This window comes from Enterobacter sp. BNK-16, assembly GCF_048684955.1.
GTDB classification, from domain to species: Bacteria; Pseudomonadota; Gammaproteobacteria; order Enterobacterales; family Enterobacteriaceae; genus Enterobacter; species Enterobacter bugandensis.
Window position 1 is genome coordinate 3,586,067 of record NZ_JBLQTQ010000001.1, and the last position, 57,671, is coordinate 3,643,737.

At 57.8% G+C, this 57,671-nt stretch carries 48 protein-coding genes and 2 pseudogenes (2 of these 50 running past the window's edge); 26 read left to right on the forward strand and 24 right to left on the reverse strand.

Annotation, left to right across the window (positions count from 1 at the left end; genetic code table 11):
• On the reverse strand, positions 1 to 2,729 hold the 5' portion of the coding sequence (gene fdnG / locus ACMGGH_RS17280) for a formate dehydrogenase-N subunit alpha (protein WP_192971119.1). It extends 319 nt beyond the left edge of the window; only the first 2,729 of its 3,048 coding nucleotides appear in the window; it begins with the start codon at positions 2,727 to 2,729; its stop codon lies beyond the left edge, outside the window.
• Positions 2,730 to 2,950: 221 nt separating this feature from the next.
• On the opposite strand from fdnG, the gene yddG reads away from it, so the two are divergent.
• Together yddG and ACMGGH_RS17290 are read left to right on the forward strand one after the other, a co-directional pair.
• Positions 2,951 to 3,829: an aromatic amino acid DMT transporter YddG gene (gene yddG / locus ACMGGH_RS17285; protein WP_232948293.1), complete on the forward strand. Its 879-nt coding sequence runs from the start codon at positions 2,951 to 2,953 to the stop codon at positions 3,827 to 3,829.
• A 476-nt stretch (positions 3,830 to 4,305) separates the two neighbouring features.
• Positions 4,306 to 5,415, forward strand: a complete 1,110-nt coding sequence (locus ACMGGH_RS17290; RefSeq protein ID WP_028013256.1) for a porin OmpC — start codon at positions 4,306 to 4,308, stop codon at positions 5,413 to 5,415.
• Between the two features lie 54 nt (positions 5,416 to 5,469).
• On the opposite strand, the gene ACMGGH_RS17295 is transcribed toward ACMGGH_RS17290, so the two are convergent.
• Positions 5,470 to 6,414: a LysR substrate-binding domain-containing protein gene (locus ACMGGH_RS17295; RefSeq protein ID WP_232948294.1), complete on the reverse strand. Its 945-nt coding sequence runs from the start codon at positions 6,412 to 6,414 to the stop codon at positions 5,470 to 5,472.
• A 170-nt stretch (positions 6,415 to 6,584) separates the two neighbouring features.
• On the opposite strand from ACMGGH_RS17295, the gene ACMGGH_RS17300 reads away from it, so the two are divergent.
• From ACMGGH_RS17300 to ACMGGH_RS17330, 7 genes are read left to right on the forward strand one after another with little or no spacing between them, the layout of a single operon-like run.
• On the forward strand, positions 6,585 to 7,535 hold the full coding sequence (locus ACMGGH_RS17300) for a branched-chain amino acid ABC transporter permease (RefSeq protein ID WP_420299185.1): 951 nt from the start codon (positions 6,585 to 6,587) through the stop codon (positions 7,533 to 7,535).
• An 8-nt stretch (positions 7,536 to 7,543) separates the two neighbouring features.
• Entirely contained in the window at positions 7,544 to 8,650 is a 1,107-nt protein-coding gene (locus ACMGGH_RS17305) for a branched-chain amino acid ABC transporter permease (RefSeq protein WP_232948295.1), read from the forward strand.
• On the forward strand, positions 8,647 to 9,414 hold the full coding sequence (locus ACMGGH_RS17310) for an ABC transporter ATP-binding protein (RefSeq protein WP_028013260.1): 768 nt from the start codon (positions 8,647 to 8,649) through the stop codon (positions 9,412 to 9,414). The genes ACMGGH_RS17305 and ACMGGH_RS17310 overlap by 4 nt, the downstream gene beginning before the upstream one ends.
• Positions 9,407 to 10,126: an ABC transporter ATP-binding protein gene (locus tag ACMGGH_RS17315; RefSeq protein ID WP_232948296.1), complete on the forward strand. Its 720-nt coding sequence runs from the start codon at positions 9,407 to 9,409 to the stop codon at positions 10,124 to 10,126. The genes ACMGGH_RS17310 and ACMGGH_RS17315 overlap by 8 nt, the downstream gene beginning before the upstream one ends.
• Positions 10,127 to 10,154: 28 nt before the next feature.
• Positions 10,155 to 11,312 carry a branched-chain amino acid ABC transporter substrate-binding protein gene (locus tag ACMGGH_RS17320; RefSeq protein WP_041909827.1) on the forward strand — a complete coding sequence of 386 codons (1,158 nt, stop codon included), beginning with the start codon at positions 10,155 to 10,157 and terminating at the stop codon, positions 11,310 to 11,312.
• A gap of 17 nt (positions 11,313 to 11,329) precedes the next feature.
• The gene (locus ACMGGH_RS17325; RefSeq protein WP_048999756.1) at positions 11,330 to 11,812 is read left to right on the forward strand and encodes an L-2-amino-thiazoline-4-carboxylic acid hydrolase; all 483 of its coding nucleotides are present in this window, start codon (positions 11,330 to 11,332) and stop codon (positions 11,810 to 11,812) included.
• Positions 11,809 to 13,035: a Zn-dependent hydrolase gene (locus ACMGGH_RS17330; RefSeq protein ID WP_232948297.1), complete on the forward strand. Its 1,227-nt coding sequence runs from the start codon at positions 11,809 to 11,811 to the stop codon at positions 13,033 to 13,035. Before ACMGGH_RS17325 ends, ACMGGH_RS17330 begins: the two co-directional genes overlap by 4 nt.
• A 65-nt stretch (positions 13,036 to 13,100) precedes the next feature.
• Here ACMGGH_RS17330 and ACMGGH_RS17335 read toward each other — a convergent pair whose 3' ends face one another.
• Positions 13,101 to 14,588: an MFS transporter gene (locus tag ACMGGH_RS17335; RefSeq protein ID WP_232948298.1), complete on the reverse strand. Its 1,488-nt coding sequence runs from the start codon at positions 14,586 to 14,588 to the stop codon at positions 13,101 to 13,103.
• A 117-nt stretch (positions 14,589 to 14,705) separates the two neighbouring features.
• On the opposite strand from ACMGGH_RS17335, the gene ACMGGH_RS17340 reads away from it, so the two are divergent.
• From ACMGGH_RS17340 to narI, 6 genes and pseudogenes are all read left to right on the forward strand, one after another.
• Entirely contained in the window at positions 14,706 to 15,281 is a 576-nt protein-coding gene (locus ACMGGH_RS17340; RefSeq protein WP_028013266.1) for a TetR family transcriptional regulator, read from the forward strand.
• 209 nt (positions 15,282 to 15,490) lie between these two features.
• Positions 15,491 to 16,876, forward strand: coding sequence for a NarK family nitrate/nitrite MFS transporter (locus ACMGGH_RS17345; RefSeq protein WP_232948299.1), 1,386 nt, complete (start codon positions 15,491 to 15,493; stop codon positions 16,874 to 16,876).
• A gap of 67 nt (positions 16,877 to 16,943) precedes the next feature.
• Positions 16,944 to 20,683: pseudogene (locus ACMGGH_RS17350) on the forward strand (nitrate reductase subunit alpha).
• Entirely contained in the window at positions 20,680 to 22,224 is a 1,545-nt protein-coding gene (gene narH / locus ACMGGH_RS17355) for a nitrate reductase subunit beta (RefSeq protein ID WP_008501747.1), read from the forward strand. Before ACMGGH_RS17350 ends, narH begins: the two are co-directional and overlap by 4 nt.
• Positions 22,224 to 22,919 (forward strand): nitrate reductase molybdenum cofactor assembly chaperone, encoded by a 696-nt coding sequence (narW, locus tag ACMGGH_RS17360; RefSeq protein ID WP_047368626.1) that lies wholly within the window; start codon positions 22,224 to 22,226, stop codon positions 22,917 to 22,919. Before narH ends, narW begins: the two co-directional genes overlap by 1 nt.
• Positions 22,916 to 23,596, forward strand: coding sequence for a respiratory nitrate reductase subunit gamma (gene narI / locus ACMGGH_RS17365; protein ID WP_022648214.1), 681 nt, complete (start codon positions 22,916 to 22,918; stop codon positions 23,594 to 23,596). Before narW ends, narI begins: the two co-directional genes overlap by 4 nt.
• A gap of 86 nt (positions 23,597 to 23,682) precedes the next feature.
• Here the strand turns inward: narI and ACMGGH_RS17370 are convergent, their stop codons facing one another.
• Both ACMGGH_RS17370 and nhoA read right to left on the reverse strand, forming a co-directional pair.
• Positions 23,683 to 24,132 carry a hypothetical protein gene (locus tag ACMGGH_RS17370; protein ID WP_048958317.1) on the reverse strand — a complete coding sequence of 150 codons (450 nt, stop codon included), beginning with the start codon at positions 24,130 to 24,132 and terminating at the stop codon, positions 23,683 to 23,685.
• A gap of 94 nt (positions 24,133 to 24,226) precedes the next feature.
• Positions 24,227 to 25,072, reverse strand: a complete 846-nt coding sequence (nhoA, locus tag ACMGGH_RS17375) for an N-hydroxyarylamine O-acetyltransferase (protein WP_232948301.1) — start codon at positions 25,070 to 25,072, stop codon at positions 24,227 to 24,229.
• A 108-nt stretch (positions 25,073 to 25,180) separates the two neighbouring features.
• Between nhoA and ACMGGH_RS17380 the strand changes: the two genes are divergently transcribed.
• Entirely contained in the window at positions 25,181 to 25,753 is a 573-nt protein-coding gene (locus ACMGGH_RS17380; protein WP_232948302.1) for a flavin reductase family protein, read from the forward strand.
• Between the two features lie 442 nt (positions 25,754 to 26,195).
• On the opposite strand, the gene fusA is transcribed toward ACMGGH_RS17380, so the two are convergent.
• On the reverse strand, positions 26,196 to 28,295 hold the full coding sequence (fusA, locus tag ACMGGH_RS17385) for an elongation factor G (protein WP_232948303.1): 2,100 nt from the start codon (positions 28,293 to 28,295) through the stop codon (positions 26,196 to 26,198).
• A gap of 160 nt (positions 28,296 to 28,455) precedes the next feature.
• On the opposite strand from fusA, the gene ACMGGH_RS17390 reads away from it, so the two are divergent.
• Positions 28,456 to 28,770, forward strand: a complete 315-nt coding sequence (locus ACMGGH_RS17390; protein WP_041909805.1) for an ArsR/SmtB family transcription factor — start codon at positions 28,456 to 28,458, stop codon at positions 28,768 to 28,770.
• A gap of 25 nt (positions 28,771 to 28,795) precedes the next feature.
• On the opposite strand, the gene ACMGGH_RS17395 is transcribed toward ACMGGH_RS17390, so the two are convergent.
• The 11 genes and pseudogenes from ACMGGH_RS17395 to ACMGGH_RS17445 all read right to left on the reverse strand — a co-directional run bounded on the left by ACMGGH_RS17395 (position 28,796) and on the right by ACMGGH_RS17445 (position 39,075).
• Positions 28,796 to 29,797 (reverse strand): Kdo(2)-lipid IV(A) acyltransferase, encoded by a 1,002-nt coding sequence (locus tag ACMGGH_RS17395; protein ID WP_232948304.1) that lies wholly within the window; start codon positions 29,795 to 29,797, stop codon positions 28,796 to 28,798.
• Between the two features lie 192 nt (positions 29,798 to 29,989).
• Positions 29,990 to 30,220: a tautomerase PptA gene (gene pptA / locus ACMGGH_RS17400; protein ID WP_028013275.1), complete on the reverse strand. Its 231-nt coding sequence runs from the start codon at positions 30,218 to 30,220 to the stop codon at positions 29,990 to 29,992.
• Between the two features lie 37 nt (positions 30,221 to 30,257).
• Positions 30,258 to 30,875: a glutathione S-transferase family protein gene (locus tag ACMGGH_RS17405; protein ID WP_041909801.1), complete on the reverse strand. Its 618-nt coding sequence runs from the start codon at positions 30,873 to 30,875 to the stop codon at positions 30,258 to 30,260.
• A gap of 41 nt (positions 30,876 to 30,916) precedes the next feature.
• Complete coding sequence (locus ACMGGH_RS17410; RefSeq protein ID WP_232948305.1) at positions 30,917 to 31,804, reverse strand: ABC transporter substrate-binding protein; 888 nt, start codon at positions 31,802 to 31,804, stop codon at positions 30,917 to 30,919.
• A 9-nt stretch (positions 31,805 to 31,813) separates the two neighbouring features.
• Positions 31,814 to 32,587 carry an amino acid ABC transporter ATP-binding protein gene (locus ACMGGH_RS17415; RefSeq protein ID WP_045260613.1) on the reverse strand — a complete coding sequence of 258 codons (774 nt, stop codon included), beginning with the start codon at positions 32,585 to 32,587 and terminating at the stop codon, positions 31,814 to 31,816.
• Positions 32,571 to 33,497: an amino acid ABC transporter permease gene (locus tag ACMGGH_RS17420; RefSeq protein ID WP_028013278.1), complete on the reverse strand. Its 927-nt coding sequence runs from the start codon at positions 33,495 to 33,497 to the stop codon at positions 32,571 to 32,573. Before ACMGGH_RS17420 ends, ACMGGH_RS17415 begins: the two co-directional genes overlap by 17 nt.
• A 9-nt stretch (positions 33,498 to 33,506) precedes the next feature.
• Positions 33,507 to 34,016: a GNAT family N-acetyltransferase gene (locus ACMGGH_RS17425; protein WP_155026441.1), complete on the reverse strand. Its 510-nt coding sequence runs from the start codon at positions 34,014 to 34,016 to the stop codon at positions 33,507 to 33,509.
• A gap of 9 nt (positions 34,017 to 34,025) precedes the next feature.
• Positions 34,026 to 36,289: pseudogene (locus tag ACMGGH_RS17430) on the reverse strand (NtaA/DmoA family FMN-dependent monooxygenase).
• Positions 36,290 to 36,305: 16 nt separating this feature from the next.
• Positions 36,306 to 37,427, reverse strand: a complete 1,122-nt coding sequence (locus ACMGGH_RS17435) for an amidohydrolase (protein ID WP_193066961.1) — start codon at positions 37,425 to 37,427, stop codon at positions 36,306 to 36,308.
• Complete coding sequence (locus ACMGGH_RS17440; protein ID WP_088205501.1) at positions 37,424 to 38,425, reverse strand: LLM class flavin-dependent oxidoreductase; 1,002 nt, start codon at positions 38,423 to 38,425, stop codon at positions 37,424 to 37,426. Before ACMGGH_RS17440 ends, ACMGGH_RS17435 begins: the two co-directional genes overlap by 4 nt.
• 110 nt (positions 38,426 to 38,535) lie before the next feature.
• A complete protein-coding gene (locus tag ACMGGH_RS17445) occupies positions 38,536 to 39,075 on the reverse strand; it encodes an AAA family ATPase (RefSeq protein WP_028013284.1) in 540 nt (179 codons plus the stop codon).
• Between the two features lie 62 nt (positions 39,076 to 39,137).
• Here ACMGGH_RS17445 and ACMGGH_RS17450 point away from each other — a divergent pair, with 62 nt between their 5' ends.
• Positions 39,138 to 39,281 carry a hypothetical protein gene (locus ACMGGH_RS17450; protein WP_232948306.1) on the forward strand — a complete coding sequence of 48 codons (144 nt, stop codon included), beginning with the start codon at positions 39,138 to 39,140 and terminating at the stop codon, positions 39,279 to 39,281.
• On the opposite strand, the gene ACMGGH_RS17455 is transcribed toward ACMGGH_RS17450, so the two are convergent.
• The gene (locus ACMGGH_RS17455) at positions 39,278 to 39,676 is read right to left on the reverse strand and encodes a cupin domain-containing protein (protein ID WP_045260619.1); all 399 of its coding nucleotides are present in this window, start codon (positions 39,674 to 39,676) and stop codon (positions 39,278 to 39,280) included. The genes ACMGGH_RS17450 and ACMGGH_RS17455 overlap by 4 nt on opposite strands.
• Before the next feature lie 108 nt (positions 39,677 to 39,784).
• Here ACMGGH_RS17455 and ACMGGH_RS17460 point away from each other — a divergent pair, with 108 nt between their 5' ends.
• Positions 39,785 to 40,672 (forward strand): LysR family transcriptional regulator, encoded by an 888-nt coding sequence (locus ACMGGH_RS17460; protein WP_420299186.1) that lies wholly within the window; start codon positions 39,785 to 39,787, stop codon positions 40,670 to 40,672.
• 331 nt (positions 40,673 to 41,003) lie between these two features.
• Positions 41,004 to 42,500, forward strand: coding sequence for an L-asparagine permease (gene ansP / locus ACMGGH_RS17465; protein ID WP_028013287.1), 1,497 nt, complete (start codon positions 41,004 to 41,006; stop codon positions 42,498 to 42,500).
• A 51-nt stretch (positions 42,501 to 42,551) separates the two neighbouring features.
• Here ansP and ACMGGH_RS17470 read toward each other — a convergent pair whose 3' ends face one another.
• On the reverse strand, positions 42,552 to 43,613 hold the full coding sequence (locus tag ACMGGH_RS17470; RefSeq protein ID WP_047368641.1) for a YncE family protein: 1,062 nt from the start codon (positions 43,611 to 43,613) through the stop codon (positions 42,552 to 42,554).
• A 243-nt stretch (positions 43,614 to 43,856) separates the two neighbouring features.
• On the opposite strand from ACMGGH_RS17470, the gene pqqU reads away from it, so the two are divergent.
• Complete coding sequence (gene pqqU / locus ACMGGH_RS17475; protein WP_041909791.1) at positions 43,857 to 45,971, forward strand: TonB-dependent receptor PqqU; 2,115 nt, start codon at positions 43,857 to 43,859, stop codon at positions 45,969 to 45,971.
• Between the two features lie 119 nt (positions 45,972 to 46,090).
• Here the strand turns inward: pqqU and ACMGGH_RS17480 are convergent, their stop codons facing one another.
• The 3 genes from ACMGGH_RS17480 to ACMGGH_RS17490 form a co-directional block, all read right to left on the reverse strand.
• Positions 46,091 to 46,759, reverse strand: a complete 669-nt coding sequence (locus ACMGGH_RS17480) for a GntR family transcriptional regulator (protein ID WP_232948307.1) — start codon at positions 46,757 to 46,759, stop codon at positions 46,091 to 46,093.
• A 256-nt stretch (positions 46,760 to 47,015) separates the two neighbouring features.
• Positions 47,016 to 48,056, reverse strand: a complete 1,041-nt coding sequence (locus tag ACMGGH_RS17485) for an NADP-dependent oxidoreductase (RefSeq protein ID WP_232948308.1) — start codon at positions 48,054 to 48,056, stop codon at positions 47,016 to 47,018.
• Between the two features lie 65 nt (positions 48,057 to 48,121).
• Positions 48,122 to 48,685, reverse strand: a complete 564-nt coding sequence (locus ACMGGH_RS17490; RefSeq protein ID WP_232948309.1) for a helix-turn-helix domain-containing protein — start codon at positions 48,683 to 48,685, stop codon at positions 48,122 to 48,124.
• A 135-nt stretch (positions 48,686 to 48,820) separates the two neighbouring features.
• On the opposite strand from ACMGGH_RS17490, the gene ACMGGH_RS17495 reads away from it, so the two are divergent.
• Entirely contained in the window at positions 48,821 to 49,339 is a 519-nt protein-coding gene (locus tag ACMGGH_RS17495; RefSeq protein WP_045260624.1) for a GNAT family N-acetyltransferase, read from the forward strand.
• Positions 49,336 to 49,785, forward strand: a complete 450-nt coding sequence (locus ACMGGH_RS17500; protein WP_028013294.1) for a DMT family transporter — start codon at positions 49,336 to 49,338, stop codon at positions 49,783 to 49,785. Before ACMGGH_RS17495 ends, ACMGGH_RS17500 begins: the two co-directional genes overlap by 4 nt.
• On the opposite strand, the gene ACMGGH_RS17505 is transcribed toward ACMGGH_RS17500, so the two are convergent.
• Positions 49,786 to 50,019: a YdcY family protein gene (locus ACMGGH_RS17505; protein WP_232948310.1), complete on the reverse strand. Its 234-nt coding sequence runs from the start codon at positions 50,017 to 50,019 to the stop codon at positions 49,786 to 49,788. It abuts the gene before it with no gap.
• A gap of 55 nt (positions 50,020 to 50,074) precedes the next feature.
• Positions 50,075 to 51,673 carry an ABC transporter substrate-binding protein gene (locus tag ACMGGH_RS17510; RefSeq protein WP_049136475.1) on the reverse strand — a complete coding sequence of 533 codons (1,599 nt, stop codon included), beginning with the start codon at positions 51,671 to 51,673 and terminating at the stop codon, positions 50,075 to 50,077.
• Positions 51,674 to 51,956: 283 nt separating this feature from the next.
• Between ACMGGH_RS17510 and ACMGGH_RS17515 the strand changes: the two genes are divergently transcribed.
• The 3 genes in view from ACMGGH_RS17515 to ACMGGH_RS17525 are tightly spaced (at most 4 nt apart) and all read left to right on the forward strand, a layout consistent with a single transcriptional unit that may run on beyond the window.
• Positions 51,957 to 53,297, forward strand: coding sequence for an SrfA family protein (locus tag ACMGGH_RS17515; RefSeq protein WP_063942394.1), 1,341 nt, complete (start codon positions 51,957 to 51,959; stop codon positions 53,295 to 53,297).
• Between the two features lie 4 nt (positions 53,298 to 53,301).
• Positions 53,302 to 56,283 (forward strand): virulence factor SrfB, encoded by a 2,982-nt coding sequence (locus ACMGGH_RS17520; protein ID WP_193066957.1) that lies wholly within the window; start codon positions 53,302 to 53,304, stop codon positions 56,281 to 56,283.
• Positions 56,280 to 57,671: the 5' portion of a virulence factor SrfC family protein gene (locus tag ACMGGH_RS17525; protein WP_232948311.1), read on the forward strand. The gene runs 783 nt beyond the window's last position; only the first 1,392 of its 2,175 coding nucleotides appear in the window; the start codon lies at positions 56,280 to 56,282; its stop codon lies beyond the right edge, outside the window. Before ACMGGH_RS17520 ends, ACMGGH_RS17525 begins: the two co-directional genes overlap by 4 nt.

The window sequence follows — 57,671 nt, forward strand, 5'->3', positions numbered from 1 at the left end:
AGCCGCGCGTGCTTGGTCCAGGTGTGGAAATGCTCGGTCAGGCGGTAGGTCGTCCCCACGTACGGGAATTTGTCCTTTTTGCCTAAGCGCAGCACGTCCTCTTCGTAGATGCGCACCACCGGGCTTGAGACCACGTTCGGGTGCAGCGGGTTGGTCCCCAGCGGCGTTTCCATCGGCTCGTAGTGTTCCGGGAACGGCCCTTCTGCCAGCTTGTTGAGGGCGAACAGGCGCCCCAGCCCTTCCGGCTGCATGATAAACGGCCCGGTGTTGCTGCCCGGCGCGGCGGTGTTGTAATCCGGAATGTCGTTCCCCGTCCACTTCGCCCCGTTCCACTGGATCAGCATCCGTTTCGGATCCCACGGCTTGCCGTTCACGTCGGCGGACGCGCGGTTGTACAGCACGCGACGGTTCAGCGGCCACGCCCATGCCCAGCCCAGGGTGTTGCCCAGGCCTGACGGGTCAGCGTTATCGCGGTTGGCCATCTGGTTACCCTGCTCCGTCCAGCTGCCGGTGTAGATCCAGCAGGACGATGCCGTTGTCCCGTCATCGCGCAGCAGCGCAAAGCTGTTCAGCAGCTGGCCTTTTTTCGCGACCAGGTTGCCGCTCGCGTCATACAGATCCGCCAGCGCCACGCCGTTGTTCTCTTTCGCGACTTCCTCAGACTCAGGACGATCCGGCTGCTTGTAGTGCCAGCTCATCTTCAGCAGCGGCTCAGCGCCTTTGCCGCCTTCGGTGCGGTACATTTCGCGCAGACGATGATAAATGCCGGCCAGGATTTCGCCGTCGTTACGCGCTTCGCCCGGTGCGTCCTGCCCTTTCCAGTGCCATTGCAGCCAGCGGCCGGAGTTGGCAATAGAGCCGTCCTCTTCCGCAAAGCAGGTGGATGGCAGGCGGAACACTTCGGTCTGAATCGACGCCGGATCGACATCGTTGGATTCCCCGTGGTTCTGCCAGAAGGTGGAGGTCTCGGTCACCAGCGGATCGATAACCACCATGTACTTCAGCTTGCTCAGGCTGCGCACGACTTTGTTTTTATCCGGGAATGACGCCACCGGGTTAAAGCCCTGGCAGATATAACCGGTGACGTCGCCCTTATCCATCATGTTGAAATACTTAATGACGTCATAAGCCTGATCCCACTTCGGCAGCCACTCAAAGCCCCAGTCGTTCTCCTTCTGCGCCGCGTCGCCGTAGAAGGATTTCATCAGGCTGACGTAGAACTTCGGATAGTTGCTCCAGTAGTTCACCTGGTCCGGCAGCGTTGCTTTTGGCGTATTAGCTTCAAGATACGCTTGCAGACTGGCCTGCTTTTCCGACGGCAGCGTCAGGTAGCCCGGCAGGCTGGTGGAGAGCAGACCGAGATCGGTTAAGCCCTGAATGTTAGAGTGGCCGCGAAGGGCGTTCACGCCGCCACCGGCCATCCCCATGTTGCCGAGCAGCAGCTGGATCATCGCCATGGTACGGATGTTCTGCGCGCCCACGGTGTGCTGCGTCCAGCCCAGCGCATACAGGAACGTGGTGGTTCTGTCAGCGGCGCTGGTGGAGGCCAGCACCTCGCACACCTTCAGGAAGTCCGCTTTCGGCGTGCCGCAGATGTTCTCCACCACGTCCGGCGTATAGCGGGAAACGTGCTGCTTCAGCAGGTTCCACACGCAGCGCGGATGCGTCAGCGTTTCATCCCGCATCGCATAGCCGTTTTCATCGAACTGATAGTTCCAGGACGTTTTGTCGTACTGGCGTTTTTCAGCGTCATAGCCGCTGAACAGCCCGTCATCGAAGGCAAAATCATCCCGCACCAGCAGGTTCGCGTTGGTGTAATGCTTAACGTAGTCCGCGTTAATTTTGTTGTTTTCGATCAGGTACAGCAGCACGCCGGAGAGGAACGTAATGTCCGTACCGGAGCGGATCGGCGCATAGATATCGGCCACCGATGCCGTACGCGTAAAGCGCGGATCGACGACGATGAGCGTCGCATCGTTGTTGTTTTTCGCTTCCATCGCCCAGCGGAATCCCACCGGATGGGCTTCAGCGGCGTTACCGCCCATCACCACCACGACGTTTGCGTTTTTAATATCAACCCAGTGGTTGGTCATCGCACCGCGACCAAATGTTGGAGCAAGACTTGCTACCGTTGGTCCGTGTCAGACGCGCGCCTGGTTGTCTACTGCCAGCATGCCGAGAGAGCGCACAAATTTTTGCGTCAGCATGCCGGTTTCATTGCTTGCCGCAGATGCGCACAGCATCCCGGTAGAGAGCCAGCGGTTGACCGTCACGCCCTGCTCGTTCTTTTCAATAAAGTTGGCGTCACGGTCGGCTTTCATCAGTTTTGCAATACGGGAGAACGCCTCATCCCAGGAGATGCGCTGCCATTTGTCGGAGCCCGGCGCGCGGTATTCCGGGTAGCGGAGGCGGTTTTCGCTGTGGACATAGTCCAGCAGTCCCGCCCCTTTCGGGCACAGCGCCCCACGGCTCACCGGATGATCCGGATCCCCTTCAATATGGTAAATCGCTTCTCTGGCGTTCTTCGCGCCATCACCCAGGCTATACATCAATAGCCCACAACCCACGGAGCAGTATGTGCAGGTGTTACGGATCTCTTTCGCACGCAGCAGCTTATAGTTGCGTGCCTGAGCCAGCGCCATTTTGGGAGCAAATCCCAGCATTGCGGCTGTGGTTCCGGCCATACCGCCCGCGCAGATTTTGAAAAATTGTCTGCGGCTGACGTCCATTGTTGTCCTCGTTATCTGATAAGACTTCGCGCCGCAAACTAACATTAAAGCCCCTGTTTTTTTTGCGTCAAATCAAGGTCGCCTGACGTCGCCCCCTTAATAGTCACCGCTGCCGCGTTTGAATACCCCTTAAGGGTTAAACACGTAAGAGAATAATTCGCGACAGGGTCAGAATTAATGCTATACATTTTCCCTTTGATTTTATTAGCGATGAAAACGTAATGGACAGAAAGAGAGCAACGCTCACGGGGCTGGCGGCAATACTGCTATGGAGCACAATGGTGGGTCTGATTCGCAGCGTAAGCGAGGGGCTGGGGCCCGTCGGCGGCGCGGCGATGATTTACACCCTCAGTGGGTTATTGTGCCTGGTAACGGTAGGATTTCCTGATATTAAACGTTTTTCACCCGGGTATCTTATTGCAGGCAGCGTACTGTTTGTCAGTTATGAAATTTGTCTGGCGCTGTCGTTAGGCTATGCCGCCACGCGAGCGCAGGCCATAGAAGTCGGTATGGTTAATTATCTCTGGCCGAGCCTGACGATCGTCTTTGCTATTTTATTCAACGGACAGAAATCAACGCTGTGGGTCGTCCCCGGTTTAGCTATCGCTCTGCTCGGCGTGTGTTGGGTATTAGGAGGTGAGCAAGGATTACACATTGATGAAATAATCCGCAATGTCGTCTCTAATCCCCTTAGCTATACGCTTGCTTTTGCCGGAGCATTTATCTGGGCCGCCTACTGTACCGTAACCGCCAAATTTGCCAAAGGGCAAAACGGTATTACCCTCTTTGTTTTGCTCACTGCGCTGAGCCTGTGGGTGAAATATACCATTAGCGATCAGCCAGAAATGGTGTTCAGCTTTCCGGTTATCGTGAAGCTCGTTATGTGCGGCATTGCGCTTGGGTTTGGCTATGCGGCATGGAATATTGGCATTCTGCACGGTAACGTCACGGTGCTGGCTGCCGTATCCTATTTTACTCCCGTGCTCTCCGCCGCGCTTGCAGCCGTGCTGCTAAGCTCACCCCTCTCTTTTTCGTTCTGGCAGGGCGCGCTGATGGTCTGCACCGGGTCATTGCTCTGCTGGTACGCTACACGAAAATAGGGTTCAGATTTATGCCGGGTTCGATTAAATCCGGCAGAAAAATTAACATAAATTTAATATGTGATCACATCGTAATATATTAATCAGAACATTAGTGCATTTGTTGATGTTCTGTTTATATTAGCTTCCTTCGTCAATTCCCCCGACATCAAATTGACATAACCTGACACCGCTGCGTAACTACTTCCCTGCGAATATTACCGCTCTTAATAACACGAAATGCAATAATATTCGCCATCATGGTTGCCAAAAAAATAAACTCATACTGATTAAATAATCGCCACAACATTTTATTCAGGCGTCATTAACCCGATCTCGATCACACTAAATGAAATTATTACTCATATTTTGAAACTTATTATTGAAAGACAACTACAAGATTTTTAAAAATAGCACGCCGTTGACGAACAGCCTCGTTTAGAAATCGTTCGCGATGGTTCAGGAAATACTGAAAAAAATTATAAGGAATATTTAAGATGAAACTTAAATTAGTTGCAGTGGCAGTCACTTCCATGTTGGCAGCAGGCGTTGTAAACGCAGCTGAGATTTATAACAAAGACGGTAACAAGCTGGATCTGTACGGTAAAGTGACAGGTCTGCACTATTTCTCTGATGACGCAGGCGCAGACGGTGATAAAACCTACATGCGTATCGGCTTCAAGGGTGAAACCCAGGTTAACGACCAGCTGTCCGGTTACGGCCAGTGGGAATACCAGATTCAGGGTAACAAGGACGAAGGCGACAACCAGTCCTGGACCCGTGTGGCCTTCGCAGGTCTGAAGTTCGCTGAAGCCGGTTCATTCGATTACGGTCGTAACTACGGCGTGATTTACGACGTGACCTCCTGGACCGACGTTCTGCCAGAATTCGGCGGTGACACCTACGGTGCCGACAACTTCCTGCAGTCTCGTGCAAACGGCGTGGCAACTTACCGTAACCAGGACTTCTTCGGTCTGGTTGACGGCCTGAACTTTGCCCTGCAGTACCAGGGTAAAAATGGCAGCGTAAGCGGTGAAAACACCAACGGCCGCAGCCTGCTGAACCAGAACGGCGACGGCTACGGTGCGTCTCTGACTTACGATCTGGGTGAAGGCTTCAGCGTCGGTGGTGCAATGTCTTCTTCTCGCCGTACCGCTGACCAGAATGCGGCTGGCGTATACGGTGAAGGCGACCGCGCTGAAGTGTACAGCGGCGGCGTGAAGTACGACGCGAACAACGTTTACCTCGCGGCGCAGTACTCTCAGACCTATAACGCAACCCGTTTCGGCACCTCTAACGGTAACCGCAGCGACATCTACGGCTTTGCAAACAAGGCGCAAAACTTCGAAGTTGTGGCTCAGTATCAGTTTGACTTTGGCCTGCGTCCATCCATCGCCTACCTGCAGTCTAAAGGTAAAGACATCGAGAACTTCGGCGACCAGGATCTGGTTAAATACATTGATGTCGGCACCACCTACTATTTTAACAAAAACATGTCCACCTACGTGGATTACAAAATCAACCTGCTGGACGACAACCAGTTCACTCGCCAGGCAGGTATCGGTACCGACAACATCGTTGCGCTGGGTCTGACCTACCAGTTCTAAGATTTGTCAGTACAAAAGCCAGCGTAACACGCTGGCTTTTTTTATCTTCCGCTTTTACCCGACAGACAACTCCCCGCCTGCCGCCCGACGCAGCCAGGTTTGCAGCAGCTTGCCGTCTTCGGTCATCTCTGAATCTGAACGCACGCAGAGGTAATAATCGCGCCCGTCATCAATCGGTAAGTCAAATATCTTGACCAGCTCGCCGCTCTCAAGATATGGCGCAATCAGCGGCTCCCGCATGAGCGCACATCCCAGCCCTGCCTGAACGCCCGCCAGCGTCAACAGCCCGTCTTCAAACAGCGGGCCGCTGCGCCGGAATGGACGTTTTACCCCCTGCAACAAAAACCACTGCGTCCAGCTCGTACGCTCTTCATCGTGCAGCAGCGGCATTTGCAGCAGCTGTTCAGGCGTGTCGATATGGCCATGTACGCGCAAAAACGCGCGGCTGCACACCGGCACCATCTGGCCGGAAATCAGCTTTTCACTCTGATACCCCGCCCACTGCCCGTTACCAAAACGAATCGACATATCCGACGCGTCGCTCAGATAGTTACGGTGGTTGGCATACACCACATTGATCTCGGTTTGCGGATTGGCGCGCATGAACGCAGGCAAGCGCGGGATAAACCACCCCATACCAAAAAGCGGAATCAGGCTGATGGTGACCTGACGCGTTTGCGCCTGCTCCGCCAGGTGCTCCGTCGCCTGGCGCAACACGTTAAACGCCGCACGGATCGAGCGGTAATATTCCCGCCCGTGCTGGCTCAGCACCAGCCTGCGTCCCTGACGTTCCGTGAGCGGCATTTGCAGGTATCCTTCGAGTACCTTGAGCTGATGGCTGACGGCCGACGGAGAGATATCCAGCTCCTGCGCGGCCAGCGTGACGCTCCCCAGCCTGGCGATGGCCTCGAATGCACGTACGGCCCGAAGCGGCGGATCGTTTGCCAGGCGGCTCTCTGCAAACGCCGTCAGGCTCGCCAATTGTTCTGTTTTATTCATATGTTGATTTCTTTAGGCTTTTCACCCAAAAGCAGGCATTCACTATTTTCATTTAAATCATAAACATAAAACAATATTTATTTATCATAAGAAATAATAGATGCGTATTTTACAATTTAATTCATTTATTGGATGGTAGCCGCAGAACGAGCACTTTGCGGGTACAGACGTTGGATACACTCATACAACAACTGATCAACGGTGTGATGCTGGGAAGCATCTACGCGCTGATCGCGCTGGGCTATACCATGGTGTATGACATTTTGCGCATTATTAACTTTGCCCACGGCGATATTCTGATGGTCGGCGCGCTCACCACGCTCTCCGCCATTAACGCCCTGAATAGCACCTTCCCGCATATGCCGCTGCTCTTGCAGCTCGGCGTTGCCCTGATGATTGCCATGGCCGTGTGCGCCCTGCTGGCCATGGCCGTGGAGCGATTTGCCTACCGTCGACTGCGCAACGCTCCGCGCCTGGCGCCGCTGATCTCGGGTATCGGCGTCTCCGTCCTGCTGCAAACCGTGGCGATGATTATCTGGACGCGCAACCCGCTGATGTTTCCGCAGATCCTGCCCATGGATCCGATTACCGTGACGTCAGGAAGTGAAATGCACCCGCCCGCCATCGTGACCGTTACAGGTATTGTCACCGTGGCGCTGGCGCTGGCGGTGATGACCGGGCTCTGGCTGCTGGTGGAATACACCCGTCTGGGGCGCGGCATGCGCGCCGTGGCGGAAAACCCGCGCGTGGCCACGCTGATGGGGGTTAACCCAAACGCCATTATCACCCTGACGTTTGCGATTGGCGGGGCGTTTGCCGCGCTGGCAGGCGTAATGATGGCCAGCAACTACGGTAACGCCAGCTTCTCGATGGGCTTTTTACCCGGGATTAAGGCCTTTACCGCCGCCGTGCTGGGGGGCATTGGTAACATTCGGGGTGCCATGATTGGCGGCATCCTGCTCGGCATTATCGAAGCGCTGGGCGCAGGCTACCTGGGTGAACTGACCCACGGTGTATTTGGCAGCAACTATCAGGATGTCTTTGCCTTTATGGTGCTGATCCTGGTGCTGGTCTTCCGTCCGGCTGGCCTGCTGGGCGAGCGCGTGGCGCACAGGGCGTAAGGAATACCATGACAACACTTCAACTCCAGGCCCCGGCGGCGGCGCGCAAATTCTGGTCAGGCATGAGCCTGTTCTGCCTCGCGCTGCTGATTGCGCCCGTGGTGGCCACGCAGCTCGGCGGCAACTATTGGGTGCGCGTCATCGACTTCGCCCTGCTCTACATCATGCTGGCGCTCGGGCTCAATATTGTGGTCGGCTATACCGGCCTGCTGGACATGGGCTTTATCGCCTTTTACGCCGTCGGCGCCTACCTGGCTGCGCTGATGGCCTCCCCACACCTGCTGGAGGTGTTTCCGATCCTCGGCCTCTGGTTCCCGGACGGGCTGCACACCTCGTATCTGCTCATTATTCCGCTGGCCGCCCTGGTGGCGGCAGTCTGCGGGATTTTACTCGGTGCGCCCACGCTGAAGCTGCGCGGGGACTACCTGGCGATAGTGACCCTCGGCTTTGGCGAAATTATCCGCATCCTCATGCGCAACCTCGACCGTCCGGTAAACATCACCAACGGCGCAAAGGGCATTACCGGGGTCGATACGCTGAACCTGTTCGGCCTGAAGTTTAGCGGCGTCTACCACTGGTTTGGTTTCAAAGTGCCCGCCCTGTGGCTGTGGTACTACCTGCTGATGCTGGTGATTGTAGCGATTATTTTTGTCTGCCTGCGCCTGCAGCATTCCCGTATTGGCCGCGCCTGGCACGCCATCCGCGAGGATGAAGACGTGGCCCGCGCGATGGGCATCAATGTGCGTAACTATAAGCTGCTCGCCTTTGCGATGGGCGCCTCCTTTGGCGGCGTGGCGGGTGCGCTGTTCGGCGCGTTTCAGGGCTTTGTCTCCCCGGAATCCTTCACGCTGCAGGAGTCCATTGCCGTACTGGCGATGGTGGTGCTGGGCGGTATGGGACACATTCCAGGCGTGATCCTGGGCGCGGTACTGCTTACCGCCCTGCCGGAACTGCTGCGCAGCCAGGCAGCGCCGGTTCAGCAGGCGCTGTTCGGTACGGTACTGATTGACCCGGAAGTGCTGCGCCAGCTGTTTTACGGTCTGGCACTGGTGCTGGTCATGCTGGTGCGCCCGTCAGGCCTCTGGCCGGTACGCCACAAGGAGGTGAAGGCATGAGCCTGTTAACCGTACGCAACATGTCAAAACGCTTCGGCGGGCTGACTGCCGTAGATGACGTTTCGATTACCGTGAACAGGGGGGAAATCTACGGGCTGATTGGCCCCAACGGCGCGGGAAAAACCACCTGCTTTAACCTGATCACCGGGCTTTATCCGGCGGACAGCGGTGAGTTTTCGATTGCCGATAAGCCCTACTTCCCAAAGCACATAGAGAAAGTCACCGCCGCCGGGATTGCCCGCACCTTCCAGAACGTGCGCCTCTTCAACGAGATGTCGGTGCTGGAAAACGTGATGGTGGGCCGCCACGTGCGCACCCGTAACGGCCTGTGGGCCGCGCTGAGCCGCCATAAACGCGCCCGCGAAGAAGAGAAGCAGACCCGCGAGCTGGCCTGGCACTGGCTGGACTATACCGGCATTGCGCAGTTCGCCCACTATCGCGCCTGCGATCTGGCCTATGGTCATCAGCGTCGCCTTGAAATCGCCCGCGCGCTGGCGACGGATCCGCTGCTGCTGGCGCTGGACGAGCCCGCCGCAGGAATGAACGCGGCGGAAAAAGTGGCGCTCGGCGAGCTGCTCATCCGCATCCGCGATGACGGCAAAACCCTGCTGATGATTGAACATGACGTCAAGCTGGTGATGGGCATCTGCGATCGCCTGACGGTGCTTGATTACGGTAAAACGCTCGCCAGCGGTACGCCGGAAAGCGTGCGGCGCGACCCGGCAGTGATCGCCGCCTGGCTTGGAGGTAACGCCCATGTCTGAATTGCTGAAGGTAGAACGTCTGGACGTGCATTACGGCGGCATTCAGGCCGTACGCGATGTCTCCTTTACCCTGCACGAGGGCGAACAGGCTACGCTGATCGGCGCTAACGGCGCGGGGAAAAGCTCCACCGTGCGCGCTATTACCGGGCTGGAAAGCTTTAGCGGCAGTATTGAATTCAGCGGTAAGCCGGTCCGTAAACAGAGCCCGGAGACCCTGCTTCGCGACGGGCTGGTCATGGTCCCGGAGGGCCGCGGGATCTTCTCCCGCATGACGCTACTGGAAAACCTGCAGATGGGCGCCTGGCTAAGACGTGACACCGTCACCATTAAGCGCGAGATGAACGAGATTTTCGAACGCTTCCCGCGTCTGGGCGAGCGCCAGCATCAGCTTGCCGGGCTGCTGTCCGGCGGCGAGCAACAGCTGCTGGCCCTTAACCGCGCCCTCCTCAGCCGCCCGCGCCTGCTGATCCTCGACGAGCCGTCGATGGGCCTTGCCCCGAAGATGGTCGAGAACATATTTGCCGTTATTGCCGGGCTGCGCGAGCGCGGCGTCGCCCTGCTGCTGATCGAACAAAACGCCCGGCTCGCGCTGGAAGTGACCGACAGCGCGTGGGTGATGGACAGCGGCAGCATTGTTCATCATGGCAAATCGACAGCGCTGCTTAACGACGACCAGATTGCACACATTTATTTGGGCGAAATGCCCGTTTAACCACACCAGCCAACATCAGGGAAATACAATGAAAACAGTAAAAATCAGCGCGCTCAGCGCCGCTATTCTGCTCGGCGGTCTTGCCTCAACGTCCTCGTGGGCCGCCGACGGCGAAACCGTGGTTATCGGTCTGGCAGGCCCGCTCACCGGCCCGTCAGCACGTATCGGGAAAGATCTTGAGAACGGCGCGCAGCTGGCCATTGACGACATTAACAAGCAGCATCCGACCATCGGCGGCAAAGCGGTCACCTTCAAACTGCAGTCCGAAGACGATCAGTCTGACCCGCGCACTGCCGTAGCCGTCGCGCAGCGTCTGGTGGACAGCGATGTGGCGGGCGTGGTCGGCCACTGGAACACCGGCACCAGCATTCCAGCGGCCCGCGTTTATCACGATGCGGGCATCGCCCAGGTGGCACCGGTCGCGACCGGTCACGCCTATACGCAACAAGGTTTTGATACCAGCTTCCGCGTGATGGGACACGACGATGACGGCGGCCAGCTCGCCGGTCAGTACGCGGTTAACACCCTGAAAGCCAAACGCATTGCGGTAATCGACGACCGTACCGCCTTCGGTCAGGGGCTTGCAGACCAGTTTATTAAATCGCTGGAAGCCCAGGGCGTGAAAATTGTCGACCGTCAGTACGTGGATGACAAAACGGTCGATTTCAGCGCCGTGCTGACCGCCATCCGCAGTAAAAACGCCGATCTGATCTTCTTCGGCGGCGTCGACAGCCAGGCCGCACCGCTGGCTCGCCGCATTAAACAGCTGGGCATGAATGCCACGCTGATGGGCGCAGGCGGATTCGTCAGCCAGACGTTCCTGAAGCTGGCGCAGAAAGAAGGCGAAGGCGTTGTGGCGCTGGAGCCGGGCCTGCCCGTTGACCAGATGCCGGGTGGAAAGGCATTCGAACAGGCCTACCAGGCCCGCTACCACACCCATATCGAACTGCACGCCCCGTTCGCCTATGACGCCACCCGCGTGCTGGTTGCGGCGATGGAAAAAGCAGACTCCGTTGAGCCATCAGACTATCTGCCCGCCCTGCGCGCCATCAGCTATTCCGGCGTTACCGGACAGATCGCGTTTGATAAAGAGGGCAACCTGAAATCGCCGTCGTTCACGGTCTATAAGGTTGTCGACGGCAAATGGCAGCCGCAGACCGTGCTGGGCGGCGCAAAAGCGAAGTAACGCAGCGAGGCAATGTGATGAGTGATAATAATGAGCTGGGCATTCTCGCCCGCCGCAAAATTGAAGCTGAAATTATTAAGCCAATTTATGAAATCCTGGTGCGCGAGATAGGGAAAGCCCGCGCCCAGGCGGTGATTGGCGAGGCCATTGAGCAGGCCGCGATTGACGCTGGCAAAGGGTTTGCCAGCAAAGAACCCAACGGCGCGAACATCAAGAGCTTTATCGCCCTGCAGTATCTGTGGGAGAAAGATAACGCCCTGGACGTGAAGGTGATCGACGCTGACGACCAGCAGTACAACTACAACGTGACCCGCTGTCGCTACGCGGAGATGTACCACGAGATGGGGCTGGGCGAGATTGGTCACCTGCTCTCCTGCGCGCGCGATGAAAAATTCATCGTTGGCTATGCGCCGGACGTAGAGCTAACCCGCACCACGACCATTATGCAGGGCGGTGCGTGCTGTGATTTCCGCTACCGCAGCGGTAAGGACAAGTCATGATCCGCGTCAACGCCGAACGGCTGTGGTCAACGCTTGAGATGATGGCGCAGATCGGCGGCACGCCCGCCGGTGGCGTCACCCGTCTGGCACTGAGCGAGGAAGATCGTATTGCGCGTAACCTGCTGCGCGACTGGGCGCTGGACGCCGGTTTTACCTGCGACGTCGACAGCATGGGCAATATGTTCATCCGCCGCGCGGGGAAAAACCCGCAGCTTGCGCCGGTCCTGACCGGTTCGCACGTGGATACCCAGCCGCTGGGAGGGAACTACGACGGGGTTTACGGCGTGCTGGCCGGGCTGGAGCTGCTGCGCACCCTCAATGACCATCACCTTGAGACGGAGCGTGACATCGTGCTGGTCAACTGGACCAACGAAGAAGGCGCGCGCTTTGCGCCAGCCATGCTCGCTTCAGGGGTCTGGACGGGGCAATTTAGCGAAGCGTACGCCCATGCCCGCGCGGATAGCGACGGTATCAGCGTGGGTGAAGCGCTGGAAAGCATCGGCTACCGGGGTGAAGCCCCTGCCCGTGCGTTTCCGGTTCACGCCTGCTACGAGCTGCACATCGAACAGGGCCCGATTCTGGAAGACGAAGCCCTGGATATCGGGTTAGTCCGCGCGGCAATGGGCCAGCGCTGGTTTACCCTGACGCTGGACGGGTTTGCCGCCCACGCGGGCACCACGCCGATGCACAGCCGACGCGATGCGCTGACCGCGTTCTCGGAGCTGGCGCTGAAGGTGGAGGAGATTGGCTATCGGCACGCGCCGGACGGACGTGCGACCATCGGTATGGCGCAGGTTACGCCAAACTCGCGCAACGTCGTGCCGTCTCGGGTGGTCTGCAGCGTGGAGTTTCGCCATCCGGCGCTGACGGCACTGGAAGCCATGGAGGCGGCGCTGCATAAGGTGGCTGAAAGCCTGAGCCTGCGCGGGGTGGCGGCTGTCGTTGAACGCATTTTTGACTACACCCCCATCGCTTTTGATGCCGAATGTCTGGCCCGCACGGAGAAGGCCGTGGCGGAACTGGGCTACTCGGCGAAACCGATGGTCTCCGGCGCGGGACATGACGCCTGCTATGTCAGCAAAATTGCCCCTGCCAGCATGATTTTTATCCCCTGCGTGAAGGGCATCAGCCATAACGAAGCGGAAAGGATCCTGCCAGAGTGGTCGGAGAAAGGGGCGAACGTGCTGTTGCACAGCGTCCTGTCCGCGGCCCAGGAAAAATAAACCGGGTGGCGCGGCTCGGACACCGCGCCCGTAGGCCCGGTAAGCGCAGCGCCACCGGGCGTGTTTTACGGCTTCGGCACCTTCGCCAGGCTAAACCAGATCCCCACAGCCAGCAACAGCAGCATTCCGCCCGCACTCCCCAGCGCCACGCTGTGGGAGGTAATAAACGCACTTTTCGCCGCCTCAATCACCGGCTCCGCGAGGGACGGCGTCAGCTCCTGCGCCACCTTCATCGCTTCACCAATGGATGACGAGGCTTTATCGACGAGCGAGGCATTCAGCCCCTGCGGCAGGTCAATGGACGCCGAGAAGCTGCGGGTCAACAGCAGACCAAAAATAGCGATCCCCAGCCCGGCGCCCAGTTCATAGGACATGGTTTCAATCGCTCCTGCGGCAGCGGCTTTCTCCTTCGGCGCGGCAGCCATAATGGCGGAGGTCGAGGCCAGCAGCGCGCTGGCGGCACTGAAGCCGAGCAGCACCATCAGCCCCCACGCCTGCCACTGCTGCGTACTGAAGTCGAGCATCGACAGGCCAATAAAGCTGACGGCGCTGAGCCCCATCCCCCCGGCCGCGACAATGCGCAGCCCCAGGCGGCCCACCAGCACACCGGCAATCGGCCCGCTGAATCCGCTTGCCACCATCACCGGGAGCATAAACATGCCCGCCTCGAACGGCGTAAAGCCGTGGACAAACTGTAGCTCCTGCGCCATCAGCAGCTCAAACCCGACCAGGGCAATCATGGCGGTCATCGCCATGACCACGCCGCTTAAAATGATGCGGTGACAGAACAGGCGCATATCGATCATCGGCACGCGGGCGCGCAGCTGGATACGCACGAAGATAAACAGCAGCACCGAGCCGGTCACCAGCGCGGAGGCAACCAGCCACGGCGACAGGACGCCTTTGAGCGCGGTTTTGGCGCTGTAGACCAGCAGCAAAATCGCCACAATCAGCATGATGGCATGACTGATATTCAGCGGCTGCTCCGGTCGGCCCTGCTGACGGGGCACAAAACGCGCGGCCAGCGACACCACTATCAGCACAATCGGCACGTTGATTAAAAACACCGATCCCCAGTAAAAATGCTCCAGCAGCATACCGCCAATCAGCGGACCAAACGCCGCCCCGCCGGAACCCACTGCCGCCCAGACGCCGAGCGCGATGTTGCGATCTTTCGCGTCGGTAAACAGCGTGCGGATCCCCGCAAGCGTAGCCGGAATGATCATTGCCGCACCCATCGCCAGCGAGGCGCGCGCCGCTATCAGCCACCCTGCCGACGGTGCAAACGCGGCCGCCAGGGACGACAGGCCAAACAGCGTGCTGCCGATCATCAGCAAGCGTTTAAAGCCAATGCGGTCACCCAGGGCACCCATCGGCAGCACCATCCCCGCCATCACCAGCGAGTAAATATCAATGATCCACAACAATTCGTTTCCGCTGGCACCCAGCGTCATGCTCAATGTCGGCGCCGCCACGTGCAGCACCGTCGCGTCAATCGCCACCGGGATGTACACCAGCACGATAATTACTAACGCTAACCACTGACGAAACATAAATTTCCTTTTCATTTTAAACATGGACACATGTCCAGAATCCGATCCTACGTAAAGTTGAACGACTGTCCAGCTTTTTGTTACACTCGTTTCGGTCTTATTGAGAGTAGAGAAAAAATGCGCTATTTGAGCAAGGAAGAGCGGCGGGAAGCGATCTTACAGGCTGCGATGCGCGTGGCGCTGGCCGAGGGGCTGGCAGCCATGACGGTACGGCGCATTGCCGCAGAAGCGGGCGTCGCGACCGGGCAGGTCCACCACCACTTTGCCTCCGGCGGCGAGTTAAAATCGCTGGCGTTTGTGCGCGTGATCCGCGAGCTGCTGGATGCCGACGTGGTGGGTGAAAACGCCGGTTGGCGGGAACGGTTGCACAGCATGCTCGGCAGTGACGACGGTGGGCTTGAACCTTACATTCGCCTTTGGCGGGAAGCCCAAATTCTCGCCAGTCGTGATCCCGAGATCAAAGCGGCTTATGTCCTGACCATGGAGATGTGGCATCAGGAAACCGTGGCGATTATCCGCGCCGGGGCTGATGCCAACGCGTTCACGCTTACCGATCGGGCGGAAAATATCGCCTGGCGTTTAATAGGGCTGGTTTGTGGCCTGGATGGGATCACCGTATTAAATATGCCTGAAATGGACGATGCGGCATTTAATAAACATCTCGACAAACTTATCACGCTGGAATTGTTTTAATACTCCTTCCGGAGTATAAATTACGCAAAATGTTACAATTAGTAACACATTAAGCGAGCCCTTATTTTCATTCTAATCTCGGGGGTTCGCTTTTTTATCTATCCTTTCAGATGTATCCCAAAGCATCCCAAAAAACCAATTACACTTCTTTAATCATCTTTTTGTTTTTACTTCATTTTTCTCTCAAACATGGTAAGCAAGAGGGCGATATGTCGCAACAAAGTGATAAAAGTAATCCCCATCTGTTGAGTAACTGGAAACCTGAAAACGCACAATTTTGGGAGAATAAAGGAAAACATATCGCACGAAGAAACCTATGGATTTCTGTAGCTTGCCTGCTATTAGCGTTTTGCGTGTGGATGTTATTTAGCGCCGTTGCGGTCAATCTGAATAAAGTCGGATTTAATTTCACCACCGATCAGCTTTTTATGCTAACGGCATTACCTTCACTCTCTGGCGCGATATTGCGCGTCCCCTACTCGTTTATGGTACCAATATTTGGCGGACGCTACTGGACGGTATTGAGCACCGTTATCCTGATTATCCCCTGCGTCTGGCTGGGGATAGCCATTCAGAACACCGCGACACCTTACTGGGTCTTTATCGTGATTGCCCTGCTTTGCGGTTTTGCCGGGGCCAACTTTGCCTCCAGCATGGGTAACATCAGCTTCTTCTTCCCAAAGGCCAGACAGGGCAGCGCGCTGGGCATCAACGGCGGGCTGGGAAATCTGGGCGTCAGCGTGATGCAGCTGTTTGCTCCGCTGGTGATTTTCCTGCCAATGTTTACCTTCCTCGGCGTGCACGGCGTACCGCAGGAAGACGGCTCAACGATGTGGCTGGCCAATGCGGCCTGGGTCTGGGCGCCGCTGCTGCTGCTGGCAACCCTTGCGGCGTTTTTTGGCATGAACGATATCGCCAGCTCTAAAGCCTCTATCGCCAGCCAGCTGCCGGTACTGAAGCGCTTTCACCTCTGGCTGCTGAGCCTGCTTTATCTTGCTACCTTCGGCTCGTTTATCGGCTTCTCGGCGGGCTTTGCCATGCTGTCGAAAACCCAGTTCCCGGACGTGAACATCCTGCACCTCGCTTTCTTTGGCCCCCTGATCGGCGCACTGGCGCGTTCGGCGGGCGGGATGGTCTCTGACAGGCTGGGCGGCGTGCGCGTCACGCTGATTAACTTCGTCTTTATGGCTATCTTCAGCGCCCTGATCTTCCTGACGCTCCCCGGCTCTGGCTCCGGCAGCTTTATCGCCTTCTACCTGGTCTTTATGGGCCTGTTCCTCACCGCCGGGCTGGGCAGCGGTTCGACCTTCCAGATGATCGCGATTATCTTTCGCCAAATCACCCTCGACCGCGTCAAAAACCAGGGCGGCACGGATGAACAGGCGCAGCATGAAGCGGTGACGGAGACCGCCGCCGCGCTGGGCTTTATCTCCGCCATCGGTGCCGTTGGCGGGTTCTTTATCCCTAAGGCGTTCGGCACATCGCTGGCAATGACCGGTTCGCCGGTTGGGGCCATGAAAGTCTTCCTCGTGTTTTACATCGTCTGCGTGTTGGTCACCTGGCTGGTGTATGGCCGTAAATCCTCAAAAAAATAAAAACTACATCTTCGCCGGAGCGTGATGCATCGCACTCCGGCCATGTTATCGAAGCAGGAGAAATGTCATGAGCAAACTGCTGGACCGCTTCCGTTACTTCAAAACAAAAGGCGACAGTTTCGCCGATGGGCACGGGCAGGTGTATCACACCAACCGCGACTGGGAGGACAGCTACCGCCAGCGCTGGCAGTTCGACAAGATTGTGCGATCTACCCACGGGGTAAACTGTACCGGCTCCTGTAGCTGGAAGATTTATGTCAAAAACGGCCTGGTGACCTGGGAAACCCAGCAGACCGACTACCCCCGCACCCGCCCTGACCTGCCCAATCACGAGCCGCGCGGCTGCCCGCGAGGCGCAAGCTACTCCTGGTACCTCTACAGCGCCAACCGCCTTAAGTACCCGCTGGTGCGCCGCAGGCTGATTGAACTCTGGCGCGAGGCGCTGGCGCAGCATACCGATCCGGTTCTGGCCTGGGATGCCATCCAGAACGATCCGCAAAAGGCGCAAAGCTACAGGAAGGCGCGGGGTAAAGGCGGGTTTATCCGCTCAAACTGGAAAGAGCTGAACCAGCTGATCGCCGCCGCTAACGTCTGGACTATCAAAAACTACGGCCCGGACCGCGTGGCCGGTTTTTCGCCTATTCCGGCGATGTCGATGGTCTCCTACGCCGCCGGAACGCGCTATCTCTCCCTGCTGGGTGGCACCTGCCTGAGCTTCTACGACTGGTACTGCGACCTGCCGCCGGCGTCGCCGATGACCTGGGGCGAGCAGACCGACGTGCCGGAGTCCGCCGACTGGTACAACTCCAGCTATATCATTGCCTGGGGCTCGAACGTGCCGCAGACGCGTACTCCCGACGCCCACTTCTTTACCGAGGTGCGCTACAAAGGCACCAAAACCGTTGCGATTACGCCGGACTTCTCGGAGGTCGCCAAGCTCAGCGACCAGTGGCTGGCCCCCAAACAGGGCACCGACAGCGCCCTCGCCATGGCGATGGGCCACGTCATCCTCAAAGAGTTCCACCTCGATAACCCGAGCGATTACTTCCTTAACTACTGCCGCCGCTACACCGACATGCCGATGCTCGTGCTGCTGGACGAACAGGCTGACGGTCGCGTGGTGCCGGGCCGGATGCTGCGCGCCTCCGATCTCGTCGACGGACTGGGGGAGGCCAATAACCCAGAGTGGAAGACCGTCGCCTTCGATATCGCCGGTAACCTGGTGGTGCCAAACGGCTCGATCGGCTTCCGCTGGGGGAAAAAGGCAAATGGAACCTGGAGCCTCAGGCTGCGGGCCATGAAACAGAACTCACACTCTCCCTGCTGATTACCCACGACAGCGTGGCGGACGTCGCGTTCCCCTACTTTGGCGGCAACGAAAACCCGCATTTTCGCAGCGTGAAGCAGGAGCCGGTGCTGACGCGCCGCGTGCCGAGCAAAACCCTGACGCTCGCCGACGGCAGCGAGAAGCGAGTGGTCAGCGTTTACGATCTGGTGCTGGCTAACTACGGTCTCGATCGCGGCCTGGAAGACAGTAACGCCGCAGACAGCTATGACCAGATCAAAGCCTACACGCCCGCCTGGGGCGAGCAGATCACCGGCGTGCCCGCGTACCTGATCGAAAAAATTGCCCGCGAGTTCGCCGACACGGCGCACAAAACGCACGGTCGCTCGATGATCATTCTGGGTGCCGGGGTGAACCACTGGTACCACATGGACATGAACTATCGCGGGATGATCAATATGCTGGTCTTCTGCGGCTGCGTCGGGCAGAGCGGCGGCGGCTGGTCCCACTATGTCGGCCAGGAGAAGCTGCGCCCGCAAACCGGCTGGCTGCCGCTGGCCTTCGCGCTGGACTGGAACCGCCCGCCGCGCCAGATGAACAGCACCTCGTTCTTCTACAACCACGCCAGCCAGTGGCGCTACGAGAAGCTCACCGCGCAGGAGCTGCTCTCCCCGCTGGCGGACGCGTCGAAGTTCACCGGACATCTGATCGACTTTAACGTTCGTGCCGAACGCATGGGCTGGCTGCCGTCGGCCCCGCAGCTCAACCTCAACCCGCTGCACGTCAAGGCGCGTGCGGACGCGGCGGGCATGACGCCGCAGGAGTACACCGTTCAGGCGTTGAAGTCGGGCGATATCCGCTTCGCCTGCGAACAGCCGGACAACGGCAAGAACCACCCGCGCAACCTGTTCGTCTGGCGCTCTAACCTGCTCGGCTCGTCCGGGAAAGGCCACGAGTACATGCTGAAATACCTGCTCGGCACCGAGAGCGGCATTCAGGGTGAAGATTTAGGCTCAACGGACGACGTGAAGCCTGAAGAGGTGGAGTGGCAAACCGCCGCCATCGAGGGCAAGCTCGACCTGCTGGTGACGCTCGATTTCCGCATGTCCAGCACCTGCCTGTTCTCCGATATCGTCCTGCCGACCGCCACCTGGTATGAAAAGGACGACATGAATACCTCGGACATGCACCCGTTTATTCATCCGCTTTCCGCCGCCGTTGACCCGGCGTGGGAATCGCGCAGCGACTGGGAGATCTACAAAGGCATCGCCAAAGTCTTCTCCGAGGTGTGCGTTGGCCATCTGGGCACAGAAACCGACGTGGTGCTCCAGCCGCTGCAGCATGACTCCCCGGCGGAGCTGTCGCAGCCGTTTGATATTCAGGACTGGCGCAAAGGGGAATGTGACCTGATCCCCGGCAAAACGGCGCCGAACATTGCCGTGGTCGAGCGTAACTACCCGGAAACTTACGAACGCTTCACCGCCCTCGGCCCGCTGATGGACAAGCTCGGCAACGGCGGGAAAGGCATTTCGTGGAACACGCAGAACGAGGTCGATTTCCTCGGCAAGCTGAACTACGTCAAGCTCGACGGCCCGGCGAAAGGCCGCCCGCGCATTGAAACCGCCATTGACGCCTCGGAGGTGATTCTCGCCCTCGCCCCGGAAACTAATGGACAGGTGGCGGTGAAGGCCTGGGAAGCGCTCGGGGAACTGACCGGGCGCGACCACACCCATCTGGCGCTGAACAAGGAAGATGAGAAAATCCGCTTCCGCGACATTCAGGCGCAGCCGCGCAAAATCATCTCCAGCCCGACGTGGTCCGGCCTTGAGAGCGAGCACGTCTCCTATAACGCGGGCTATACCAACGTCCACGAGCTGATCCCGTGGCGCACCCTTTCGGGCCGCCAGCAGCTGTATCAGGATCATCCGTGGATGCGCGCCTTCGGGGAGAGCCTGGCGGCCTATCGCCCACCGATTGATACCCGCAGCGTGACCCACATGCGCGAGATCCCGCCGAACGGCTTCCCGGAAAAAGCGCTGAACTTCCTGACGCCGCACCAGAAATGGGGCATCCACTCCACCTACAGCGAAAACCTGCTGATGCAGACCCTGTCGCGCGGGGGGCCCATCGTCTGGATCAGCGAAACCGACGCGCGCGAACTAGGCATAGAGGACAACGACTGGATCGAAGCCTTCAACGCCAACGGCGCCCTCACCGCCCGCGCGGTGGTCAGCCAGCGCGTGCCGCCGGGCATGACCATGATGTACCACGCCCAGGAGCGCATCCTGAACATTCCGGGGTCAGAAGTGACCGGACGGCGCGGCGGGATCCACAACTCGGTCACCCGCGTCTGCCCAAAACCGACACACATGATCGGCGGCTATGCCCAGCTGGCGTACAGCTTCAACTATTACGGCACCGTCGGCTCGAACCGCGACGAGTTCATCATGATCCGCAAAATGAAAAACATTAACTGGCTGGATGGCGAAGGTCGGGATCAGGTACAGGAGGCGAAAAAATGAAAATACGCTCACAGGTTGGCATGGTTCTGAATCTCGATAAATGCATCGGCTGCCACACCTGCTCGGTCACCTGCAAGAACGTCTGGACCGGGCGCGAAGGGATGGAGTATGCGTGGTTTAACAATGTGGAGACCAAACCGGGAATTGGCTACCCGAAAAACTGGGAAGATCAGGAGGAGTGGCAAGGCGGCTGGATCCGCGGCATACATGGCAAGCTGACGCCGCGCCTCGGCGGCAAAATGGGCGTGCTGTCGAAGATTTTCGCCAACCCCGTCCTGCCACAGATTGACGATTATTACGAACCCTTCACCTTTGACTATCAGGATCTGCACCGCGCGCCGGAGGGGGATCACCTCCCTACCGCGCGCCCCCGCTCGCTGATCGACGGTAAGCGGATGGACAAAATCGTCTGGGGGCCAAACTGGGAAGAGCTGCTGGGGGGCGAGTTCGAAAAGCGCGCCCGCGACCGCAACTTCCAGAAGATCCAGAAGGAGATGTACGGCCAGTTTGAAAACACCTTCATGATGTATCTGCCGCGCCTGTGCGAGCACTGCCTCAACCCGAGCTGCGTGGCCACCTGCCCGAGCGGCGCGATTTACAAGCGCGAAGAGGACGGCATTGTGCTGATCGATCAGGATAAATGCCGCGGCTGGCGCCTGTGCATCAGCGGATGCCCGTACAAGAAAATTTACTTCAACTGGAAAAGCGGCAAGTCAGAAAAATGCATCTTCTGCTACCCGCGCATTGAGTCCGGCCAGCCGACCGTTTGTTCGGAGACCTGCGTTGGGCGCATCCGTTATCTCGGCGTGCTGCTGTACGACGCGGACCGTATTGAAGAGGCCGCCAGCACCGAGCATGAAACCGATCTGTACGAGCGCCAGTGCGACGTGTTCCTTAACCCGAACGATCCGGCGGTGATTGAGGAAGCGCTGAAGCAAGGCATTCCGCAGAACGTGATTGATGCCGCCCAGCGTTCGCCGGTCTACAAGATGGCGATGGACTGGAAGCTGGCGCTGCCGCTGCATCCTGAATACCGCACCCTGCCGATGGTCTGGTACGTGCCGCCACTGTCGCCGATTCAGTCTTACGCGGATGCGGGCGGCCTGCCGCAGAGTGACGGCGTCCTGCCTGCCGTGGAAAGCCTGCGCATTCCAGTGCAGTACCTGGCAAACATGCTCAGCGCGGGCGATACCGGCCCGGTGCTGCGCGCCCTGAAGCGCATGATGGCGATGCGTCACTATAAACGCTCCCAGACCGTGGAAGGCGTGACCGATACCCGCGCCATTGAGGAAGTGGGCCTGACCGAAGCGCAGGTTGAGGAGATGTACCGCTATCTCGCCATCGCTAACTACGAAGACCGCTTCGTGATCCCGACCAGCCACCGCGAAATGGCGCGCGACGCCTTCCCGGAGAAAAACGGCTGCGGCTTCACCTTTGGCGACGGCTGCCACGGCTCCGACACCAAATTCAACCTCTTCAACAGCAGCCGCATCGACGCGATTAACATCACCGAGGTGCGCGAACACGGGGAGGGAGAATAATGCAGATCCTTAAAATCATCGCGCTGCTGATTGAGTATCCCGATGAGCTGCTGTGGGAAAACCGCGATGAGGCGCTTTCCCTGGTTGAGCAGGACGCGCCCATGCTGCTGCCGTTTGCGCAGCAGCACCTGAGCGCCCCGCTGCTGGATAAGCAAGCCGAATGGTGCGAAGTGTTTGAACGCGGGCGCGCAACGTCCCTGCTGCTGTTCGAGCACGTTCACGCCGAGTCCCGCGATCGTGGTCAGGCGATGGTCGACCTGATGAGCCAGTATGAGAAAGCCGGGCTGGAGCTGGACTGTCGCGAGCTGCCCGACTATCTGCCGCTCTACCTGGAATACCTCAGCCTCGTCACCGACGACGAGGCGCGTGAAGGATTGCAAAATGTCGCGCCGATCCTGGCGCTGATTGGTGGTCGCCTCAAGCAGCGCGGCGTGGCGCATTACCAGCTGTTTGACGCCCTGCTGACGATGGCCGGTACGCGGCTTTCCAGCGACAGCGTGGCGAAGCAGGTGTCCGATGAAAAACGGGATGATACCCGTCAGGCACTGGACGCCGTGTGGGAAGAGGAACAGGTGAAGTTTATCGAAGACAACGCCACATCGTGCGACAGTTCGCCGATGCAGCAATATCAACGACGCTTTAGCCAGGACGTCGCGCCGCAGTACGTGGACGTCAGCGCCGGAGGCCCAAAATGACGCATTACCTGAACGTGTTTTTCTATGATATTTACCCGTATATCTGTGCCACCGTTTTTTTCCTCGGCAGCTGGCTGCGCTACGACTACGGGCAGTACACCTGGCGGGCCTCATCGAGCCAGATGCTCAGCAAGCGCGGGATGAACTGGGCCTCTAACCTGTTTCATATCGGGATTCTGGGGATCTTCTTCGGGCACCTGTTCGGCATGTTAACCCCGCACTGGATGTACGCCTGGTTTTTACCCGTCGCGGTTAAACAGCAGCTGGCCATGATTGCGGGAGGCATTTGCGGCGTACTGACGCTGATTGGTGGGTCAATGCTGCTGATCCGCCGCCTCTTCAACCAGCGGGTACGCGCCACGTCCACCACGCCGGATATTATCATCATGAGTATCCTGCTGCTTCAGTGCATCCTCGGGCTGTCGACCATTCCTTTCTCCGCGCAATATCCTGACGGAAGCGAGATGATGAAACTGGTCGGCTGGGCGCAGGGGATCGTAACGTTTAAGGGGGGCTCGTCGGAGATGTTGAGCGGCGTCGCGCCGATCTTCCGCGTGCATCTGGTGCTGGGGATGACGATCTTCCTCATCTTCCCGTTCACCCGTCTGGTGCACGTGTGGAGCGCACCGTTTGAGTATTTTACCCGTCGGTATCAGGTGGTGAGATCGCGCCGTTGATTTTGTCGGGTGCGGCTACGCCTTACCCGACCTACGTTCACACTCCCGTAGGCCCGGTAAGGCGTAGCCGCCACCGGGCCGCAATCTCAGAACAAAGTACTTCCGGTTACGACAGAAATCACCACCAGCAGCAGCAAAACGGCAACGATCAAACCAAAAGCCAGTAACACCGCATGAAAAGCGAGCGTGGCTCCGGAAAAAAACAGCGCGCCACTCACCCCCCATCTGTTCTCTTTGCGCATCCCTGCCGTGAACGCAAGCCCTAATGCCACCACGGATAAAATTATTCCGCTATTGATAAGAATGCTGTCGATATCGACCGCTTTCTTTTTCGCCTCAATGGTCGGCTGCTCTCCTTTTATGCCAGCAATGATCCCTTTTTTTACCGCCGAAACCTTTTCAGCCACAACAATTTCAAGCGCCGTCGACTTTGTCGAAAAAGGACCAAAAGTGAACTGTACTAATGAGAGAAGCAGTGCAATAACCCCGAGTAACATTCCCACTGAACTGAATTTATTCCGTAATAAGATTTCCATATCAGCATGCCTTTGATGATGTTTAAACTAACCTGTCGGGTGGCGGCCTACGTTCGGGCACCCGTAGGCCCGGTAAGGCGTAGCCGCCACCGGGCTATTTCCCTGCCTGCGGATGCGTATCAAACCCCGCCATCACTGCCGTCAGCTCGGCCAGTGTAAAGCCGTGCTTCGGATCATCAACGCCTAGGCCAAACCGCTCCTGCATCAGCTTATACAGCGCCTCCGCATCCGGCAAATGGATCTGCTCCTCCACGTGACCGTTCTGCCAGTGGGTAAAGTTGAAGTTAGTCAGCGTCAGCTTGCCACCGTTCGGCAGGTGGCGACACATCAGCAGATGATGACGAAAATGGGACTGCGGCCAGTGCGCCGACCAGAAGTTCCCCATCACGTAATCGCTGAAATACTGCGTCGTCAGGTCAAAGTGGTACATCGACTGCCAGTGCTCGTGGTGACGGAACTGTAATACCCAGTCGTTACCCTCGCTCAGAAGACGGTAAATGCCGTGCGGGGTTTCCTGTTCCTCGTTGGCGAGCAGGCGAATCGGCGCCGTCAGCGTCTGTCCACCAAACCCCACGTCGGCAATCCAGCGCTCGCCGTTCAGCTCAACCAGCAGCAGGCGGTGCGTGCGCGGCGGCATCTGCGACGGATTTGCCAGTACGACCCGCCCCAGCACGCTGCGCACGTTAAACCCGACTTCACGCAACACGCGCTCGAAAAGGCCGTTTTGCTCAAAGCAATATCCTCCGCGTCGCGCCGTCACCAGCTTGTCGACCAGACATTGATCGTCAAGATGGATTTCGCGCGGCAGGACGACATCAATATTTTCGAACGGGATCGCACAATTGTGGTGTAAATGCAGCGCGCGCAGGGTGTCTATATCAACCCGTGTCGGTTGCGCCCACCGAATGCGGGCAAAATAGTCAGTCAGAAAGGGGGACATACATCATTTTCCTTTGATTGTGATGTTCTGTTTATAAACTAATTTTACGCACTCACTTTGATTTACGTGCTTTTTCGTCATACTCATCGTTACAGATGAGGAGATCCTATGAGCCACTTTCGCCCTGTTGAATTACGTCATGCCAGCCGTCTGCTGAACCACGGCCCTACCGTGCTTATTACCAGTCGGGATGAAAACCTCGACAGACGCAACGTGATGGCCGCCGCGTGGTCCATGCCCGTTGAGTTTGAACCGCCGCGCATCGCGATTGTGGTGGATAAAAGTACCTGGTCACGTGAGCTGATTGAGCACAGCGGGAAGTTTGGCATCGTCATCCCCGGCGTGGCGGCAGCTAACTGGACATACGCTGTCGGCAGCGTCAGCGGGCGCGACGAGGACAAATTCAACTGCTACGGGATCCCGGTCGTGAACGGCCCTGAGCTCGGGCTGCCGGTGATTGAAGAAAAATGTCTGGCGTGGATGGAGTGCCGATTACTTCCCGTCACCTCTGCGGCAGAGAAATACGACACGCTGTTTGGAGAAGTGGTTTCAGCGGCAGCCGATGAGCGGGCGTTTATCGCCGGGCGCTGGCAGTTTGACGAGGATAAGTTGAATACGCTGCATCATCTAGGGGCTGGGACATTTGTGGCGAGCGGGAAGATGGTGAAGGCGCTGGATTGAGATAACCTTCCTCTATGGGCTGAGGCATGCCCAGTAATTTTAAGCAGAAGCAATAAAGTTGCTTTCATGATGGCTGTAGGCTTTCAGCGACGCCCTGGTCCGGCTGTAAATCGCCGAAGCGTTTCCGTAAGGCCGGGGCGAGGCGCAGGGATGCGCCGAGAGGGCGTGGCCTGCAGGGATGCAGGCTCATGCCCGACCCGATAGCCTGAAGGAATAAGCTGAGGGCACCGCGAAGCGGCGATTTACCGCCGGGAGCCCGGGTTGCCAGGGCGGCGGCGATTGAGCCGCCCTGGCACGTTCACAGGTATTGTCATTACAGAGTAGCAAGGAACATAAAGTGAACGGAATGACCACGAGTGTAGTATGTTCCCCCTCACCCAGCCCTCTCCCTCAAGGGAGAGGGGTTGTCCGTGCAGGCATTATTTGTAGGAAACCGACCGTATCACTTCGCACGCCGCGCAATAATCTCATCCGCAACATTCCGCGGTGCCTCCGCAAAATGGTGGAATTCCATCGTGTACGTCGCGCGTCCCTGGGACATCGAACGCAGCGTCGTGGCGTAGCCAAACATCTCGGCCAGCGGCACATCGGCGCGGATAATCTGGCTTCCGTACTGCTCCGCCATTCCCTGCACCATGCCGCGGCGGGAAGAGAGATCGCCCATGATGTTCCCGGCGTACTCTTCCGGCGTTTCCACTTCCACGTGCATGATCGGCTCAAGAATTACCGGATCCGCCCTGCGAGCGCCCTCCTTGAAGCCGAGGATCGCCGCCATGCGGAACGCCATCTCCGAGGAGTCGACGTCGTGATACGAGCCAAACGTCAGCGTCGCCTTAACATCGACGACCGGATAGCCCGCCAGCACGCCGCTGTTCATCGCTTCCCGCAGCCCTTTCTCCACGGACGGGATATACTCGCGCGGTACCACGCCGCCCTTGGTGGCATCTTCAAATACAAAGCCACTTCCGGGCTCCAGCGGCTCCAGGCTCAGCACCACATGGCCGTACTGCCCTTTCCCGCCGGACTGTCGGACAAATTTCCCTTCAATATCCTTCACCGCCTTGCGCAGGGTTTCCCGGTAGGTTACCTGCGGACGACCAATGTTCGCCTCGACGCCAAACTCACGCTTCATGCGGTCGACGATAATCTCGAGGTGTAGCTCACCCATCCCGGAGATAATCGTCTGACCGGACTCCTCGTCAGTGTGCAGGCGGAAAGACGGGTCTTCCGCCGCCAGACGCTGCAGCGCAATGCCCATTTTCTCCTGGTCTCCCTTGGTTTTCGGCTCAATCGCCAGCGAGATAACCGGATCCGGGAACTCCATGCGCTCAAGCGTAATGACGGCGTTCGGATCGGTGAGCGTGTCACCGGTGGTCACGTCCTTCAGCCCCACGCAGGCCGCGATATCGCCCGCGCGCAGTTCGTCCACCTCATGGCGATCGTTGGCATGCATCAGCACGATGCGCCCGATGCGCTCTTTCTTCTCTTTCACCGGGTTATAGACCGCGTCGCCTTTGCGCAGCACGCCAGAGTAGACCCGGATAAAGGTCAGCTGCCCGACGTACAGGTCGCTCATCAGCTTGAACGCCAGCGCCGAGAACGGCTCATCATCACTCGGATGACGCTCCGCGTGCTGTCCTTTTTCATCCACGCCATCAATAGCAGGCACGTCCAGCGGCGACGGCATCAGCTCAATCACCGCATCCAGCATGCGCTGCACCCCTTTGTTTTTAAAGGCGCTGCCGCACAGCATCGGCTGGATTTCGCCCGAGATGGTGCGAATGCGCAGCCCTTTGATGATTTCCGCTTCCGTCAGGTCGCCCGTTTCCAGGTATTTGTCCATCAGTTCATCGCTGGCTTCCGCCGCCGCGGAGACCATTTTTTCCCGCCACTCCTGGGCGGTACTGACTAAATCGTCCGGCACGGGGGCATAGGTAAACACCATACCCTGCGTCGCATCGTCCCACAGAATGGTGCGCATCTTGATGAGATCCACCACGCCGGTGAAATGATCTTCGGCACCCACCGGGATGACAATCGGCACCGGATTGGCCTTCAGGCGCTCCTGCATCATCCGCACGACGCGGAAGAAATCGGCACCCGGACGGTCCATTTTGTTGACGAAGGCCAGACGCGGTACGTGATATTTATTGGCCTGACGCCAGACGGTTTCCGACTGCGGCTGCACGCCACCCACGGAGTCATACACCATCACCGCGCCGTCGAGCACGCGCATGGAACGCTCCACCTCAATGGTGAAGTCCACGTGCCCCGGGGTATCGATGATGTTGATCCGGTGCGGCTCAAAGCCTCTGTCCATGCCTGGCCAGAAGCAGCTGACCGCCGCGGACGTAATGGTGATCCCGCGCTCTTGCTCCTGCGCCATCCAGTCGGTGGTTGCCGCGCCATCGTGTACTTCACCCAACTTGTGGCTCATCCCGGTATAAAACAGGATGCGCTCAGTGGTGGTGGTTTTACCGGCATCGATATGCGCGGAGATACCGATGTTGCGATAACGTTCGAGAGGAATGGGTCGGGGCATGATATTTCCTTAGTCACTATGACGTGTTTGTGACGACCGGGATGGTCGTGCATTGGTTCGTTTGCTATAATAGTCCTATTGTACGAGTATTATCGAACTATTTTTTAAGGGTTGACCTATTGTTGATATAGCTCAATCTGACATCACGCGCAGGAAAACGATGATCCCTAACCACCCTGAAACTGAACAAATACTGCTGGAAAATGTGCTGTTTGCCCTCGGCAACCCGCTCCGGCTATCGATTATTCGCCGGCTCGCCGATGGCAGCGAACTCAGCTGTAACGCACTGCGCCCGGAGGACGTGGTGAAATCCACGATGACCCACCACTGGCGCGTGTTGCGCGACAGTGGGGTCATCTGGCAGCGTCCGCAGGGACGAGAAAATATGATTTCACTGCGTCGGGAGGATCTGGATGCCCGTTTTCCCGGGCTGATGGAAATACTGCTAAAGGCCAAAAGCGCTGCCGGAAACTAGCTCCAGCAGCCTTTTGCGTGGCGTTTTAGTGCTGCATGCCCGACTGCTGCGAGAATTCATCGTCGGTTAAGCCAGCCCGAGGGGGCGCGGAGATTTTTTTACGGGTATATCTGTCCGGCACGCCCTCAGGACGCGTCTTGAAGCGACGGTGCAGCCACATATACTGCTCCGGCGCCATCAGCACCGCGCGCTCGATCGCCCGGTTCATCTGGGTTGCGACAGACTCTTTATCCGCACCCTGCAATGACGCGCTGATATCTTCAAGAATAATCAGCTCGTACCCTGTACCGTCCTCTCTGCGGCGCGGCACAAACGGAATAACGGCAGGTTTCGCGCTTTTGACCAGCATATAGCTGCCCGCCGTCGTGGCGGCATCCGGGACGGCGAAGAATGGCGCAAACACGCTGTTGGCTTTGCCATAGTCATGATCCGGCGCGTACCAGAGAATTTCATTCTGCTTCAGGGCACGGATCATGCCTTTTAAATCATGACGATCCAGCATGGTTTTATTCGAACGCAGACGACCACGCGTTTGTAGCCAATCCAGGAGCGCATTATTGTTGGGACGATAAACCCCAATACCGGGGTTAAGCATGCCAAATATCCGCGCGCCCAGCTCAAGCGTCAGAAAATGCATGCCAACCAGCACCACGCCCTTTCCCTGCGCCCTGGCCTGCTCCATATGTTCGTAACCGCGCACGGTAAAGCATTTACGCACCCGCCATTCAGGCCAGAACCACGCCATGCCGGTTTCGATTACCCCCATTCCCACGGATTCAAAATTTCGCTGCAGCAAAGATTCACGCGCTTCTGCTTCCATCTGCGGAAAGCAAAGCTCCAGGTTGCGGCGGGCAATCTCGACACGGCGCGGTAGCAGGCGCATGGCTAACCGGCCCAGAACTTGGCCGAGTCTGAACAACAGCGAGTAAGGCAGCAGCATGATAAGCCACAGGGCGGCGATGCCTGTCCAGCTTAGCCAGTATCGCGGGTGGAAAAAAGCAGGTGAAAACCGGGGTAATTTTGTCATGAGAAAATTATCCTTTAATGTGACTGTCCTTAATTGATTCTGTTGTCGATCTTTCCTAAGGATTGATTGAATGTCGGTCGTGAACGTTAAGTGTAACGGATCAGATAAAACTTATTTTTATCGTTTTTTGCGAAAAGAAGGCGTAAGCGGCAGGAGAAACCGGGTAAGACGATGACCTCACCCGGCGAAAGATTACATTGAATACCCGGGCTTTTTAATCAACTCGTCCAGCTTCGGCCCGATTTCGGTATCCCAGACCTGTGCTTTCCAGTCTTCCGGGTTTACCTGGTTCAACGCCACCGATACTGAACCGTCTTTGCTGTTGAAATGGCGAATTATCACCTCGGCGATATCTGCCGCCAGCGCGGTTTTTTGCTCGTCGTTAAGATCGCGGGGAAAACATTTGATATCTACGTGTGGCATATGCAGGCTTCCTGTTATGTGTGAGCATTCCACGTTATCAGATAATGTTGTTTGCCTTTAACACCTTGTGCAGTTCAGGAAGCTGACACACGGTATCCGCAATCGCCGTAAGCTTCGGCGTATTTGTCGCAAACCACTCATGGCGAGGCCCCCAGGTGCGCGCCACCGCAATATACACATCCAGCAGCGTCAGCCGTTCACCCAGCGCAAACGGCGCGGCCTTAAGCTGATTTTCAAACCACAGATAGAGGGATTTCCGGTACTCGATGCAGTTTTTCTGCAGCTGTTCCGGCGCATCAGGCACCCAGCGTTCGGGATAATCGGCATAGGTAAAGGTGGGATAGACGTTCGCCACGAACCAGATAAGCAGACGCTGAAACTGCTGACGCTCGGCCTGCCCCACGGGCGGGGCGAGATCGGGACAGCGGTCGAGCACCATCAGGGCAATCGCCGCCGTTTCGGTCATGATGGCGCCATTTTCCAGCTCCAGCGTGGGCACCTGGCACAGCGGGTTGAGTTTTTGCAGCAGTTCACGCTGCGGGCCGGGCTGGTCAAACCCGTCAACGTTCACAAATTGATAAGGGATATCAGCCAGGGTCAGCATCACTTCACTGATTGCCGAGCCCCAGCCGGGTACGCCATAGAGTTTCATCATGTTGCCCCCTCAGGAGTGAAAATCCTAAGTGTAGAGCACCATTAGTAGGTTATCCCAGGCGGGTTGACCTCCGATTGCGCCACCGTTTCGCCCTGCTCCCCCCAGCGCGCCAGCACTTTCTGGTACTCTCCGCGCTCAATCGCCCCGTTCAGCGCGGCCTGCAGCGCGTACACCAGCCCATTGCCTTTTTTGGTCGTGGTGGCGACATAAGCTTTTTTCGGACCTAAACCGACCACGCGGGTTTTGCCGGTGAGCGCCGCTTTGTAAGCTGAAACCGACTGAGGGCCAAAGAACACGTCCGCCCTGCCGGACTGGATATAGAGATTGCCCGAGGCATCGTCGTGGAGATAGACCGGCAGCGCAGGCGCTCGCCCCGCCTTTTTATTCTCTTCGTTCCAGCCCAGCAGGATGCGCTCCTGATTGGTGCCCGAGCCGACAATCACCTTTTTTCCGGCCAGATCTTCCGCGCTTTTGATTGATTGAATCTCGCTGGTGGACTTCACCGAAAACGCCAACGAATCGACGCGGTAGGTCGCAAAATCAAACTTCTCTTTACGCTGTTCGGTCACCGCAATGTTCACCAGCGCCACGTCGTAGCGCCCGGAAGCGATGCCCAGCGGCCAGTCTTCCCACGCCGTTGGCACCAGCTTTAGCTTCAGCCCCAGGCTGCCCGCCAGCAGGCGGGCGATATCCGGGTCGCTGCCAATCCGCGTGCGGTTATCGCTGGCCAGCAGCGCCAGCGGCGGGGAGTTCAGCATCGAGACGGCGACCGTCAGCGTACCCGGCTCAACGAATTTATAACCGGCGGGGATCTTCGCCACGGCCTGCCGATCCACCGTCACCGGCAGCGGCTGCTCGTTGGCTTTCAGATCGATGCTGGCGTGGATTGCCGTTGTGAAGACCAGCCCCGCCAGAAGTCCGTATTTCATCTGCGCTCCTTACAGCACTTTTGACAGGAACTGGCGCGTTCGCGCGTGTGACGGACGGTTCAATACCGCGTCGCTGCTGCCCTGCTCCACGATTTTCCCGTCGACCATAAACACCACCTGATCCGCCACCTCGCGGGCAAAGCCGATCTCGTGGGTGACCACCACCAGCGTAGTGCCGGACCGGGCCAGTTTTTTGATCACGTCCAGCACCTCTCCCACCAGCTCCGGATCCAGCGCCGAGGTAGGTTCATCAAACAGCATCACGCGGGGGCGTAGCGCCAGCGCGCGAGCGATCGCAATGCGCTGCTGCTGCCCGCCGGAGAGATGGCGAGACCAGGCGTCGGCCTTATCCCGCAGCCCAACCACATCCAGCAGGCTGTATGCCCTTTCCACCGCCTCTTTTTTGCTGAGCTTCTTATGCGCGATGGGCGCCTCAATCAGGTTTTCCAGCACCGTGAGGTGAGGAAAGAGATTGAAGTTCTGAAACACATAGCCCACGTTGACGCGCTGCCTGAGGATCTCTTTCTCCTTCAGCTCATAGAGCTTGTCGCCCTGACGACGGTAGCCAATGTAGTCCCCGTCGATCTGAATAAAGCCTTCGTCGACGCGCTCCAGATGGTTAATGGTGCGCAGCAGCGTCGATTTGCCCGAGCCTGAGGGCCCGAGAATGACCGTCACGGAACCGGGCGGGATCTCAAGCGAAACGTTGTCGAGCGCCTTATGGCGACCAAAATACTTGCTGACGCCGGTAATCGAGATATGTCCTTCAGGAGAGGCTTGCATGGATAGGCTCCTGTGCTGGCGTGGTGGTGACGGAACGGGTGCGACGGGCGGCACGGTTCTGATTAACCGCAGAGCGGCGTTCGCTGCGGGCGAGTGCGCGTTCAACACCGTACTGGATAGCGGACAAGACGGTGGTAATCACCAGATACCAGGCGGCACCGACCATCAGCAACGGGATCACCTCCTGGGTACGGTTGTAGATCATCTGGATGGTATAGAACAGCTCCGGCATTGCCAGGACGTAGACCATCGCCGTTCCCTTGGCGAGGCTGATAATTTCATTGAACCCGGACGGCAGAATAGTGCGCAGCGCCTGAGGCAGGATTATCCGCACCGTACGTCGCCAGGCCGGCAGGCCAAGCGCGGCGGCCGCTTCATACTGGCCGTGATCCACCCCGAGGAACCCCCCGCGAATAATCTCTGCGGTGTAGGCGCTCTGCACCAGCGTCAGCCCCACCACGGCGGTGGAGAACTGCCCGAGCACGTTGATGGTTTCAAAGCTGCCCCAGGTGATGCCGGTGAACGGCACGCCGAGGGAGAGCGTGTCGTAGAGATAGGAAAAGTTGTAGAGAATGATCAGCACCACGATCAGCGGCAGCGAGCGAAACAGCCAGATATAGCCCCACGCCAGGCTGCTCAGCAGCCATGACGAGGAGAGTCTCGCCAGCGCCAGCATGCCGCCCAACACCACGCTCAGCGCGGTACCGATCAGGGTAAGCAGCAGAGTCTGCCCTACGCCTTCGAGAATAACCGGGTCAAAGAACCAGCGGGCAAACACCGCCCACTCCCAGCGCGGGTTGAAAGCGACGGACTGGATCACGACCGCCAGCACAAACAGCGCCACCGCGGCGCCGACGGTCCGCAGCGGATAACGCGCCGGGACCACCTTAATGGTTTCAACGTTGCTCATCGTCGTTCCTCATGCGGTTTTACTGAACGCTTCGCGTACCAGCGTTTTAGTGAAGCGCAGCCGACCGTCAAACGGCGGCTGGCTGTACTCTTCCGGATCCCGGTTCAGATCGAACTGTGGCTGGTAGCCCTGGCTGAGATAGAGCCTGACCGCTTCCGGCTGGCGAAAACCGGTTGTCAGGTAGATCTGGCTGTAACCTGCCAGCACCGCCCTGCGCTCCAGCTCCTGCACTACGCGTCCGGCAAGCCCCTGCTGACGCAGGGTTTTGTCCGTCCAGATGCGCTTGATTTCCGCGGTGCGTTCGTCAAAGGGTTTGTACGCACCGGTGGCGATGATTTTTCCGTCACGCTCCAGGACGATAAATAGCCCCTGCGGCGCTAAATACCACTCGGAGAGTTCCACTTCCGCGTCTTTAGAGAAGTAGTCACCGTAGCGGGCAGCATATTCACCGAACAGCCCCTCGATAATGGGCTGAAGTTCGGCATCTTCCGGTGAAACGTCACGAAATTGTTCACGCATAGCGCCTCCTTAATCACCCAGGCCATCAGGATTCACTTCTGACTGCGGAATACGCTCAACGCCTTCCCCCCAGCGGTTCAGCACTTTGTCGTAATCGCCGTTTTTAATTACGCCGTTCAGCGCGGTTTGCACTGGCTCAACCAGCCCGCTGCCTTTCTTCAGCGTCACCGCAATGTGCGCCGCCTTCGGCCAGCCGCCGTCGACGCTGCCGACCAGTTTAGTTTTCCCGTTCAGCGCCGCCTTCCATGCGCCAATCACGTTCGGGCCAAAGTAGGCATCCGCGCGCCCGGACTGGAGCGCCAGCGTTTGCGCCGCATCGTCTTTGGTGTAGATCGGGGTAAACGGTTTCAGCCCCTTCTTCTGGTTTTCAGCATTCCATGCCAGCAGGATGGCCTCCTGATTGGTCCCGGAACCAACGATAATCCGCAGCCCGGCGATGTCCTCAGCCTTCTGAAGCGATTCGATCGGGCTGGTCGATTTCACGTAGAAGCCGAGGGAGTCCTTACGGTAGGTGGCGAAATCAAACTTCTCTTTGCGCGCTTTGGTAACGGTAATGTTGCTGATGGCGGCATCGTATTTCCCGGACGCCACGCCCAGCGGCCAGTCTTCCCACGACGTTGGCACCACGTTCAACTCAAGTCCGAGGCTATCGGCCACCAGACGGGCGACGTCAACTTCACTCCCGAGCAGCGTTTTGTTGTCGTCGGAAAATACCGTCAGCGGCGGTTGATTCAGGCCCGCCACCGCCACGGTAAATTTCCCCGGCACGGCGAAGCGATAATCTTTCGGCAGCTGCGCCACTGCATCGCTGTTTTTGGCGGTATTGATCGGCGTTTTATTGGCCTCGATGCTCACGCCGGTGCCGTTAATGTTCACATTCTCTGCCCAGACGGCAGGGGTAAAGGCCAGCGCGAGCGCCAGAATAAGCGATGTTTTCTGCATAGCGGAGTTCTCTTTTATTGTTGTGTGAACTGGTTTTTCGGTTGGTCTAAGCCAAGGCTTTCGCGCATCGTGGTTCCCGGGTAGTCGGTGCGGAACAGGCCGCGGGCCTGTAAAACGGGCACCACCTGGTCAACAAAGCGCGGAAAGGTATCCGGCGTACCGCCCTGGATGATGAAGCCGTCTGCGGCATAGCCTTCAAACCAGGCCTGCAGACCGTCGGCGACCTCCTCCGGCGTGCCGGAAAAGCGCGGGCGCGGCGATGCGGCCTCAAGCGCCACCTGGCGCAGGGTTAAGTTGCGCTCGCGGGCATTTCGCTTAATTTCATCGGTGGTGCTGCGGAAGCTGTTTTTGCCTAAGTCACCGATATCCGGGAACGGCTCGTCGAGCGGATACTGGCTGAAATCGTGATGTTCAAAATAACGCCCGAGGTAATTGAGGGCATCGGTAACCGACACCAGCGCCGCCGTGGTTTGATACTGGTTTTCCACGTCATCGGCGTCTTTACCCACAATCACGCTGACGCCCTGGAAGATATGTAAATCTGACGCGCGGCGGCCGTTTGTTTCCAGCTGCTGCTTCACGTCGCGGTAAAACGCTTTTGCCTCGTCGAGCGTTTCGTGATGAGTGAAAATGGCGTCGGCATGTTTTGCCGCTAGCTTTTTCCCGTCGTCCGACGCGCCCGCCTGAAAAACAATCGGACGCCCTTGCGGGGTGCGACCAATATTCAGCGGACCGGCGACCTGGAAGAAGTCACCGTGGTGATCGAGGGTATGCAGCCTGGTCGGGTCAAAAAACTGACCGCTCTCTTTGTTGCGGATAAACGCGTCGCCTTCCCAGGAGTCCCACAGCCCTTTCACCACGTCGAGATACTCATCCGCAATGCGATAGCGCAGCGCATGCTCGGGGTGTTTTTCGCGCGAGAAGTTCTTTGCCGACCCTTCCAGCGGCGAAGTCACTACGTTCCAGCCCGCACGTCCGTTGCTCAGATGATCGAGGCTGGCGAACTGGCGCGCCGTGGTAAAGGGTTCGCTGTAGGAGGTGGATAATGTTCCCACCAGCCCCAGACGCGTGGTGATGCTTGCCAGCGCGGATAATACCGTTAACGGCTCAAAGCGGTTTAAAAAATGCGGAATGGATTTCTCATTTATATAAAGACCGTCGGCAACGAATAAAAAATCGAGTTTGCCCTCCTCCGCTTTTAACGCCGTCTCTTTTACGAATTCAAAATTAATGCTGGCATCCGCGACCGCCGCCGGATGACGCCAGGCGGACATATTGCCCGATGCACCATGCAAAATGGTCCCAAGCCGCAGTTGACGATGTGCAGACATATTTACCTCTCCAGAATTAAACGTGTTGCAGGGCTTTTTCCGCCAGCTGTGCAAAATAGCGGGCTGCGGGTTCAATCAGGGCTTCGTCAGGATTAAACGCCGGGTGGTGTAAACCATACGGGCTGTTGCTGCCGATGCTGACAAACGCGCCGGGAACAGACTGCAGGTAGACCGCAAAATCTTCCCCGCCCATATGCAGTTCCGCGTGCCGGGTTTCATAACCGGCCTCACGCGCGACCGAGGTGGCGAAGTCGGCCCAGCGCTCGTCGTTCACCAGCGCGGTGGGCCCGGCATACCAGGTAATGTCGATCTGCGCGCTGAAGGCGCTGGCAAACCCGGCGGCGATTTCGCCCACGCGGGCCTTCACGTTCTGCTGAACCTCCGTGCGGTGGGTGCGAAGCGTGCCCTCCAGCTCGACGCTTTCCGGCAGCACGTTCCAGGTGTTACCCCCTGCAATGCGCGTCACGCTCAGCACCACCGAGTCCAGCGTATTGACGTTGCGGCTGGCGACGCTTTGCAGCGCCGTCACCAGCTGGCTCGCCAGCACAATGGCGTCGTTGCCTTCGTGCGGGCGGGCCGCATGTGCGCCCTTGCCGGTGATGCGGATCACGAAGCGATCGACGTTGGCATAAAACGGTCCGCCGCGGGTGGCGAACTCACCGACCGGCAGGCCGGGCTCGTTATGCATGCCGAAAATGGCGCTGACGTCACGCAGGGCACCGGCACGCACCATGCTCTTCGCACCGCCAAAGTTCTCTTCGGCAGGTTGAAACAGGATACGCACCCGGCCGTTAAGCGAGGTTTCCCGCTCTTTGAGCTTTAACGCGGCGCCGAGGATCACGCTGGTGTGGATATCGTGTCCGCAGGCGTGCATCACCCCTGCATGCTGCGAGCTAAACGGCACGCCGCTGCGCTCCTCAATTGGCAGGGCATCAATGTCTGCCCGCAGCGCAATCAGCTTGCTACCGGTTCCAATTTCCGCCACCAGACCGGTCGGCAGATCGTAAGGCTGCGGGGGAATACCGGCATTCGTCAGCCATTGGCGCAGGCGCGCGGTGGTCTCCACTTCCTGGCCGGACAGCTCCGGGTTCCGGTGCAGCTCACGACGCCAGGCAATCAGTTGTTCGCCGAAGCTCATACGGTGACCTCCCTGTTAAGACGCGCCTCGGCCAGCAGACGCAGAGACGCGACGCGCGTTGCCCCCTCCGCGACCGGCGTGTCGATGATAAATTCGTCAATGCCCCACTGTTCGTGCAGCGCGTTAAGCTGTTCCAGCACCGACTCAGCTGTTCCCGCCAGCAGCGACTGGGCCCGACGGGCAATGCGCACCGGCTCGCTCCCCGCCTGACGGGCAAAGGCGTAGGCCTGCTCCTCGCTGGCGACGGTTACGCGCTGGCCGTTTGCCAGCTCAACGCCCCACACTTCGACCTTCTGCGCCAGCGCGTCCGCTTCGGCCTGGGTCGGCGCGACAATCGCCTGCACCGCCACAATCACCTCCCGCGCGCTGTTCTTCCGCCAGATCGATACCACCTCGCGCAGCAGCTCCGGATCGCCGTTCAGGTGCGCGGCAAAGACGAAGTGCCAGTCGAGCGATGCGGCGAGCAGCGCGCTTTCGGTGCTGGCCCCCAGCAGGAAACCTTGTGCAGGGACCGGCGGCAACGGCGTGGCGCGAACGGCCTCTTCCGCCGACTGGTTTTCAGGGCGGATCCAGCGATCGAGCTGCGTCAGCTGTTCGGCAAAGCTGCCTTTTTCCTGTGGATGCAAGCCTGGCTGCAGCGCGCGGGTTGAGAGCGGCAGCCCACCGGGGGCTTTCCCGACGCCCAGATCCACGCGACCGGGCGCCAGCGCGGCCAGCACGTTGAAGTTCTCGGCGACTTTATAAGGGCTGTAGTGTTGAAGCATTACGCCGCCGGATCCGACGCGAATGCGCTTGGTTTGCCCGAGGATCCAGGCAATCAGCAGCTCCGGCGAAGGGCTAGCAAGATGGGGAGTGTTGTGGTGTTCGGCAATCCAGAAGCGGTGATAGCCCAGATTTTCCGCCTGTTGCGCCAGCGCTAACGTCCGCGCCAGCGCATCGGCAGCCGTTTCATTTTCAGCGATGGGGCTTTTATCCAGAATGCTGATTCGCCATGACATGTTGCGTTCTCGTTTGACTTAACATGTCGACATTATTAAAGGCGTATTTCACCACAGAGAAACAATTAATTTACATTTGGTTTGCCGGAAATCAGATATATAAAACCCTACTAAGAATAAGATTTTAAGGCGGCAATCAGCGTTTCCGCCTGCCCGCGGCGGGTAATATGGACGAAGCGGATATGCCCATATTGCGGGTTTTGCAGATCGGCTTCATAACGCGTGCGGTTGTTACGCCACGTTTTCATCGTCCAGATGAGAATCGACTCTTTACTGAAGAACGCGCGCCGGAAACTCTCTTTGTTCCCGGTTCCGGGCCAAAGCTCGTGTTTATGCCAGGCCCGTTTGATTGCCCTGTTGACGGCCTGCCAGAGGGTGCGGACAAACCCATAATCCACCCACACGACAACGTCTACATTACGCCATTTAACGGGCCGCGTGCGGTTATAGTTGCCGTCGAGTACCCAGTCTGGCGACGCCTGTAGCACCTGCTCAAGCTTTTCCTGAAACTCATCGTCCGGCGTTCCCTGCCATTCGGGTCGCCAGTAGAGTCTATCCATCTCGATATAGGGAATAGCCAGTTCGGTCGCAATCTGCTTCGCCAGCGTGCTTTTTCCACTTCCGCTGGTTCCGATGACGTTAATTTTCACCTCAGCCTCCCTGTATTTACGAAAATGAGACCGAATCATAACGTTTTCATTCTGTTAACGAAATGCTTCCTGGTATTACCGCGGCGGCGTTACTCTCCTGTCTGGCAGTCTATTTATTCCCTGAGAAACGTCTTCGGCTGGCCAGCCTGGTGCTGCTGTTTGATCACCCGCGCCTGCAGCAGGCGATTGCCGTTTTTGGCGGTTAGCCGTTCGGGTACTGTTCGTCGGTCACTTTTTCCAGCCACGTTACCGGGCTGCCGTTTACCGCTTCGGCAATGGCGATATGCGTCATTGCCGTTTGCGCACTTGCGCCGTGCCAGTGCTTCACGCCGGGTGGGATCCAGGCGATATCGCCTTGATTCAGGATTTCCGCCTCTTCGCCCCACGCCTGTAACCAGCCGCGCCCCTGCGTCACAATCAGCGTTTGTCCCAGGGGATGCGTATGCCAGGCCGTGCGCGCCCCCGGCTCAAAGGTCACGGTTGCCCCGCCGACGCTGGCAGGTTCGCTCGCCTGAAAGGGCGCGTCAATGCGAACAGCGCCGGTAAACCAGGCCTCCGGGCCTGTTGCTGAAGGTAATGAACCGCTGCGGATAATTTTCATCTTTTGCTCCTTGTTGACTGTTGCGTTAACAGTAGCGCAAAGCATTCTGGAGCATTAGGGTACATAATGAGATAGAACACATGACTGAAATTCATAAATAGAACCGCAATGCTAAAAGATAATTTCAACGACCTGCTCTCCTTTATGGTAGTGGCCCGCGAGCGCAGCTTTACGCGCGCAGCGGCGCAGCTGGGCGTCTCGCAATCGGCACTGAGTCATGCGATGCGCAAGCTTGAAGCGCGATTAGACGTTCGCCTATTAACCCGCACAACCCGCAGCGTGGTTCCGACACCCGCGGGTGAGCAGCTCTTTTCGCGCCTCAGCACGCATCTGCAGGAGATCGAACAGGAACTCACGGCGCTTTGCAGCACCCGCGACAAACCCGCAGGCGCTATCCGCATCGTCGCCGGCGAGCACGCGATGGACGCCGTGCTCTGGCCGGCACTGAAGGCTTTTATGCTGCAGTATCCTGAAATCAACGTCGAAGTGACGGTCGACAACGGCCTGACAGATATCGTCGATGGCCGCTTCGACGCGGGGGTACGCCTGGGTGAACAGGTGGCAAAAGATATGATTGCGGTGCGGATAGCGCCGGACATGCGCATGGCGGTCGTCGGCTCCCCGGATTACCTGGCTCGTTTTGGCGTGCCGCTCGTGCCGGAGCAGCTGGGTGAACACCGCTGTATCAATCTCCGCCTGCCCACCCGAGGGGCAGTGTATGACTGGGAGTTTGAGCGCGACGGGCGCGAGCTTCGGGTGCGGGTTGAAGGACAGCTTACACTGAGTAATCTGTCGCAGCGCATCGACGCGGCGGAGAGTGGCCTCGGATTAGCCTACGTGCCCGAGTCCTCGGTCCTGGACGCCCTTCAGTACGGACGGCTCGTCAGGGTCCTTGAGTCCTGGTGCCCCACGTTTGAAGGATATCACCTCTATTATCCAAGCCGTCGACAGCACACAACCGCGTTCAGGTTGCTTCTCGATGCCCTGCGGCAGTAAAAATTTATACCATCTGGTAATAATTAAGGGAATCTGATGATTAAATAAACAACGTCGCGATTGTTTTGACTAAAAACTCATCACGATTCAGCGTGTTATGATCCCCCTCTGCTCTGACCACACGATTTCCTTCGACGTGCATCACTTTCGGCACGGTTATATTTTGCGTCGCTTATGAATTGCAGGTAGGATGCCTCGCCATGTTTCGCCTTATCCATACGCAGAATGACTGGGAAGGCGGCATGTGTTTGCGCAGAAGCAATCGTTTGTATTGCGCTCTGCCAGGCAGGACTATCACGATAATGGTTCAGACAGGCAAACAGGTAACTCAATGAAAACAAGCAATAAAAGCGCAGCCGATCATCACGCTGCGAAACGTCGCTGGTTGAACTCCCACGAAGAGGGCTACCACAAAGCGATGGGCAACCGTCAGGTTCAAATGATCGCCATCGGCGGCGCTATCGGAACGGGTCTATTTTTAGGTGCTGGCGCGCGTCTGCAGATGGCGGGCCCGGCTCTCGCCCTGGTCTATCTGGTGTGCGGGATCTTCTCTTTCTTCATTCTTCGCGCGCTGGGTGAACTGGTACTGCATCGCCCTTCCAGCGGAAGCTTTGTCTCTTACGCCCGAGAATTCCTCGGTGAAAAAGCCGCCTACGTGGCAGGCTGGATGTACTTCGTCAACTGGGCGATGACCGGTATCGTCGATATCACCGCCGTTGCGCTGTATATGCACTACTGGGGCGCGTTCGGTGATGTGCCGCAGTGGGTCTTTGCCCTTGGCGCGCTGGCGATCGTCGGCACCATGAACATGATCGGCGTGAAGTGGTTCGCCGAGATGGAGTTCTGGTTTGCGCTGGTCAAAGTGCTCGCTATTGTGATTTTCCTGGTGGTCGGTACCGTCTTCCTCGGCAGCGGCAAGCCGCTGGATGGCAATGCTACCGGCTTCCACCTGATAACCGATAACGGCGGTTTCTTCCCGCACGGTCTGCTGCCTGCGCTGGTTCTGGTGCAGGGCGTGGTCTTTGCCTTTGCCTCTATTGAGCTGGTCGGTACCGCTGCGGGCGAATGTAAAGACCCACAAACGATGGTGCCAAAAGCCATTAACAGCGTGATCTGGCGTATCGGTCTGTTCTACGTCGGCTCCGTGGTGCTGCTGGTTCTGCTGCTGCCGTGGAACGCCTATCAGGCCGGCCAGAGCCCGTTCGTCACCTTCTTCTCGAAGCTCGGCGTGCCTTACGTGGGCAGTATCATGAACATCGTGGTGCTGACGGCGGCGCTCTCCAGCCTGAACTCCGGTCTTTACTCTACCGGGCGTATCCTGCGCTCCATGTCGATGGGCGGTTCAGCGCCGAAGTTCATGTCGAAGATGAGCAAGCAGCACGTGCCTTACGCAGGCATTCTTGCCACGCTGGTGGTGTACGTCTTCGGCGTTTTCCTGAACTATCTGGTGCCGTCTCAGGTCTTTGAGATCGTTCTGAACGTGGCCGCACTCGGCATTATCGCTTCCTGGGCCTTTATCGTGGTCTGCCAGATGCGTCTGCGTAAAGCCATTAAAGAAGGCAAAGCCGCAGATATCAGCTTCAAGCTGCCGGGCGCGCCGGTGACCTCCTGGCTCACCCTGCTCTTCCTGTTCAGCGTGCTGGTGCTGATGGCGTTCGACTACCCGAACGGCACCTATACCATCGCCACCATCCCGCTGCTGGCCGTGCTGTTGATCGCTGGCTGGTTCGGCGTGCGTAAGCGCGTTCACGAAATTCACAGCACCGCGCCGGTTCATCCAGACGATGAAAAACACGACGCGCCGCTGGTGGAAGAGACCTCGCGTTAATAATCAAACAGGCATTAAAAAGGGAAGGCATTTGCCTTCCCTTTTTTTATATTACAGCGCGATACGAATCACATCGTCAGGCTGGGTCGCTTCCTGCTGGCGGGTAGATTTTTGCTTCACCGTCACGTAAAGCGTTTTGCCATCCGCAGAGAGCGCCAGGCTGTTTGGGTAGACCGGCGTATCGAACGTTTTCGTTACTTTGTAGGTCTTCGCATCAATCACGCTCACCTTGCCGGCCTCACGGTGCGTCACGTAGGCTTCATTGCGAGCCGGATTAAACAGAACGGCCAGGGATTCAGGCGCGGCGATTTTCTCGATCACGCTGCCGTCTTTCAGGCTCACCGCCAGCACTTCCGGCTGTTTTGAATCGGTCAGGAACGCGCGCTGACCGGCGGTGTCCAGGCTCAGGTTCAGATAGAAGTGCTCTTTTCCGTCGTCCTGCACTTTTTTGCGGCTCAGGATTTTGTTGGTGGCGGTATCAATGGTGACCAGCTCACCGTCTGCATTGGTGGTGTACAGGCGTTTCGCCTTTGCATCCAGCGCCAGACCGGTACTGTATGTGCCGGTGTTGGCAATGGTCTCTTTCAGCTTCAGCGTTGCGCCATCCACGACCCAAATCACGCTCTCTTTGCCGACTCCGGTGATGTAAATCGTGTTGCTCGCGTCATCCGCCACCAGCTGGCGCGGCTGCAGCGGCTTGACGGTTTCACTGCGCTGGCGGCTATCAAGCACCAGTCGCCCTTTCACGTCGCCCGTTTTCGCATCAATGGCCGTCACCGCGCCGTTGATCGTATTACCCAGCCACAGGGTTTGCGTCGCGCCGTCGAGGGTGGCGCCAAACGGTTTGAGATCGCTATGAATGGCCTGCGTCACCTCCAGCGTAGCAGGATCGAGGCGATAGATAACGCCACCCTTGTCGAGTTTACGGCTTTGCGACGTCGCAACCCACAGCGCGTTCTCCTGCTGGCTGACCGCCATTTCATAGGCACCTTTACCCACCGCTTTACGCAGCATCTCTTCGGCGGCATGCGCCTGGAAGGTTCCGGCAAACAGTAAAGCGGCAGACAGCAGAGACGTACTCAGGCGTGGCGAGCACAGATGGCGTAAAGACATAACAATTCCTTTTTTGAAAATTGGGGGTACTGCTGACATCGCTTCCGGCTGGCAACGTCATGGCATTGCCGTTTTGATAATGAGAATAGTAATCATTAATAAGTTAAAAGTGGAGTTTTTCTTTTCCCTATTGCCTTTCATTAACGCAATGTGCGGTTATAGTTTTCAAAACATTTACAAAACCTTTAACATGTATGGACATGTTCCATTTGGTTCGTTTATACATCACAACCGGTTTTACTCATGAAAATCATATCTGCCCGTAAGGCATCTCTCCCGCTGCTGCTGGTTCCCGTTGTTTTTGCGCCTCTTAGCGCGATGAGCGCAGAGGAACAGACCATGATCGTCAGCGCCACGCCGCAAACCGTATCAGAGCTTGATACTCCGGCGGCGGTCAGCGTCGTGAATGGCGAGGATATGCGCCACGCTGCGCCGCGCATTAATCTCTCCGAATCGCTTGGCAGCGTTCCGGGACTACAGATTCAGAACCGTCAGAACTATGCTCAGGATCTCCAGCTTTCGATGCGCGGGTTTGGTGCCCGCTCAACGTTTGGCGTGCGCGGCATTCGCATGTACGTCGACGGTATTCCAGCCACCATGCCGGACGGACAGGGCCAGACCTCCAACATCGATCTCTCCAGCATTGACAGCGTTGAGGTGCTGCGCGGTCCCTTCTCCGCCCTGTATGGCAACGCCTCTGGCGGCGTGATTAACATCAATACGCAAACCGGGCAGCAGCCGCCGACCATCGAGGCAAGCAGCTATTACGGCAGTTACGGAACATGGCGCTACGGCATGAAAGCCACCGGTGCAATGGGCGATGGCACCCATGCCGGGGACGTGGATTACACCGTATCCACCACCCGCTTCACCACTAAAGGCTACCGCGACCACAGCGGCGCGCGGAAGAATCTCGCTAATGCCAAACTGGGCGTACGCATTGACGATGCCAGCAAGCTAACGCTGATTTTTAACAGCGTGGACATGAAAGCCAACGATCCGGGCGGGCTGAGCTATCAGGAGTGGCAGGATAACCCGCGTCAGTCCCCGCGCGGCGATCAGTACAACACGCGCAAGACCATCAAGCAGACTCAGGCGGGGCTGCGCTACGACCGCCAGCTTAGCGCTCAGGACGATCTCAGCGTGATGATGTACGCCGGCGAGCGTGAAATGACCCAGTACCAGTCGATTCCCTACCAGCCGCAGCTGAGGCCTTCTCACTCCGGCGGCGTGATCGATATGCAGCGTCATTATCAGGGGGTTGATACCCGCTGGACGCACCGCGGCGAGCTGCTGGTGCCGGTCACCTTCACCACCGGTCTGAACTATGAAAACATGAGTGAAGATCGTCGCGGGTACGAGAACTTTGTGATGAACAACGGCGTGCCGGATTACGGCGTGAAGGGTGATAAACGCCGGAACGAACGTAACCTGATGTGGAACGTCGACCCTTACCTGCAGACCAGCTGGCAGCTGACGCAGAAACTGTCCGTTGATGCGGGCGTGCGTTACAGCTCGGTCTGGTTTGATTCTAACGACCATTACGTTACGCCGGGCAACGGCGACGACAGCGGTGACGCGAGCTATCACAAGTGGCTCCCGGCGGGCTCCGTTAAGTATGCGGTGACGGACGCGTGGAACCTCTACGCTGCCGCAGGGCGTGGGTTCGAAACGCCAACCATCAACGAGCTTTCGTATCGCGCCGATAACCAGGGCGGCCTGAATATTGGCCTGCAACCTTCCACGAACAATACGTATGAGGTGGGCAGCAAAACCCGCATTGGCAATGGCCTGCTGACGGCAGCGCTGTTCCGCACCGATACGGATGACGAGATCGTGGTGGATGCCAGCTCTGGTGGCCGCACAAGCTATAAAAATGCCGGAAAGACCCGCCGTCAGGGAGTCGAAGTGTCTCTCGATCAGCAGTTTGCTGAGAACTGGAAGCTGAAAATGGCGTGGACCTACCTTGATGCCACCTACCGGACCAACGTCTGCGGCGACGCGGACTGTAACGGTAACCGTATGCCGGGCATTGCCCGCAATATGGGCTATGCGTCGTTTGGCTGGCAGCCTGAAGAAGGCTGGTACGCGGGCTCGGACGTGCGCTACATGAGCGATATCATGGCCGACGACGAGAACACGGCGAAAGCGCCATCGTACACGGTGGTCGGGCTGAATACCGGGTATAAATTCAACTACGGTAACTGGGGGATGGACGTCTTTGGCCGCGTAGATAACCTGTTCGACAAAGAGTACGTTGGCTCGGTTATTGTCAACGAATCCAACGGGCGTTATTACGAGCCAGCGCCTGGCCGTAACTACGGTGTGGGTCTGTCGGTGTCTTATCGGTTCGAGTAACAAATAAGTAAAGTTTATTTTATACCGAAAATAACGATCCTGATGGCAAAATGCCATCAGGAGTTATTCACCAGATAAATAAATAGACGCGGTATATAGTCGCTCTGTTAAATTATCTCTCAGTTAAAATATTGTCGCTGTAAAAGCGTATTCGCTTCATCAATCGATTTTTCAATCGCCTTCTTGCTGGCGTCGACATCCCGGCGTTCCAGGGCTGAAAGCAGTTCGTCATAGTGATACGTCGCTTCCTTAATGTCATTAAGCTCCTGGTGCAGATAGTTAATGCAAGGCCCGATGCGCACCCAAAGCTGTTCAATTAATGCATTCAGCGTGGGCATTTCCGCGTACTGATAAAGCGTAAAGCGGAAGATGCGATTTGCCTGCAATGCCTGCTGAACGTTCCCGTTGCGCATGGCCTCATGAAACGCTTCCGACAATTTGCGCAACGTCTCTATCTTTTGGTCAGACATATTCTGACAGGCTGCGGCAACCGCCATGGGTTCAAGCTGCTTGCGAATAGCGTTGATTTCGTTATAACGGTCCAGCGTCACCTCCGGCACCAGAAATGCCTGTGCCGGCGTGGCATGTAATGCCCCTGCTGACACCAGACGCAGTAGCGCCTCGCGCACTGGGGTAATGCTGGTTCCTAATTTATCGGCGATCTCTTTCGTAATCAGTCGTGCACCCGGTTTAAGGGAGCCTGTAATTAACGCTCCTTTCAAACTGAGTTCAACTTGCATGGTAAGACTGATCCTTTGGGCTTTTTCTAAGTGATCCAAATCAAGCATGTTCAATTCCTGTAGCTAAAACTTAATGCTATTTTTAAACGCCAGTTTTAATAAAACGACGCTGGTCCGATATATCCTGTATCGTCATGCCTGGTGGTGGGAAGTACGTAAAACAGCAAAAAATGCAAAATGTGTTTTTTTTTATCGGTTTCGGGCTCATCCGGGATGATGGCGCGAAAAGCCATGTCCGTTAATTAAAGACAATATATCGTATCTTCACAAATAAATATGGCGGGAAACCCCGCCATAGTGCCTTTTATTTATTGTCACCCGCGACGCGAATCACGACTTTACCGAAGTTTTTTCCTTCCAGCAGGCCAATCAGCGCTTCAGGCGCGTTTTCCAGCCCGTCCGTCACCTGTTCACGATAGTGAATTTTGCCCTCCTGCACCCAGCGCCCCATCTCTTCCTGAAACTCATGAATGCGGTGGCCGTAGTCCTGGGCAATGATAAAGCCCTGCATCCGGATGCGTTTCTTCAGAATAGTGCCCATCAGAAGCGGCAAACGGTCTGGCCCCTCAGGCAAGCCCGTTGCATTGTAACCGCTCACCAGGCCACACACCGGCACGCGCGCGGAGGTATTCAGCAGCGGCAGCACGGCGTCAAACACTTTCCCGCCGACGTTTTCAAAGTAGACATCAATGCCTTTCGGGCAGGCGCGTTTCAGCTGCTCAGCGAAATCCGCCGCGTGGTGATCGAGACACACGTCAAACCCAAGAACCTCAACGGCGTGGCGGCATTTTTCTGCCCCACCGGCTACCCCGACCACGCGGCAGCCTTTGATTTTACCGATCTGCCCGACTGTCGCCCCAACCGGGCCCGTCGCGGCGGCGACTACCAGCGTTTCACCCGCTTTCGGTTGTCCGATATCCAGCAATCCCATATAGGCGGTAAAGCCAGGCATCCCAAGAATGCCCAGCGCCCAGGAGGGATGGGTGGGATTATCGCCCAGCTTGACCAGGCCGCTGCCGTCCGAAAGCGCGTACTCCTGCCAGCCGCTGTAGCTCAGCACCCATTCACCCGCTTTAAAGTCGGGGTGGTTTGACTGCTCAACGCGGCTAACCGTTCCCCCTACCATCACCGCACCAATCTCAACCGGCGGAGAATAGGATGGCGCATCGCTCATGCGGCCCCGCATGTAAGGGTCCAGCGACAGCCAGACGGTGCGAAGCAGCAGCTGCCCCGCCTGAGGGGCAGGAACGGGCAGCTCTTCCAGACGAAAATTCTCCGCAACCGGCGCGCCCTGTGGACGAGAGGCCAGCACCCAGCGGCGGTTTTGCGAAACAGATTGATTCATCGGATTCTCCTTCTGGTACAAATGTCATTACAGCCTGGCTCACGATCGGCATTATCGCCTTAACATTACGAGGCAGACTGGTTAAGCCGGACCACAAGATAGATGCAGGTTTCGTTCGTTTCGTTGATAAAACGGCAGTCGTTTGGCGGCCCCAGCTCCAGACAGTCTCCGGCCTTCATCTCGTGGCGAGTATCGCCCTCCTGAAATACCAGCTCGCCGGACTGCAGCCAGATCAGCTGCCGCGCGAGCGCGTAGGAGGACGCCGGCATCGGGACGTCGCTCCCCGCGGGCAGTTCAATCTGAACGAGGTCGATAGGCAGATCGGTACGGGGAGAAACGTGGCGACGAAGGTAGTGGGTTTGCGGATCGCGCCAGACGGGCTGGTTCGCCAGGCGCAGGAGTTTTCCCTCCTGCATCTCGGCTCTGGCAATCAGGGTCGACATGCTGATCCCAAACGCGCCTGACAGGCGGGCAAGCAAGGTTGCCGTCGGGCTGCTGTCGCCGCGCTCTATCTTGTGGATCATGGCGCGAGATACGCCTGCCCGCTCGGCCAGCTCGCTAAGAGACCAGCCGCGTGATTCACGTTCGAGGCGAATTCTGGCGCTAATACGCTGATTTATTGAGTTCATAACATCATACTAAAGCGTATGAACGCCGTTTCAATGGGGCTCATAATCATTCTCACGTAGCGCTCTGACGATACAGTTGTGTAATATTATATCTATAGCGTAATACTATAGTAAACAACATACAGAGGTTTAATCATGATCGTTCGTCACGCCTGTAAAGAAGACTGCGCTGCGATAGGAGAGATCTATAACCATGCGGTGCTGCATACTGCCGCGATCTGGAACGATAAAACCGTTGATACCGATAACCGAATCGCCTGGTTCGAGGCCCGCACGCTCGCGGGTTACCCGGTTCTGGTAGCTGAGGAAAATGGTGTGGTTACCGGGTACGCCTCTTTCGGCGACTGGCGCGCCTTCGACGGCTTTCGTCACACGGTTGAGCATTCGGTGTATGTCCATCCGGAGCATCAGGGTAAAGGCATTGGCCGCACGTTAATGAAAGCGCTGATCAACGAGGCCCGCGCCATCGGCAAACACGTGATGGTGGCCGGCATTGAAGCGCAAAATAAGGCCTCGATTCACCTCCACGAAACGCTCGGTTTTGTGACCACGGGGCAAATGCCGCAGGTGGGAACCAAGTTTGGCCGCTGGCTGGACTTAACTTTTATGCAGCTGCAGCTGGACGAGCGCAGCGACCCGGACGCAATCCCATGAATCAGTCGCTGACGCTGGCGTTCCTGGTGGCGGCGGGGATCGGTCTGGTGGTGCAAAACACCTTAATGGTGCGTATCACCCAGTCCTCCTCCACCATTCTTATCGCAATGCTGCTGAACTCCCTGGTCGGCATTGTGCTGTTTGTCAGCATTCTGCTGCTGAAGCAGGGCTTCGCCGGGTTCAGTGAGCTGGCCGCAACGGTGCGCTGGTGGACGCTGATCCCGGGGCTGCTGGGGTCGTTTTTTGTGTTTGCAAGCATCAGCGGCTACCAGAACGTGGGCGCGGCAACGACCATCGCGGTGCTGGTCGCAAGCCAGCTGATTGGCGGGCTGGTCCTTGACGTGCTGAGAAGCCATGGCATTCCCCTGCGCGCGCTGATCGGCCCGGTATGCGGCGCGGTGATGCTGGTCGTCGGGGCCTGGCTGGTAGCGCGACGCCAGTTTTGATTACAGTATGGTGCCGCCCTTGGTCAGCTGTTCCTGGCGTGCGTCCATCTCCTCTTTGTGCTGCTTACCGTGGTGCGAAATCGCGGTACGCAGACGCTGCTGTTGGGTGTAACGGTCTTCACGGCTGAGATCGGCATCATCGCTCAATGCAATCAGCAGTTCGTTCATGTGGGCGATGACGCTCTCTTCGATGGCGGCATCCACGCGGGCGATAACTTCGTTTAAATGTGACATTGTCACTCCTTGTTTTTGCCGGGTGGTGGCTTACGCCTCACCCGGCAATAAATGCTTAGTTCAGCTTCGCTTTAGAGAAATCGCTGCCCATCAGGCTCACGCTGTATCCGGTCACGTTGCTGCGGGTTGCAAAGAACGTTTTGCCGTTTGCCAGCGCGATCCACGGTGCCTGCTGGTAGAAAATCTCCTGCGCCTGGCCGTACAGTTTCGCACGCTCGGCCGGATCGCTGGTCAGCTTCGCTTTTTGCACCAGGGCATCATAACCCTTATCGCACCAGCGCGCGGCGTTTGACCCGGTTTTAATGCTGTTGCAGCCCAGCAGCACATCGGCGAAGTTGTCCGGGTCGCCGTTATCGGACATCCAGCCGAACAGCGCGGAGTCGTGCTCGCCTTTGCGCATCCCGGAGAGGTATTCGCCCCACTCATAGGAGACGATTTTGGCCTTCACGCCGACTTTCGCCCAGTCGCTCTGAATCATCTCCGCGATACGACGCGAGTTAGGGTTATACGGACGCTGAACCGGCATTGACCACAGCGTGACTTCCGCGCCCTTCTCCAGCCCGGCCTGCTTCAGCAGCGCTTTTGCTTTTTCAGGATCGTAGCTGTAGTCCTGCAGATCTTTATTAAAGCCCAGCATATTTGGCGGGATCGGCGATTTAGCCACCGTACCGGAGCCCATAAAGACCGCATTAACGATAGCCTTCTTGTCGGTCGCGTAGTTCAGCGCCTGACGCACCAGCACGTTATCGAACGGCTTTTTCTCGGTGTTAAACGCCAGATAGCCGACGTTCAGCGCATCGACAGAGTGCAGCGTCAGGTCTTTGTTCTTTTTAATCACGTCAAACTGAACCGGAGACGGCGCAGGAATAATCTGACACTCGTTGGTCTGCAATTTCGCCAGGCGGGTTTCCACGTTTGGCGTGATGGAGAAGATAAGATGTTTGGTCGGCACCTCGCCATCCCAGTAGTTCGGATTAGCGACGTAGCGGATCAGCGAATCCACCTTGTACTGCTGGAGCACATAGGGCCCGGTACCGATCGGCCAGGTATCTACGTTCTCAGGCGTGCCTTTTTTCAGCATCACATCGGCGTATTCGGCGGAGAGGATCGATGCGAAATCCATTCCCCAATCGGCCAGGAACGCGGCGTTGGGTTCACTCAGGGTGAACTGAACGTGATAATCATCGACCTTTTTAACGTCCTGAATCAGCTTATCGAGCCCGACATCGTTGAAGTATTCGTAGTTGCCCTGGGACACATTATGGTACGGGTGTTTAGGGTCTTTCTGACGCATCACCGAGAAAATAACGTCATCGGCGTTAAAGTCGCGCGTCGGTTTGAAGTATTTGTTGCTGTTGAATTTCACCCCTTTGCGCAGGGTAAAGGTATAGGTCTTGCCGTCCGGTGAAATCGTCCAGGATTCCGCCAGTGACGGGACCGGGGTATTTTTCACCGGGTCGAAATTGATCAGGCGGTTGTACAGAACCTGAGAGCTGGCCACGAACGACGGGCCGGAGCTGGCGATTTGCGGGTTGAACGACTCTGGCGATGCCTCGGAGCAGTATATAAGGGTGTCGTTGTTTGCCGCCCATGCGGCACCGGCTGGTAAAAGAGCGCTCAGCGCAAGGGCGAGCAGCGTTTTCCCTGTAGACATAGTTATAACCCTGACAGTTTTATTATATAGGTCAGTAATAACAGCACAGCCCTTATCACCTGGCAAATAACGAAACACTATCAGGTTATTCTAAAGCCGCGTTTTTTGCCGGTTTTGCCGCCAGTGCAAAAAAAGGTGATTTGCCTTAAGTGACGTTATTCGTCAAGCACAACCGTCACGATCTATGCCGCAAGAAATCGGCGCTTTTAGCGTCTCTTCCTCCGTTTGTTTGCTTCCTCGTTTCGTTAAAGTAACGGTGTGAAGAAGTATATGGGATCAAATCGTGGCAAAAACTCTTTTACGCAGCGGTAATCTGGATGATTTTCAGGCCGTTGGCGGCGGCGGACAGGCCGTTTTTGAATCAGCGTTACAAATCCGGGAAGCGCTTCGATTGCGCAAACAGCAGGCCATAGTGGACTGTCTGGCTATTCCTCAGGTCAACGACAGCGGCGACCGCGTGGACTGGTATTCCCCCGTTGAGGGAAGCGTCACCAGCTGGAAGGCGGCCAGTGAAGACGACCGCTATCGTGCCCTGCGCTATCTGGAAAACACGCTTGCCAGCGTTGAGTCGTTAAGCAAGAAATGCCTCCAGTCGCCCAAAACCGCGCAGCAGCTTTTCGGCTCGCTGCTGTCGAAAGCGTTTCAGTTTCCCGGTGAGAATTTTGTTTTCCTGGTCGCAGGAAAGCCGATTATTTGCTTCTGGGGTTTTGTAAACCTGAACGAAAATGCGCGCGACGATGTGCTCGACTGCCTGCGTGAAGCGTTGATCCCCGAGCCTGCCCCCGTTGTGATTGAAGAGCCCGAGCCAGAACCCGCGCCCGAACCGGCCATCACCTTTGAAAAAGCAGACGAGCCGCTGATTGCGCCCGTCGCCGCCGTGCGTATTACGCCGGAAGAACTGTATGAGCCGGAGCCCGCGCCGGTTGTTGCGCAACCCGCTCAGGCACCTGCGCCTGTTGCCGTCACGAAAAAACGTCGCGTTCCCCTGTGGACCCTGCCGGTTGCCGCCGTGATTGTGGCAGCCGTTGCCGCGCCGCTGCTGTGGCCAAAACAGGCCCCTTCGGCAGAGCCCGCTCCGGCACCGGCTCCTGAGCCCGTGGCTATTGCACCGCAGCCGATCAAAGCGGTAGAGCCGCTGGCTATGAATCTCCCCCTGCATCAGGCTGAGGTCGTCGCCAGTAAAGAAAAAGAACCTGCTCCTGCACCTGAAGCCGCACCGGTGGTAATTGTTCCGATCCCGAAAGATGCCATGGTGATGGAAGCCGGTCAGGTGAAAGCCGGGTCGACGCGCTTCCTGAACGGTACCTGGCGCGCGGTTCTCGACGTGAAAGATCCGGTCACCGGCAAGCCGCCGTCAATGCGCTATCAAATCCAGAACAATAAAGGTTTCGCCCGCGTCGTGCACGGCGACAACATTGTCTGCCGCGCGGAGATTTTCTCCGGGCTGCACAGCAATGGCGAGCTGATGATTAAAAGTCGCGGCAATGCCCGCTGCACCGACGGTTCCCGCTATCCGATGCCGGAAGTCGCCTGTAAAGCCGGGGCCAGCGATATCGCAGAATGTCGCGCTCGCTACGATGCCAACACCGTCGTCCCACTGACGTTCAAGAAAGCAGGTGCCTGATCCTATGCTGGTAAATCTTTGCGACTATAAACAAAGCGTCACGCTTATTGCCAACAGCGGCGTACAGTTCCTGGATTTCGGCCTGACGCCGCAGGACACCGCCAGCAACGGGCGTTTCGTACGTAAAACCGCGAACGGCCCCCTTTTGCGACTCGATTTCGACCTGGTGAACGGGCGCTATACCCTGCCGGGGACGAACGGCGGTCAGCCTGAAGTGGTTAAACCGGAAACCACCATTCCGCTGCATCAGTCCCTTGCCGTGCTGGACGGCGTCTGGCTTCCCGTGCCGTTCCTGCGCTTCAATCCACCGCGAACCTTTGTGGAAGGACCGGATAACTGGGCGCGCGTTCAGGTGCGCAAGCTCGAGAAGCCCGATACGGCAGGCAACTCGCACCGCGTCACCCTCGCGCTCGACAGCCAGATCGCGGAGCATGCCACCTCCGCCCTGTCGCCGGTTGAAAACGATATTCTGAACGGAACCCGCTTTGCGCTGGCGTGGCGCGATAGTGAGGTAGAAAGCTTCCTCGATCAGACCTGGATTGACGGCTGGCTGCGTGAGGCATTTACCCAGTATGCCGACGGCGTGGAAAACCGCTCTGAACGCGACCTGCATCAGGCGATGCGCAGTTTTGAATATCAGGCCCACTGGCTCAATGTACTGACCATGCTCGGTGAACAGCTCACCATTCCGGAAGTGAAATTTGTCACCCACACGCTCAGCACGCCTGCCATTCCTGTCGACCTGATCCTAGACGTGGGCAACACCCATACCTGCGGCGTCATTATCGAAGACCACGGTGATGCAAACGACGGGCTTCGACAGACCGCCGAGCTGCAGGTTCGTTCGTTAAGCGAGCCGCAGTTCCTGAACGAGCCTCTCTTTACCAGCCGTCTTGAATTCTCCGAAGCGCGTTTTGGCAAACAGCACTTCTCGGTGGAAAGCGGTCGCGAAGATGCGTTTGTCTGGCCGTCGATTGTTCGCGTGGGCGATGAAGCCCGCAAGCTGGCGATGCAGCGCCTGGGAACCGAAGGTAACAGCGGCATCTCCAGCCCGCGCCGCTACCTGTGGGATGAAACGCCTGTCGTACAGGACTGGCGCTTTAGCCAGATGAACGGCAAAACCCAGCGTGAACCGCTCGCCACGGCGTTTCCGCTGATGAACCTGATGAACGATGACGGTGAGCCGCTGTTTACGCTGCCGCAGGACGAGCGGCTGCCGGTCTTTTCGCCGCAGTACAGCCGCAGCACGCTGATGACGCACATGCTGTGCGAGCTGCTGGCGCAGGCGCTGGGCCAGATCAACAGCGTCGCCACCCGCCTGCGCCTGGGCTTCCCGGCCTCGCCGCGCCAGCTGCGCACCCTGATCCTGACCCTGCCCTCGGCCATGCCGAAGCAGGAGCGCGAGATTTTCCGTCGCCGCATGTTTGAAGCCATTGCCATCGTCTGGAAAGCGATGGGCTGGCACCCACAGGATGAAGATTTTGCCACCCGCAAGCAGCAGGAAAAAAGCGTGGTGCCGGTCCCTGAGATCCAGATGGAGTGGGATGAAGCCAGCTGCGGTCAGTTGGTCTGGCTGTATAACGAAGCGATTTCCCGTTTTGGCGGCCAGACGGAAGCCTTTTTCGCCTCCCTCGCCCGCACGGATCGTGAACCTGAGCCGGGCGTGCAGCCGGGCCGCGCATTACGCGTCGCGTCTATCGACATCGGCGGTGGCACCACGGATATGGCAATAACCCACTACCAGCTTGATGACGGCTCCGGTAATAACGTCAAAATCACCCCGCAACTACTGTTCCGCGAAGGGTTCAAGGTGGCGGGCGACGATACCCTGCTGGACGTGATTCAGCGCTATGTCCTGCCCGCCCTGCAAACGCAGCTGCAGAAATCCGGCATTGCGGACGCCTCACTGCTGATGGCGTCGCTGTTCGGCGACTCCGGGCGTATTGATACCCAGGCGGTACTGCGCCAGCAAACGGCGCTTCAGCTCTTTATGCCGATTGGCCACGCCATTCTTTCCGCGTGGGAAGCCAGCGATATTGACGATCCGCTGGCGGGCCTGCATGCCACCTTTGGCGAGCTCCTTGCGCAGAAACCAACCCGCAACGTGATGAACTATCTTCAACAGGCAATCGATCATGCCCTGCCGGCGGGCTCAGAGGCGTTCGACCTGTTCGCCGTGCCGCTGCACGTGAACTTCCGCGAAATGCAGGATGCAATGCTGGCCGGTCAGTTTACGCTGACCTCACCGCTCCACGCGGTGTGTGAAGCGATTTCCCATTACAGCTGCGATATTCTGCTCATCACCGGGCGCCCGGGCTGCCTGCCGGGCGTTCAGGCGCTGATTCGGCATCTGCAGCCGGTGCCGGTCAACCGCATCGTCTGGCTGGATAAATATCAGGTTCACGAGTGGTATCCCTTCAGCCAGCAGGGGCGCATAGGCAATCCGAAATCGACCGCCGCGGTGGGGGCCATGCTCTGCAGCCTGGCGCTCGATCTGCGTCTGCCGCGCTTTAACTTTAAGGCCGCGGACATTGGCGCCTATTCCACCGTGCGCTATCTGGGCGTGCTGGATAATACCGTCAATACCCTGCGCGAGGAGAACGTCTGGTATCAGGATATAGACCTGGATAAGCCGGGCGCGAAGCTCGACGCGCGGCTGCACTTCCCGCTGCGCGGTAACGTTACCCTCGGCTTCCGCCAGCTGGCGAACGCGCGCTGGCCCGCCACGCCGCTTTATACGCTCAGCATCAACTCGGCTGAACTGGCAAAAGCGATTGCCGGCGACGGCGTGCTGAACGTGCGGCTTAAGCTCTGCGGCGGCAGCAAATTAGAGGGCCCTGAGTCCTTCGAGCTCAGCGATGCCTGGCTGCAGGACGGCACGCCGGTTGCGCCTGACGCGTTAACCTTCAAACTGAATACCCTGGCCGATCGCCGACACAGCGGTAGCCACTACTGGATCGACAGCGGGAGCGTATACCTGAAATGACAGCGACGACGACCACCACTCAGGCTTTAATCGGGTGGATTAATGAGACGCGCCTGACCGCCCCTGTGCTGGATAACGATGCTGATGCCCTGCTTGCTCGCATCAACGCGGCGCAGGCGCGGGAGCAGGCCATTGAACACGCCCTGACCCGCCGGAGCAGCATTGGGCTTTACGGCCATTCTCAAAGCGCCAAAGCGCACCTGCTGCTGTCGCTGTGCGGCAGCGGTAACGGGCGCCTGAACGTGATGCCGGGCCAGCGCACATTTGACTATTTTTCGCATATTAACCCAGGGCATGCCCTGACCAACATGGCCGTGCGCTTCACCCGAGACACCCCGGAGGTAGCGGATGAGGCGTTTCCGCTGCGTCTGAGCCTGGTCACCGAGGCCGAGCTGGTACAGCTGTTTATTGCCCGCACGACGCTGCACCCGCAGATGCGCGCGGTGGATAAGGCGGTCATTGAGACGCGTCTGGAGAAATGGCGCGGCCTTCGCCAGCCGCAGAGCGTGCCCGGCATCACTGCGCAGGATGTGGGTGCGATTTCGCGTTTCTGGCAAAGCACGGTACCCGCCGCGAGACAGCAAATTGATGACGCCCTGTGGCATGAGTTTGCCCAGCTGGTGCCATCGCTCGATCTCAGCACCCGCGCCAGCGTCTGGTCGCTGCTGTGGGGCGAGCAACAGGAGTTAACCCAGCAGTGGCTGAAGCTTGCCCACGTGCTGCATCAGACCAGCCATGCGAGCGAGCTGGCTGCGCCGCTGAGCCTGCTGGTGGACAGCTTTGGTCTGCCTGGTGAAGGGTTCCTGACGCACGGCACCTTAACCCAGCAGGAAACTCAGGAGACGCTGCTTCATCCGCTGAACAACGGTGAAATGCTCAACGCTATCAGCATCCCGGTCGACGTGCTTGCCTTCCTTACCCGCGAGCTGGTCTTGCCGGTTGAGAATGGCGCGCTGGATAACGTTGATATCATTGATATTCCGGTCTTTGAAGACGGCAGTGCCGATCCTTTAGTACAGGCTAAATGCCAGTGGCTGCTTGAACATTACCGCCAGCAGCTCCAGCCGGATGTGCTGGTTATCTGCAACGCGACAGCGCGGCACGAGCAGACGGCCCAAAAAGCAAAAGTGTTAATTAACTGGATTAAAGAGACCCAGCCTGCCGAGGAGTCTGCCCTGCCGGGGCTGGTGTGGGCGATCACCCCGCATGACGCTCGTTTCACTACCCGACAGAATCTCGATGAAGCCGTACAGCATCTGCTGGGCAAGCCAGGCCTGCGCTGGGGAACTCTGCAGGCGCTGGACAGCCACAGCATGCAGCGCGTCATTGAGTGGTTGTCTCAGGCGACGCTCCCGGCACAGCGGCAGAAGCGCCTTGGCACGCTGAAA

Coding starts and splice junctions, on each gene's coding strand:
- nhoA (WP_232948301.1), bottom strand. CDS start 25,072: ATGTCCCCCTTTCTGACTGACTATTTTGCCCGCATTCGGTGGGCGCAA.
- ACMGGH_RS17290 (WP_028013256.1), top strand. CDS start 4,306: ATGAAACTTAAATTAGTTGCAGTGGCAGTCACTTCCATGTTGGCAGCA.
- pqqU (WP_041909791.1), top strand. CDS start 43,857: ATGAAAATCATATCTGCCCGTAAGGCATCTCTCCCGCTGCTGCTGGTT.
- ACMGGH_RS17395 (WP_232948304.1), bottom strand. CDS start 29,797: ATGACAAAATTACCCCGGTTTTCACCTGCTTTTTTCCACCCGCGATAC.
- ACMGGH_RS17415 (WP_045260613.1), bottom strand. CDS start 32,587: ATGCAAGCCTCTCCTGAAGGACATATCTCGATTACCGGCGTCAGCAAG.
- ACMGGH_RS17325 (WP_048999756.1), top strand. CDS start 11,330: ATGAGTGATAATAATGAGCTGGGCATTCTCGCCCGCCGCAAAATTGAA.
- ACMGGH_RS17340 (WP_028013266.1), top strand. CDS start 14,706: ATGCGCTATTTGAGCAAGGAAGAGCGGCGGGAAGCGATCTTACAGGCT.
- ACMGGH_RS17505 (WP_232948310.1), bottom strand. CDS start 50,019: ATGTCACATTTAAACGAAGTTATCGCCCGCGTGGATGCCGCCATCGAA.
- ACMGGH_RS17455 (WP_045260619.1), bottom strand. CDS start 39,676: ATGAAAATTATCCGCAGCGGTTCATTACCTTCAGCAACAGGCCCGGAG.
- ACMGGH_RS17450 (WP_232948306.1), top strand. CDS start 39,138: ATGCTTCCTGGTATTACCGCGGCGGCGTTACTCTCCTGTCTGGCAGTC.
- ACMGGH_RS17305 (WP_232948295.1), top strand. CDS start 7,544: ATGACAACACTTCAACTCCAGGCCCCGGCGGCGGCGCGCAAATTCTGG.
- ACMGGH_RS17420 (WP_028013278.1), bottom strand. CDS start 33,497: ATGAGCAACGTTGAAACCATTAAGGTGGTCCCGGCGCGTTATCCGCTG.
- ACMGGH_RS17520 (WP_193066957.1), top strand. CDS start 53,302: ATGCTGGTAAATCTTTGCGACTATAAACAAAGCGTCACGCTTATTGCC.
- ACMGGH_RS17410 (WP_232948305.1), bottom strand. CDS start 31,804: ATGAAATACGGACTTCTGGCGGGGCTGGTCTTCACAACGGCAATCCAC.
- ACMGGH_RS17390 (WP_041909805.1), top strand. CDS start 28,456: ATGATCCCTAACCACCCTGAAACTGAACAAATACTGCTGGAAAATGTG.
- ACMGGH_RS17295 (WP_232948294.1), bottom strand. CDS start 6,414: ATGAATAAAACAGAACAATTGGCGAGCCTGACGGCGTTTGCAGAGAGC.
- ACMGGH_RS17480 (WP_232948307.1), bottom strand. CDS start 46,759: ATGCTTGATTTGGATCACTTAGAAAAAGCCCAAAGGATCAGTCTTACC.
- ACMGGH_RS17345 (WP_232948299.1), top strand. CDS start 15,491: ATGTCGCAACAAAGTGATAAAAGTAATCCCCATCTGTTGAGTAACTGG.
- narI (WP_022648214.1), top strand. CDS start 22,916: ATGACGCATTACCTGAACGTGTTTTTCTATGATATTTACCCGTATATC.
- ACMGGH_RS17470 (WP_047368641.1), bottom strand. CDS start 43,613: ATGTCTTTACGCCATCTGTGCTCGCCACGCCTGAGTACGTCTCTGCTG.
- ACMGGH_RS17380 (WP_232948302.1), top strand. CDS start 25,181: ATGAGCCACTTTCGCCCTGTTGAATTACGTCATGCCAGCCGTCTGCTG.
- ACMGGH_RS17490 (WP_232948309.1), bottom strand. CDS start 48,685: ATGAACTCAATAAATCAGCGTATTAGCGCCAGAATTCGCCTCGAACGT.
- ACMGGH_RS17335 (WP_232948298.1), bottom strand. CDS start 14,588: ATGTTTCGTCAGTGGTTAGCGTTAGTAATTATCGTGCTGGTGTACATC.
- pptA (WP_028013275.1), bottom strand. CDS start 30,220: ATGCCACACGTAGATATCAAATGTTTTCCCCGCGATCTTAACGACGAG.
- ACMGGH_RS17310 (WP_028013260.1), top strand. CDS start 8,647: ATGAGCCTGTTAACCGTACGCAACATGTCAAAACGCTTCGGCGGGCTG.
- ACMGGH_RS17330 (WP_232948297.1), top strand. CDS start 11,809: ATGATCCGCGTCAACGCCGAACGGCTGTGGTCAACGCTTGAGATGATG.
- ACMGGH_RS17500 (WP_028013294.1), top strand. CDS start 49,336: ATGAATCAGTCGCTGACGCTGGCGTTCCTGGTGGCGGCGGGGATCGGT.
- ACMGGH_RS17440 (WP_088205501.1), bottom strand. CDS start 38,425: ATGTCATGGCGAATCAGCATTCTGGATAAAAGCCCCATCGCTGAAAAT.
- ACMGGH_RS17510 (WP_049136475.1), bottom strand. CDS start 51,673: ATGTCTACAGGGAAAACGCTGCTCGCCCTTGCGCTGAGCGCTCTTTTA.
- ACMGGH_RS17315 (WP_232948296.1), top strand. CDS start 9,407: ATGTCTGAATTGCTGAAGGTAGAACGTCTGGACGTGCATTACGGCGGC.
- ACMGGH_RS17485 (WP_232948308.1), bottom strand. CDS start 48,056: ATGAATCAATCTGTTTCGCAAAACCGCCGCTGGGTGCTGGCCTCTCGT.
- ansP (WP_028013287.1), top strand. CDS start 41,004: ATGAAAACAAGCAATAAAAGCGCAGCCGATCATCACGCTGCGAAACGT.
- yddG (WP_232948293.1), top strand. CDS start 2,951: ATGGACAGAAAGAGAGCAACGCTCACGGGGCTGGCGGCAATACTGCTA.
- narW (WP_047368626.1), top strand. CDS start 22,224: ATGCAGATCCTTAAAATCATCGCGCTGCTGATTGAGTATCCCGATGAG.
- fusA (WP_232948303.1), bottom strand. CDS start 28,295: ATGCCCCGACCCATTCCTCTCGAACGTTATCGCAACATCGGTATCTCC.
- ACMGGH_RS17370 (WP_048958317.1), bottom strand. CDS start 24,132: ATGGAAATCTTATTACGGAATAAATTCAGTTCAGTGGGAATGTTACTC.
- ACMGGH_RS17405 (WP_041909801.1), bottom strand. CDS start 30,875: ATGATGAAACTCTATGGCGTACCCGGCTGGGGCTCGGCAATCAGTGAA.
- ACMGGH_RS17320 (WP_041909827.1), top strand. CDS start 10,155: ATGAAAACAGTAAAAATCAGCGCGCTCAGCGCCGCTATTCTGCTCGGC.
- ACMGGH_RS17460 (WP_420299186.1), top strand. CDS start 39,785: ATGCTAAAAGATAATTTCAACGACCTGCTCTCCTTTATGGTAGTGGCC.
- narH (WP_008501747.1), top strand. CDS start 20,680: ATGAAAATACGCTCACAGGTTGGCATGGTTCTGAATCTCGATAAATGC.
- ACMGGH_RS17495 (WP_045260624.1), top strand. CDS start 48,821: ATGATCGTTCGTCACGCCTGTAAAGAAGACTGCGCTGCGATAGGAGAG.
- ACMGGH_RS17425 (WP_155026441.1), bottom strand. CDS start 34,016: ATGCGTGAACAATTTCGTGACGTTTCACCGGAAGATGCCGAACTTCAG.
- ACMGGH_RS17435 (WP_193066961.1), bottom strand. CDS start 37,427: ATGAGCTTCGGCGAACAACTGATTGCCTGGCGTCGTGAGCTGCACCGG.